Consider the following 52,195-nt stretch of genomic DNA (forward strand, 5'->3'; position numbering starts at 1 on the left):
TTGATTAATCAATGATAAATAATTTTTCTATAGATACGAAAATGGGACGCTATATTGCGTCCCATTTAACACGATTAAGTAACTGATATGTAATTAAGCTCGCTTCTTGCCTTTGCTCGCTTTGAAACCTTGATGCGGAAAAACGTTGCGAATCCGCTGTTGGATTTTTTTGGGAACGTCCTTGGAAAAGCTCAAACGCATGCCAGTTCGTTGGCTATATACCTTCATTTCACCACTAAACGGATTATGTTCACTAATATCTTGTAAGTTATGTTTGAAAGAAGGTGGTAGATGCCCTTTTACGTTACTGATATGGCCGTTATCAAACTTTACTTTTAGCACTGGTCTATCAACTGCGATCAACCAAAAGATTACGATGGCAGCAATTAAGATTACATATAACATTTGGCACTCCCTATCCTAGCTAGATAGCAATTTACTCAAATCCTCTTTGATCGAGGTAACTTTTTGACTCGCTTTTTCACTTCTCGATGCTTCAGAAAGTAGATATTCAATTGCGTCAGATAATGTACAACCGAGCTCGGTTGCTCTGCTAGAAAGCTTTTCCCAAACTCGATAATCTAAGTCAATGGACTTTTTCTTTGTATGGACTTGCTCTGCATTGAAATGACGCTTCCTTTTCGCTCGGATAGCCTGCTTGAGTTTGTTGTCCAACTCTTCTGACATGTGGTTTTCTATCCAAGCTAATACAAGCGTAGGTTCGTGTTCAAGGCGTTTTAGCTCTGCAACCGCGGCATCTGCTTCACTTGTATCAATATGTCGGGTAATCGCTTCACCATCTTTCCATTTCTTGATGAGATACTTCCATTTCCACCCACACTCTAGATTCTCAAGCTGCTGATATTTCATTTATTCCGACCCATAAACATAACCTAGTGACAGCGTAACCCAGATAATTTACTTGGGCAAATAAAACTCTTAGAAGTATCGATGTTGATCACTCATTTGTCTAAGTATTGTTCATTGAGTGTTGAATGCCGTGAGCGAACCAAATTGGTGCTAGGGTGTTATAGTCCATTTCGTTATAATGTCGGCAAGATTGAATTACGATGAATTTTAATGAACCAACTTAATTGGCAAGACGTAACACCTTCACTTGAGCAGTACGAAGCACTTTTAAAGTCTGCACCTTCGTTACCAAAGAAGTCTTTTACTGATCTTCAACCGAGGATGTCGGCAACGATATCTCGCTTTTCCAAAATGTCGGGATTGACACGCGTGCTACTCATTAACTGCGTCGATAATTCTGTCTATAGAGAGTTCATCAGTAAAGCTCTTCAGAGTCATTCTAACGCTGCGATTGTTTTGTCGGAATCACTTGATGCCAAACGTTTATTTGACCGTTACAGTGTTGATGTAAGTGGTGATATTGCCTTCCAACCTGGCTTGATTTCACAAGCTGACGACGGTTATTTGATTGTACCTGCTAATCTCATTCTGGCTAACCCGGGACTTTGGCCGAATATAAAGTCTGCAATTCAACAAAACCTTATCGAGCCACTGAACCTAAGCCCTACTCGCTTACCTACTTCAGTACCGCCATCTAAAGCTTATGATGTAAAACTGATTGTAACTGGGGAAAGAAGTCAGTTAGCAGAGCTAGAATATATCGACGAGGACTTTTGTTCAGGCTTTGCCATGTATACCGAAGTTGAAGAAGATATTCATTTGTCAGAGCAGAATTTGACAGATTACTTTGGTTTGGTGAACTGGATATGTTCTCAATATCAGCTGCCTCACTTAACGGAATGTGGCTTTAGAAGACTGTTGCTAGCTGGTATGAGATTTACTGAAGATCAACATTATTTGCCGTTAGGTGTAATGTGGCATTCTCAACTTCTAACACTTGCCAGCCAGTTCAGTGATGGCCAAACATTAGATTACGAGTCATTAGATAAAGCGATTGACGACAAGTATTATCGCGAATCCTATCTTCCTCAGCGTGCCGTGTACGATATTTTAGATGGACAAGTCATTATTGAGACAACTGGGGAACAAGTTGGTCAAATCAATGGCCTAACCGTCATCGATATGGCTGGACACCCTGTCAGCTATGGTGAGCCTGCCAGAATATCGTGTGTAATTCACTTTGGTGATGGCGATGTTTCCGATGTTGAGCGCAAAGCTGAGCTTGGAGGCAATCTACATGCGAAAGGCATGATGATTATGCAAGCTTTCTTAAGCTCTGCTCTAAAACTGGATGAACCACTGCCTTACTCTGCCTCGATTGTATTTGAACAGTCTTATAGTGAAGTTGACGGTGACAGCGCATCTCTCGCAGAACTTTGTTGCTTGGTGAGTGCGTTATCTGAATCTCCAATTAATCAACAAGTTGCGGTTACAGGAGCCGTCGATCAGTTTGGTCGAGTGCAAGCAGTCGGTGGCTTGAACGAGAAAATTGAAGGTTTTTATCAGGTTTGTAAACATCAGGGTTTTACGGGAAATCAAGGCGTTGTCATGCCGAAATCAAACCTTAAACACCTTGCATTACATAAAGATGTAATAGAAAGCATTAAAAATGGTGAGTTCCATATTTGGTCCGTCTCTACGGTAGATGAAGCTATTCCGATTGTTATGAATAAACCTTTTAGAGGCGAAGACGAGAGCATTATTGGCAAAATAGCGGAACGTATTGAAAACTTTGAAAGACATGAGCATCCAGAAGGAATTGTGCAGCGCATCAAAAACTGGTTTGTCTAGTACTGATCGGAGTTGTTTAGCGTACACGTGTTCACTAAGATGCAGCTATCAAAAATTGGAGTAATTGATAATGCAAAACAAACGTGATTCTTATAACCGTGACGATCTACTTGCTTCTAGCCAAGGGGAACTGTTTGGGCCTGGTTACCCTCAGCTTCCTGCGCCAAACATGCTAATGATGGATCGTATTACTAAAATGTCTGAGACAGAGGGCGATTTTGGTAAAGGTTTGATCTTGGCGGAATTGGATATTACTCCAGATTTGTGGTTCTTTGATTGCCACTTCCCTGGTGATCCAGTAATGCCTGGCTGCCTTGGCCTTGACGCGATGTGGCAACTTGTTGGCTTCTTCCTTGGCTGGGTTGGCGGTAAAGGTAAAGGTCGCGCTCTAGGTGTTGGTGAAGTGAAGTTTACAGGCCAAATCCTACCGACGGCGAAAAAAGTAACCTACGAAATCCATATGAAACGCGTCGTAAATCGTAAACTAGTAATGGGTTTGGCTGACGGTCGTGTATGCGTAGATGGCAAAGAAATCTACGTTGCGAAAGATTTGAAAGTTGGTTTGTTCCAAGACACTTCAAACTTCTAATCACGACTTTAATCGATTTATAAAGGCTCCTATTTAGGGGCCTTTTTGTTTGCCTAGTCTATAAATGTAGAAAAGGCTCCGTAGAGCCCTTTCGAATCCTTCTTTTTGTATGTGGAGAGTTTATTTGTAGAGACCAGATTGTCTTTCATCTCTGGCATCACGCCAACCACCTAACCAATACGACCGAGCATCAACTTGTTGATATGGGCAAGCCTCTTGAGACCTTCCATTCAACCCAGCTTTATAGCCTTGAGATTGAGCTCGTTCTAGGCGATCACGCTTTTGTCTCTTCATAGTTAATTCCTCATACAGGTCCATTTACTAACGTACAGCTGTTATTGTGAAACTTTGATGGAGTTTTTATGACTCCACTTATAAGAATCGATCAAGTTGAGTGATTTCTCAAGGCATAAAAAAAGCAGAGGCTCAAATGTGTGAGCCTCTGCTTGATTTAAAAATTACTGACGATTTTTGACTATTTTCTACGGAACCCAAACAATCCAAGCATGGTCAAAGCTAACCAACCAAGGCCTGCACCTTGACGCTCTGTTGTCGTTGAGTCAACGCTTCGAGACACAATGTCCTTCTCAGTCGCACCTGCAATAGGCACCAATTTTACAGCTACGATTTGCTCATCAGAACTACATGTCGCATTGTTTGCTGTTGTACTGTAACCGCCAGCACATTTCATCGCGGTACCAGAAATCACACCTGCATCGTTGATATCGGTTGCGTCAAGAATACGGAACTGGTTGTTTTGTTCAGAGTAGTCACCGCCATTAGTCAAACTATCTAGGAACCAAGCTTTTCCATTAAATAGTGTTGAAGCACGTTCACTAGTCTCACCACCTACACTATATGGGTAGATAAAACCGCGCTTACGACGTGGCTTACCATCGTCTTCACGCGTCGTTTCCGCATCAAGTTGTCCGACAATTTCATTGTAAGAGTTGATCCCGCCCATCTTACCGCCCGCACCGCTGAAGAAAATTCCGGTACTTGGGTAAAAAGCGTTAATAGAATCCTTACGAACATCATTTACGATAAAGAGACGATTCGGAGCAGAGCCCGTTGGCATTAAGTATCCGCCCGAACGTTTTGCTTCACCAATAGCAACAAAATTTGAGTTAACATCGGTTAATCGTGAGTTTGTATGAACCGTATCATCGCCCTCACGCTGTCTCGCTCCTACAACAACTTTGTTTTTCCAAGTTGCGTTTTCAACGCTACCTTCTGCCTCTAGGGTTCCGACAAAAACAGTAGCATTCAGATAGTTATCATCACTGTATGTGTTGTAACCCACGCCGTAAACCGTTGTTCCATCTGTGACAAGGTCACGCATGCTTCCTTGAGCCAGTCTTTCTCCGTCTTTAGATGTGCCACTTGGCCAAGCCAACTCACTGACGGTTCCACTTTGATCCCAAATAGCTGCTTTCGATGTGTGGTGAGCGCCATTGGTATTGCTTGCCGTTCGAGATACACTACCAACGGTAAAAATGCCATCGGTTTTCCAAGCGTGGCTTTGCACAACGCTTGCGTCGTTATCACCTGTAACAAAATTTGGTTCAATAGGTGCTACGACTGTATTTCTTGTTTCCAGTGTCGACTGGTTTTCACTGCTGACTTTACTTTGATTACCGACAGCTGCACCATCTTCGGTAAGCTGATTGATAACATTGTTATATTCATTTTTATAAGCAGCAGAATCGCCTTCTACAAATGCTAACGCATTAGAAGTAAAGTCTTTACTACGCTCTTTATTCCATGGGGTCCAGTTTACAGAAGCCCAAGAGTCACAAGTAGAATAGCGAAGCTGGTTATAACAGTAACGTTCAAAACCTTTGAGTTCTTGGATGTAATAAAAGCCCGCGTCCAATCCAAATGGAATTTCCTCACGATAGCTATTTCCATCCACGGCTTGTGTCGCTGAAATAGGTGTTGTGCGAGTTTCCATCGCAAGCTTAAATTGGCCTGGTGTACAGTTTGCTGCTGCATCAAAACAGCCCAAAGCGAAAGGGGAACCTGTTGAAGGATCTGTACCCGCATCACCTTGCTGAATTGCAACGCCGTAAGCCGTTTGGTAGTCACCGTTTGAACCATGATCCTGAGGTGAAACCTCAACCACTTGATACAATGCCGCCTGTGCGTTCATTGTGGTACCAACCATCATCGCAATGGCGGTCAATTTGAATTTATTACTACAATTCATTGAATTCTTAACTATCCTGTTGCATTGCTTCGAGTTCTTCCCATCTCTCGAATGCGATTTCCAACTCCTGCTCTAGTGCAGCAAGCTGTTCCAATACCGGCTGAGTTTGCTCTACAGGTTTAGCAAAGAACTCTGGATCGTTCACTTGCTCCTGAAGGCCCTCGATATCCGACTCTAATTGTTCTAGTTTAGCTGGTAGAGCTTCTAATTCTCTTTGCAGCTTATACGATAACTTCTTCGAGTTGTTCTTAGGTTGAGTTGTTTTGGGAGTTTCCTCAACCACTTTTTCTTTTTTCGCTGGCTTTTCAACCGCTTGACGAACCGCCAATACCTGCTCACGCTGCTGTCTTGCATCGTGATAACCACCAACAAACTCTTCAATCACTCCGTTTCCTTCGAAGATCCAGCTTGTGGTAACGGTATTATCAACAAACTCTCGGTCGTGGCTAACTAAAAGCAATGTGCCCTGATAGTTGGCAAGCATTTCTTCTAAAAGTTCCAACGTTTCGATATCCAAATCGTTGGTTGGTTCATCAAGAATAAGTAAGTTGTTTGGTTTCAACAAGATACGAGCTAGCAGTAATCGGTTTTTCTCACCACCAGAGAGCGCCTTAACCGGGGTTCTTGCGCGCTTAGGTGCAAATAAGAAGTCTTGAAGATAACTCAGCGCATGACGCTGACGTCCCCCAACCATTACTTCTTGTTTCCCATCCGCTAAGTTATCGATCACTGTCTTTTCTGGATCCAAAATCTCTCGGTACTGATCAAAGTACGCGACTTCTAATTTTGTTCCGCAGTGTAAACGACCAGACTGCGCTTCCAATTGCCCTAATAGCAATTTAAGTACCGTACTCTTACCGCAGCCATTTGGTCCGATAAGTGCAATACGGTCACCGCGCATAATGTTAAAGCTAAAGTTGTCGACGATTGTCTTGCCTTCGTAAGCAAAAGATATGTTTTCTGCTTCAAATACAATTTTCCCTGAACGTGAAGCATCATCGATATTAAGGTTAACTTTGCCTTGGACATCCCGGCGATCGCGACGCTCTTCACGAAGTTTCTTCAATGCGCGTACACGACCTTCATTTCGAGTTCGGCGTGCTTTAATGCCCTGCCGAATCCAAACTTCCTCTTGAGCAAGCTTTTTGTCGAATTCAGCATTCTGCATTTCTTCAACGCGGAGCATCTCTTCTTTTTCTTCTAGGTAGTTGTCGTAATCACCAGGGAAAGAAGCTAATTGCCCGCGATCTAAATCAACAATGCGTGTTGCCATTGATTTGATGAACGCACGGTCGTGAGAAATAAAGATGATCGAGCCTTTGAAGTCTTTTAAGAAGTTCTCTAACCATTCGATAGTTGTTACATCAAGATGGTTTGTTGGCTCATCAAGAAGCAATACATCAGGGTCACAAACCAGCGCGCGAGCCAAAGCAGCTTTACGCTGCCAGCCACCGGATAAATCGGTTAGTTTGGTTTCTGGGCTTAGTTTTAAAGCACCAAGTACGTTCTTGACACGGTCATCAAAACGCCAAGCATTAGAATGGTCAAGCTGCTCTTGAACCTTGGCTAAACGGTTGATGTTTTTCTCACTCGGGTCTTGAGCAACAAGATCGAGAAGATCGTGATAGATCTTCAGTTGTTCGCCGATTTCAGCCAAACCGCCAGATACGTATTCGTAAACCGTACCCTCTTGATTACGCGGTGGATCTTGTTCAAGTCGAGAAACAACGACGTCTTGAGTGATTTGAATCTTGCCGTCGTCCAACAAAATGTCGCCGGCAAGCACTTTCATTAACGTGGACTTACCTGCTCCGTTGCGACCCACTAAACAAACGCGTTCGTTTTCTTGAAGAGCGAACTCCGCTTTGTCCAGTAATGGGTGGTCACCAAATGCAAGTTGTGCGTTATGAATGGTAAGTAATGCCATTATTATCCAACCAATGTGTGAGTTGTTCTAAGTCAAACGGCCAGTTCAACTCAGAATCTTGATACTTTAATACGGGTATTGTGACGCCGTAACGAGAAAACAGTGCATCATCGAACGCAATATCAATGATATCTGTTTGCTCGGCCAAACCAATTTGGTCTACTAGAGCAAATGCCATCTCACAAAGATGGCATCCCTCCGTGCTATACAATATCAGCACGTATTAATCCTTTTGTTTATACTACGCGTGCGTTACTAGCCAACAGTTATGAATCTGTTTATTACGCGCAAAATCTAATGGTAACGTTTGAGAAGAAATATTCTGAGCCTTCAAACCAAGTTCAGCCAGCGACTCTTCATCCATCTTGAAGTGGCGCTTGTTATTCGAGAATACGATAGTGCCTTCACTTCTTAGTAAACGTTTAAGATTCTTCATCAGTTTAATGTGGTCACGTTGTACATCGAATGATGTTTCCATACGCTTAGAGTTAGAGAACGTAGGTGGATCAATAAAGATCAAGTCGTACTCACCTTTCGCGTTTTCTAGCCATTGCAAGCAGTCTGCTTGTTCATAGCGATGCTGACGTCCTACACAGCCGTTAAGCTGCATATTGTCTTTCGCCCAGTTCAAGTAGGTATTTGACATATCAATAGTCGTTGTGGAACGAGCGCCACCAACCGCTGCGTGAACCGTCGCACTCCCAGTATATGCAAACAAGTTTAAGAAATCTTTACCTTGCGCCATTTCACCTAAGCGACGACGAGTGATCTTATGATCCAAGAACAAGCCAGTGTCTAGATAGTCATGAAGGTTTACGATCAGCTTCACACCGTACTCGTTTACTTCAAGCGTCTCTGATACCTGACCTAATTTTTGGTATTGGCTGCGACCCTTCTGCTTTTCACGAACTTTAAGTACAACTTTGTTCGCCTCTACACCTGTCACCTGAATCGTTGCACGAATGATATCCGTTAGGCGACGTTTTGCTTTTTCTTCTGGAATGTTTTTTGGCGCAGCATACTCTTGAATTACGATTTGATCGCCGTATACGTCTATCGCCACATTGTATTCAGGAAGATCAGCGTCATAGATTCGGTAGCAATCAAGCTTCTCTTTACGAGCCCACTTGCCAATCTTGCCAATGTTTTTCTTTAAACGATTTGAAAAGTCTGGTGCGATTTGAACATTAGTATCAGCACCCTTCACTTCATCAGCACTGCGCTCTGCAATACTGTAGTTCTTTTGGTGACAAGGTAACGCACCATTATTCAATTTAAATTGTTTATCAGCACGCATACGAAGACAGCTCAGCAGCTCGTCTGAACTCGAGAAGATAGAGGCTTTGCATCCACCAAACTCAGATTTTAGCTGTCCACCAAATGCGGTGTAGAGCGCAATTAGCCCCGGCTCAGTTCCTAGACGTTCACCGTAAGGTGGGTTTGAAACGATAACACCGTGTTCGAATCCTGCAGGACGAGTAATGGTTGCTGCATCACCTTGTGCAAACTCAATCAATTCTTCAACGCCTGCTCTGCGCGCGTTTTCTTGAGCAACTTTTAATACTTTAGGGTCGTTATCGAAGCCAAAAAACTTAGCGTCAACTTTCTTGACACCTCGTCTAGCTTGAACATTAGCCTCTGATTTAATCTCTGCCCAAGTCTCTGGTTCAAAGTCTTCCAACACTTCGAAACCCCATTGCTTTCGCTTAACGCCAGGAGCCATGTTGGCAGCCATCATCGCAGCTTCAATAAGCAAAGTACCAGAACCGCACATTGGATCGAGTAATGGTTGATGCCCATCCCAGCCACAACGCATGATAATCGCAGAAGCAAGCGTTTCACGTAACGGGGCACGACCCGATTCTGGTCGGTAGCCACGTTGATGCAAACCACTGCCTACCATATCGATCCCAAGCAACGCTTTATCTTTATGCAAACGAACGTGGATACGAACATCTGGGCGTTCTTTACTGATGTTGGGACGCGGCAAACCTTTATTTTCAAAGCAATCTACGATGCCATCTTTGACTTTCATCGCACCGTACTGGCTATTTCTGATCTCACGGTTTGTGCCGTTAAAGTCCACAACAAAACGTTTAGAGCTATGAAATTGGTTAACCCAGTTAATAGCAGATGTAGATAAATACAAGTCCATGTCGTTGTTACACGTGAACTCAGATAAAACACGTACAAATCGAGACGCTAAACGGCTCCACAAACAACAGCGATAAACCTGTTCGTTTGTCGCTTTAAATTTTACGCCTGCCTGTACTGGTTTCGCATTTTCAATGCCTAGTTTAGTCAGTTCTTCAACAAGCAAATTTTCCATGCCATTTGAAGTTACCGCGAGATATTGATTCATAGTGTTCTTTCGCTGATAAAAAATGGCTTCAATTATACCTGACTTTACGATCAATGCCTCGTTTTTAAAGGAATTTCCCCACCTGTTAGTTCAAATCATCACCAACAAAATGATCTGAAACTTTCAACATCTTCAATTTGAGTGTTTTTATTCACGAACGAAATTTTGTTCCCTTGGAAAGAAGTGAATACTTATTTACATTGATTTTGGTATATACCAGGTAATGATTATTGATGTAAGTTACTTACATTTTTGCCTTATAGGGGAATAAATGGGGTCATTTTAAGCGCTAGGTTGCCTAGTTAAGGGAGTCATCAGATTGAAATAAGTAAAATAAAAGTGACCAGCTTCATGTTTGCATGCATAGAAAACATACAGTTTCATGGCTGATGGGGCTCTAGTATCAAAGGAAAGGACAAAAAAAATCGACCTAACGAGGTCGACTAATGCAAACAAAGGAACGAAATAAAGAAAAAATTAAACAGGTTTACCCCACCATTGCCATAGGGGTTATTGCAAAGAGGTGATTTGCACAAGCCATGCGGTCATGCATTACTTTAATCGGCTGCCCAAACTGAAGCGCCTTATTGCCATCAAGCACAAACGCTTCTTGGTTAACATAAGCACATAAGCTCGACGTCTCGCCTGGTTCTAACACGATGAACATGCCATCAGAATATTGGTTTGTCAGAAAGACCATGTCCCCTTCTTCAGGCTCGTAACCAGAGGACTGTGCGTCAAAGAACCAGCTTTTAGGCTGTACAGGTTTATGAAAGCGCTTTGCCGCAACACAATACAGTGTTAACTCAGCTTGGCGGTATTCGCTGATGTCGAGGCATCGAATACGTTCATTAAACGTTTGGAATGCACTGGCGTCATCAACGGTAAATTCATTGTTTGAGAAGGCACAGTTAACCAACAATTTTCGGGATAAATTGGTTTGGAAAATCATTTCCTCCCCCAGATCCAGCATTAAGCAAGCTTTTTGCTCGTCAAAATACCAATTCCATTTGTCGCTGGGTTTAAGCATTATTCCGTTCTCTCTTGACTAGTTAAATCAGTGGTAAAGAGGTAAGACGCTTAATTACCTACTCGTGATTTTTAAATTTTACAAACGAACGGATAAAAAAAAAGAGGAAACAAAGTCCTCTTTTTTATGTAATAGCTACTGATTTTTCAGTGGTTTTTGATGTGTATGTTAAAGATTCTTAACAATATCACGTACTAGACCTGGGCCGTGGTAAATAAAACCGGTGTAGACTTGAACAAGTTTAGCGCCTGCCATCAGCTTTTCTTTGGCTGCAACATAGGAATCAACACCACCAACACCGATAATTGGAAGTTTGTCTCCTAGCTCTTCATGAAGCTTACGTACGACTTCCGTAGAGCGTGATTGCACAGGGCGACCACTTAAACCACCTGCCTCATTGGCGTGTTTCATTCCTTCTACGATCGTGCGATCCAGAGTTGTGTTAGTCGCGATCACACCATCTATATTGTTTTTCAATAAAGAATCGCAGATTTGGCAGATTTCTTCGTCACTCAAATCAGGCGCAATTTTTAATGCTAGCGGGACGTATTTGTTGTACTTCTCTGACAGTTCTTCTTGTTTCGCTTTTAATTCAGAAAGTAGTTCATCAAGCGCTTCACCATATTGAAGTGAACGAAGACCCGGAGTGTTTGGTGATGAGATATTAACCGCAATGTAGCCTGCGTACTCATACACTTTCTCCATACAAATCAGGTAGTCCTCTGCCCCTTTCTCAATTGGTGTGTCTTTGTTTTTACCAATATTAATTCCGAGAACACAGTTGAATTTTGCTTGCTTTACATTCTCGACCAAATTATCAACGCCTAGGTTATTAAAGCCCATGCGATTGATGATACCTTCAGCTTCGACTAAGCGAAATAAGCGTGGTTTATCATTCCCTGGTTGCGGACGAGGTGTTACGGTGCCAACTTCGACAAAGCCAAAGCCCATGGCATCAAATGCTTCAATGCATTCACCGTTTTTATCTAAGCCAGCCGCAAGACCTACTGGGTTACGGAATGTTAGTCCCATACACTCAACTGGACGAGTTGGTAATTGTTGGCGGTAAAAGAGATCAAGTGGTGTGCCGTTAAAGCGTTGGAAGTTCTTGATTGCAAGATCGTGTGCCTTCTCGGCATCGAGTTGGAAAAAGCCAGTTCTGGCTAGACGGTAAAGCATTGTGCCTCCGAAAGAAAAAAGCCCCGTATAAACGGGACAATATTATTTACTGTTTTTCATCGTAATTCAATGAAAATGAATGTATTAAGTAAAAACCTATATCTTTCTAATATTTTCAAATATAAAACAAACAATTAGAGTAAGATTTCAACAATAAAATTTATAACTAACCACCCTAAAGCAATCGATTTCAGCCTATTTTAACTTCCCAACGCTGTTACGCTGTAACTCACTCGCACTATAGTAGAAACGATGAGCAACAAAAAAGCCTCGCTAAATAACGAGGCTCTTACTTACAATTTGACTAGCTCATCTACTCTTTCGACGAACAGTTGAGATTCAAGAGTACTAATTCTCGAAGTGCTACAGAAAACTTAGCAAATTCGTGGACAGAGCCAACTTTGAACTCATTCAAGATGCTTTCCCAACGGTGCAGTGATTGCTCGTTAGTTTCCATCCAATCTTCTAACGCTTTCATCACGTCTAGCTCTTCCGTTGCACAGCCGCAATTTAATACCTGAGCCGTAAGTTGACGTTGTTGCCAGTCCAGATCTTCTCGGAATGCAGCTCTTGCCAGTGCCTGCCAGTTATTATCAACTGCTTGGCTGTTAATTTGCTTCAAGAACCAGTGTAACGACAAACGGTCACCTAAGTTAAAGTAGAGCTTCGATGCTTGCTCAACCGTTTTACCTGTTTCACTCGCTACTGATGAGATATCCAGTGCAGATTGTAAGCTGGATAAACGAGCGACTTGATGTGCAAGTTTCTCTTCTACCCCTTTCTCAATCCACCCTTGAGCAAGTTCATTGTGTTCTTCTACTTCAGACTCAACCAGCATAGTGTCTAAGGTTTCAGTGATAACATTGACATCTTGCTTGTAGATAGCAATCAGCTCACCAACTGTGCATTTACCACTGCGGTTGCGAAGCAACCAACGTGCAATTCGACGTAGTGCTCGACGAACATAAAACATGATTTCGTACTGAGCTTGAGCAGTGGCGATATTATCGAGTTCACGAGTCTGCTTAAGAATTGCTTCTAGATCGAAAATTTCACGAGCCGCACTGTATGCGTTAGCAATATCGACAACACTTGCACCGGTTTCTTCTTGCAAACGAGTGACGAAGTTACAGCCCATTTCATTAACCATCTGGTTAGCCAATGCTGTAGCGATAATTTCAGCTCGCAGTGGGTGATTAACCATTTGCTCTTTATAGTTACGTCGTAACGCACTTGGGAAATATTCAACAAGCTGTTTCGCATGGAATTCATCATTCGCGATTTCATCCGTAACAAGTTGCTGTTTAAGTACCATTTTACCGTAGGCAACTAACACTGATAGCTCAGGGCGAGTCAGACCTAGTCCCTGTTTTTCACGCTCGATTAGCGTTTCATCATCAGGGATGTATTCGAGAGCACGATCCAAGTACCCTGCTTTTTCCATGGTATGGATGAATCGAATTTGTTCCTTAACAATGCCAACACCTTGCTGTTCAGTAACGGAGATCGACTCAGATTGACGGTAAGCATCATCTAAGACAATTTCACCCACTTCGTCTTCCATAGACTCTAGAATTTGGTTACGTTGCTTAACCGTAAGATCGCCATTTGAAACCAGTCCATTAAGGAAGATCTTGATGTTGACTTCATTATCCGAACAGTCAACGCCACCCACGTTATCAACGAAGTCTGTGTTCACTCGGCCGCCAGTCAGTGCGTATTCAATACGACCAAGCTGAGTCATACCCAAGTTACCGCCTTCGCCAACCACTTTTGCTCTTAAGTCACGACCGTCAATGCGTAGCATGTCGTTAGCACGGTCACCAACATCCGTATGAGTTTCTGTCGATGCTTTAACGTAAGTGCCGATACCACCATTCCAAAGCAGATCGACTTTCATTTTCAAGATCATCTTAATCAGATCATTAGGCGCTAAAGAGGCTTTCTTAGTACCTAACATTTTCTGAATTTCTGGCGTTAACTGGATCGATTTTGATCGACGAGAGAAGATACCACCACCTTGAGAGATCAAATCTTTATTGTAATCTTCCCAGCTTGATCTTGGCAGATTAAACAAGCGGTTACGCTCTTCCCAGCTGGTGGCTGAATCTGGATTTGGATCAATAAAGATGTGCATGTGGTTAAAGGCAGCTTGCAATCGAATGTGCTTCGATAACAGCATACCGTTACCGAACACGTCACCTGCCATATCACCTACACCGATTGCGGTAAAGTCAGTGGTCTGGCAGTTGATGCCCATTTCACGGAAGTGACGCTTAACAGATTCCCAACCACCTTTTGCAGTGATACCCATCGCTTTGTGGTCGTAACCATTTGAACCACCTGAAGCAAATGCGTCACCTAACCAGAAGTTGTACTCTGCAGAAACAGAGTTCGCTAGATCTGAGAATGTTGCTGTGCCTTTATCTGCAGCCACTACTAGGTATGGGTCATCTTCGTCATGGCGCACAACGTTTTGTGGTGGCACGACTTCACCTTCAATGATGTTATCTGATACATCAAGTAGCGCACGAATAAATCGTTTGTAACAACGTTGGCCTTCAGCAAAGATCTCATCACGGGTTGTGAGAGATGGCTGGCGTTTACAAACAAAGCCGCCTTTTGCACCCACAGGTACGATAACGGTGTTCTTAACCTGTTGCGCTTTCACGAGACCAAGAATCTCTGTACGGAAATCTTCTTGACGGTCTGACCAACGTAAACCACCACGAGCCACTTTTCCGCCACGAAGGTGAACACCCTCAATATCTGGTGCGTACACAAAGATCTCGAACGCGGGTACAGGCTGCGGAATCTCTGGAATATCGCTCGGTTTCATTTTCAAAGATAACCAAGGCTTAGGTTGCTTGCTTTCGTCTAATTGATAGTAGTTAGTACGAAGTGTCGCCATGATCATGTCGATGTAACGACGAATAATACGATCATCATCCAAGCTCTCTACACGATCCAACTGCTCTGTTAGCTTTTTAATCAGATCGTTTTGGCCTTTTTCACTGCCTTTGTGTTTCGGATCGAATCGCTTGGTGAACAGCTTGACTAGACCTGTTGCTAAGTCTGGATAGTGGCTTAGCGTGTCTTCGATGTATTGTTGACTGAATGGGAAACCGACTTGGCGCATGTATCGAGCATAAGCACGAAGAATGGAAATCTCACGCCCAGATAGCGACGCACCTAGTACCAATCGGTTAAAACCATCACTTTCAAGGTTGCCTGCCCAAATTGCGGCAAATGCTTGTTGGAAACGATCACGAGCCTCACGAAGATCAACCGTTTTCTCGCTCTTATGCAGCATAGAGAAATCAAGGATCCAGAATGTCTGTCCGTTGTTTTTCTCGATCTCATACGGTGATTCACCTATCACTCGTAAGCCAAGGTTTTCAAGCATTGGCATTACGTCAGAAAGGTGGATTGGCTCATCGCGATGGTATAACTTCAAGCGAACAGCTTTTGAATCCGCCCCCTCTTCTTGAGGTCGGTAGAACAACATGCCAAGTTTATTATCATCACTTAACGCTTCTAAGCGTTCAATATCTGCAACCGCAGAACCTGGCATCATGTCCTCTTTATATGAGCGAGGGAACGCACTCATGTATTCTTTTGAAAGAGGAAGGCCTTTGCTTTCACCAAAGTTAGCAATGATGGATTCTTTTAGTCTGTCATCCCAAGAGGTAGAAACTTCCATTAGGTTTTGCTCGATCTTTTTCACGTCTACGTCAATGTTGTTATTGTCTACACGAACAATGTAATGTGTTCTCGCTAGTGGGCTTTCTGAGAAGAACGTTGTAAATTCAACCTCTTGCTCGCAACCAAAGTACTGCTTAAGAATGCGTTGAGTTTGACGACGTAACTCTGTGTTGTAACGATCTTTAGTGACATAAACCATGCAGCTAAAGAAACGACCAAATGGGTCCTTACGAACAAATAAACGCAGTAGGTCACGATCTTGCATTTGTACAACACCCATACCCACCTCAAGCAGCTCTTCTTCATTTGCTTGAAGTAGTTCATCGCGTGGGTAGTTTTCTAAGATATTGTGCAATGCTTTGTATGAATACGATCCGTGACGATATCCGCTCGCTTCAAGGATACGGTCCACTTTTTCACGGATCAGAGGGATGCTTTGTACCGCTTGGTTATACACGGCAGAGGTATATAGACCAGTAAAGCGATGCTCACCTATTACTTTACCGTTTTCATCAAACTTCTTAATACCGATGTAATCAGTATAAGCTGGACGGTGAATACGAGATGCTTTGTTACCTTTTGTGATAATCAGAGCGTATGGCTTTTTCGCTTCTAACCGCGCTGAATCTGAAAGTTCAGATAGCTTGACGCTACGGACGCGCTTGTCATCAGCAAATAGACCAAGTCCTTTCTCTTTAGCAGGAACAAGCTCGGTATCACCATTGACTTCTTCTAAGTCATAATCTTTGTAACCCATAAAGGTAAAATTATGATCTTCTAGCCAACGAAGAAATGCGATCGTTTCGTCCATACGATCCGTTTGGATAGAAACACGATCTTTATTTTTCTCAAGTTCATCAGTCACAAGCTTAAGCTTATCAACCATTTGCTTCCAGTCATCAACGACTAAACGAGTGTCAGATAGAATTTTTAACAGCTCTTCTTTAAGCGCTTGCATCTCTTCTTTACTAGTAAGGCGGTCTACCTCGATATGGAACAGTGATTGAAGAACACCACCCTCACCGTTTACGTCGGTAACTTGGCCTTTTTTATCACGCTGTATCTGTGTTGGGTTGTTTAACATTAGGTGGCAAACAAGGTCCAAACGCGCTAAAGCCATTTTGACTGAGTCCACTAAGAATGGACTATCTGGAACAACAATTTCTACGATTGTGTGTGTGGATTGCCAGCCTTGACGACTTACGGTCGGGTTAAATACTCGTACCGAAATCTCTTCTGGTTTTTTTTCATTGATATGGTGCCAAAGGCTGACGACAGCACCATAAAGATCGGATTCGTTTCGCTGAATCAGGTCATCATCAGCAATGTTACTGAATAAGTGTTGAGCAAGTTTAGTTACAAGCGTTTGGTGAGAAAGCTCGAGTTTGTCTTGAATCAGTTGGTAAACTTTTTCAAGCAGAACCGGCACTACATTTTCACGCGCGGTCATATTCACACTCCACATTAGAATTGTTGTTTTGTAGGGGGACTTAGTAGCTAGGTTGTTACCTTAGAAACTAAGCATAGGTAATGCATGTGCCCATTGTAAAAGCATAATTACAAATGTTTAACAACTAATCGTGGTGGTAAGAGGTGAAATGTCCGATTCTGTGACTAAGATTCCTATTTAACTCTCTGCAAATACAATACATCACAGAGTTTCTAACTTAAGAAACTTATTATTTTGGTCAGTTGTTAGTCTAAACTGGCCTTTAATGCCTAATTGACTAAGAAATGGTCTGAATCGTGCGGCGGGTAACTGCAAACGTAAACCGTTATGTGTGACGACTTGAACAACACTTGCCGCGCCAGAATAATGGGATAAAAACGTTTGATATGAAATGTTGAGGTTGAAGTAGTAATAGTTCATGAAGTAAAAACTAAGTGACATAAACAATAAGGTGGCCTTAATGACCACCCTATTGTGTTGTTTACTATTCGTCTAGTGCTTTAGTCACTTTTTCGAATAAGTCTTTAGCAAGATTATCCATTGCTTTGAGCTTTTCAAGTTCTGCTTTGATCAAAGCTTGGCGACCTTCATCGTATTTACGGAACTTAAGCAAAGGATCAATCATTCTAGATGCGACTTGTGGGTTCGAATCATTAAGTTGGCGAAGGATTTCTCCTGCAAATTGGTAACCTGCACCAGATTTATCATGGAAACGCACAGGGTTAGCACTTAAGAATGAGCCAATCAAACTGCGCGTACGGTTCGGATTTTTCAAGCTAAATGCTTCGTGGTTCATGGTTGCTTTTACTTTTTCAAGAGCATCCTCTGCAGGATTGCTACCTTGAAGTGCAAACCACTTGTCCATAACCAAACCATCGTGCTTCCATTTATCGCTATAATCTGCCATAAGAACTTCACGACACTCAAGCTGAGCACTATTTGCAGCACTCATCGCTGCAATCGTATCTGTCATGTTATTTGCAGATGCGTATTGTGCTTTCACTAAATCATTACCTTTTTCCGTATGTGCTAGGTATTGCAGACAACGGTTACGTAATGCACGCTTGCCAATCGCAGCATGATCGATCGTGTACTCTGTTTGCTTCAGTGTATGATAAGTTGCACTTAGCTCATCTTCTAAATCTTGAGAAAGTGACACTGTAATGCTGTTTAGCACTTTGTCTACGGCATCGATGTCAATTTGCTGGTACCAGCCAGTAATCTCATTAATTGAAGGCAAAGAGAAAACTTGAGCAATGAAAGCTGGCTCAAGCGTCTCATCCAATAGCACTCCACGGAACGCATCTATCACGCCTTCAGAAAGCGACACGTCTTGTCCGGCTTGAACGTTTTTCACGTTCTGACGAATGTACTTAGCCAATAGCATTTGGCTTGCATCCCAACGAGCGAAGTCATTCGTCGCGTGCTTCATCAAGAAGACTAATTCATCATCACTGTAGTCGTATTCTAGTTTTACTGGTGCCGAGAATTCACGCAACAAAGATGGCACTGGCTGTTCTTCGACATTTTCAAATACGAACGTTTGCTTATCTTGTTTAATATCTAGCACGTTATGAACCGATTTACCGTTAATCATCAACGGGATAACTCGACCTTTCGAATCGTAAAGCTCGATATCAAACGGAATGTGCAGCGCTTGCTTCTCAGCCTGGTCTTGCGTTGGCTCCGTAAATTGCTCTACCGTTAGTGCGTAAGTTTTTGCATTGGCATTGTATTCGCTATTTACGCGCAGCGTCGGTGTACCAGACTGGCTGTACCATAGACGGAATTGTTTTAAATCGACACCGGTGGCATCTTCCATCGCAGAAACAAAGTCTTCACATGTGGCAGCAGTACCATCGTGACGTTCAAAGTAAAGTTTCATCCCTTTTTGGAAGCCCTCTTCGCCAAGGAGTGTATGGTACATGCGAATAACTTCGCTGCCCTTTTCATACACTGTTAGCGTGTAGAAGTTATTCATCTCAATTACTTTGTCAGGACGAATCGGGTGAGACATTGGGCTTGCATCTTCTGCAAACTGAGGGCCACGGATGATACGTACGTTATCGATGCGGTTATCTGCACGAGAGCCTAAGTCAGAAGAGAATTCTTGGTCACGGAATACGGTTAAGCCTTCTTTTAGACTTAGTTGGAACCAGTCACGACAAGTGACACGGTTGCCAGTCCAGTTGTGGAAGTACTCATGACCGATTACAGCTTCGATACCTAAGTAGTCACGATCCGTCGCCGTTTGGTCATTCGCCAGAACATACTTTGAGTTAAAGATGTTTAGGCCTTTGTTTTCCATTGCGCCCATATTGAAGAAATCAACGGCAACGATCATGTAAATATCCAGATCGTATTCAAGGCCAAAGCGTTCTTCATCCCACTTCATCGAGTTGATCAGCGATGTCATCGCATGGCCTGCACGATCTAAGTTACCTTTATCAACAAAGATTTCTAAATCAACACTGCGACCTGACATCGTTGTGTATTTGTCACGCAGTACGTCAAAGTCCCCTGCGACAAGAGCAAACAAGTAAGCTGGCTTTGGATGCGGGTCCTGCCATTGAACCCAATGACGACCTTTCTCTGCATCGCCTTCTGCAATTCGGTTACCATTGCTCAGCAAATATGGATAAGCGGATTTATCTGCGATCACTTTTGTCGTGTATTTTGCCAGAACATCAGGACGATCTAAGTAATAAGTAATACGACGGAAGCCCTCGGCCTCACACTGAGTACAAAATGCGCCGCCTGATTTGTACAAACCTTCGAGTGCTGTATTCGCTTCAGGATCAATTTTGGTGACGATTTCAAGTTCAAACTCGGATGGAAGATCGGTCAGTACAAGCGATGATTCTTTCACTTCGTGATGAGCCCAATCCTCACCGTTTACTTTTACAGCGCGCAGCTCAAGCCCCTCGCCATCGAGTTCTAGCGTTGTTGTATCGCCTTTTTGAGCAACCTTTGATATCGCCGTAACGATGGTGTCTTTGTCATAAAGATCAAACGTAAGATCGATATCGGTAATCGCGTGAGATGGCTCTTGATAATCTTTACGATATTTGGCCTGGGGAGCTTGGGACATGAGCATAAATCCTTGTATGTCGAACAACAAAAATACCAGACTGCATGATCAAAAATGCAGTTCTGGTATCACTATATAAGCTATTTGTAGGGGTTGTGGTATCAGAATACAAGTCTTTCCATCAAAAAACGGAGCTTTTAGTGCTCTAGCTCCGTTTTTTGATTAACATTTAAACAACATTGACAATTTACCGTATGCTCGCGTAATTTGTCGTAGCAAGATAAGCTATCAAGGCGTTACCCGATTAAGTACCGCGTACATATCGCCATTTGAATCTTCAATCGTTAATTCATTTTTGTTGAGCTTATAGGTGGTCCCGTGCTCGCCATTTTCATAGAGCAAGACTAAATATTCATCTTCTGTGTAGAAAACACCTTGCTTGATTGACTCATCCCCTTCTTCGTTGGATACCCGAAACATAAACACGAAGTCAGGTTGAAGTATCAGATCCATATGGTTGATGTTGTTTGCCACAAGGCCATCTCCAGATACATAAGAGCTAGACCATATGCCCGCTAGCGAGTTAGACAACCCTTTAGTAAAAGTCACACCATTAAGATCAAGCGTATTGTGATTATTGCGATAGGCATAAATTTGAGGCTCATCTGTGTTTAAGCCAAGAACGATGGTGTCTTCATTGGCGTTATACAATCCTTCCCAATGATCGACAGAATAATCTTTCTTTTGAATATCAATAGAAAAGCTGTAGTCGGAACCCAATGACAGTTTTATCGCACGAAAATTTTCAGCCGACTCTTCGGGGTTTGGGTTCATTAAATACCAGTCTCCGATGAGAAACGGCGTGTCAAAGTGACTTAATTCATCTTCTCTGGTGTTTTCTCCGCTAAACACACTAAAGCAGCAAAAGCTAAGTAAAATAAAGAACCATTTCATATCGGCATCCTTATCGTTTTCTTTTAGCTTAGGCAGTAGTCCTCACTTTCGCGAAATTTTAGATGTAGATCACGTAAATTATTGGGAAAAAATAAGCGAATATCTTACTTGATACTCAATACAAACAAAGATGAAAAGACATAAAAAAAGAGTGAGCCTGAAAGACTCACTCTTTTTACTTTGAATTGCCAGTTATTATGACTGATTTTTCTGCTTAAGCAGATCAACCATAATCGCGACAGACTCATCTAAATAAACATCAGGCGCTTCATAATCTTTAGGTATATCATCCAATGTTTTGAACGCTTCCTTACCTAAAGCAGCTTGACGCTCATTGATGCGTTGCAATCGAAGGGCTTCCGCTTTATCCGATTCAGCCTTACGAACTTTCTCGTTCAAAGACAACATATTATCGTCTTTTTCTTTACGATACTTCTCTATGTCTTCATTGATGAAACGGAATTCCATCTCATCAGAAATACGCTTGTTATGAAGAGCGGTGAGTTTTTCAACTAGTGCTTCGTTGCTTGGGAAGGTTTGATATTTTGCTTTATCAATCTGATCCCAAGGTAGTGCATTGTCTTCTACACTTTCACCCGTTTCAGAAGCTTCAATTGGTGTTGGGTACGAAATATCGGGTGCAACACCACGATTTTGCGTACTTCCACCGTCAATACGGTAGAACTTCTGAATCGTGTACTGAACGTAGCCTAGCTCTTTATCGAAAAGATCGTAGATATGATTCAGTGAACGATGCTGTTGAACCGTACCTTTACCGAAAGAATTTTCACCTAAAATAATTGCACGATTATAATCTTGCATTGCTGCTGCAAAAATTTCAGACGCTGAAGCACTGTAGCGGTTAATCAACACCGTCAGCGGACCATCGTAGCTCACTTTTCCGTCAGTATCGGCGTTCACCTTAATACGACCATAGCTGTCACGAACTTGAACAACAGGACCTTCTTTAATGAATAACCCTGTTAATGCTGTCGCTTCCGTTAATGCACCACCACCGTTGTTACGTAGATCAACGATTACGCCGTCAACGTTTTTGGTTTTTAACTCAGCAAGCAGTTTATCGGTATCTTTCGACAAACCGACGTAGAAACTTGGCACTTCTAAAATACCAATCTTCTTACCATCTTTTTCGATGATCTCCGACTTAACTGCGCGATCTTCTAGGCGAACTTTGTCACGAACAATTGTGACAATGTAACTCTTCGCATCGTTACCTTCTGGCAAGATCTGTAGATTAACCTTTGTGCCTTTTGGGCCTTTGATTAATTGAACTACATCATCCAGACGCCAACCGATCACGTCGACAATCTCTTCACCATCTTGTCCAACACCGATGATTCGATCCCCTTCGCCAAGCTGCTTGCTCTTCGACGCAGGGCCACCAACAACAAGTGAACGAATTACTGTGTAATCGTCAGTCATTTGCAGAACGGCACCAATACCTTCCAGAGAAAGGTTCATTTCCGATTGGAATTGCTCAGCATTACGTGGAGAAAGGTAGCTAGTATGAGGGTCGACTTGTCGGGCGAAGGCATTCATATATAACTGGAATGCATCTTCGTTATTAGTCTGTGTGATCCGCTTCATCGCGTTGTTATAACGCTTCTCTAAAACCTCTTTAATCTCTGGCCATTCTTTGCCAGTCAGTTTCAGATTTAACGCGTCATATTTCACGCGCTTACGCCATAACTCGTTGAGCTCCGCTTCGTCTTTTGGCCATGCAGCTTCAGAACGGTCTAACTCTATCTCGTCATCAGTATCAAACTTGATCTCTTCGTCGAGTAGCGTTAACGCATAAGCAAAGCGCTCGAAACGCTTTTGCATTGAGAGGTTATAAACATCAAAAGCAATTTGGTTGTTACCAGCCTTTAGCTGATCATCAAGCTCAATTGACCAGTCTTTAAAAGAGTCGATGTCCGCTTGAGTAAAAATATTTCTATTATAATCAAGCAACTCTACATAGCGTTCAAAGATCGCTTTAGAGAAATCATCATTGAGGCTGAAGTGCTTATAATGAGAGCGGGTAAATCGCGAGGTGACTCGTTTGCTAGCTGTTTCATGCTGAACTTCAGGAGAAAGAACCGGCAGGTCATCTTTATGTAGTTTGGCTTCAAGAGCCTGAGCTGATGCTGCTAGCCATAAGCTAGCAGCAATCAGGGTCACTTTTGAACGGCAATTCATGCGTAGGAGTATCTCCTTTATGCGCGCAAGTGCTCCGCTTTCACAACCATTTGTAGGCCGTTAGCAAGTTGAACACGTACATCATCCTTATTGATTTCAACAATGGTCGCTGCCATGTTTCCTTTGCCCATGTTCACGTTAACTGCGTTACCTACTGTGATTTCATCAGCATTTAGAGCGCGCGTTTCTACAGGCTTAGTTGGTTTTTGTACTTTTGGTTTATTAGTACGACGAGGCTGTTGAGGCTTTTTAGCCGCAGGTTTCGCTTTCGCCTTACCCTCGTCACGAGCTTTTTGTGCTTGTTCTTTACGACGAGCCTGAACTTTCGCCTTGCTTTCTGCAAGTGTCGCTTTCGCGTGTTCAACGTGCTCTTCTTCTAGTTCACCACAAGGGTTGCCATCTAGGTCTACACGTACTGCACCTGGTTTTACACCGTGTAGGTAACGCCATGATGAAGTGTACTGTCTTAACGCTGCACGAAGCTGTGTTTTGCTTACTTTTTCGTCTTCACTTAGACGTTCCGCAAGATCTTGAAAAATACCAATTTTCAGAGGTTTTGCTTCACCTTCTAAAGTAAAGCACTTAGGGAAACATTCAGCAATATATGCAATAACTTCTTTGCTGTTTTTTAACTTTTCAGTCATGAGGGGTCCTGATTTGAGCGGATTTCCGCGAGCATTAAGAAAAAATATTCTCGTATTATAGTGACATGCCAAGGAAAAACCACACTCGAAGGCTAATTTATGCGTCGTTCGCGTGTGAATTAAGCAGCTTTTCTACTTCAGCCATGAAATGAGTGAGACCTTCTTCGTCTGTTTCATTGAATCGACCAATACTTGGGCTGTCAATATCAAGGACACCAACCACCTTTCCATTAATAGAAAATGGAATCACAATTTCTGAATTGCTCGCTGCATCGCACGCTATATGTCCCTCAAATTCATGAACGTCGTATACTCTTTGTATGGTGTTAGTTTTTGCAGCAGTACCACAGACACCGCGCCCCATAGGAATGCGGACACAAGCTGGTTTTCCTTGGAACGGACCAAGAATGAGCTCTTCACCTTTTGCTAGGTAAAAGCCAGCCCAGTTAAGATCGTCCAATTCCATGAAAAGCAGTGAGCTCAAGTTTGCTAGGTTAGCAATAAAGTCTGGCTCAGACTCAATTAGAGCAACGGCTTGTTTGGTTAGTCTATGGTATTGTTCTATGTTCATATTAACTTCCTACTTACTATAAAAGCTTCCATTCTCACTGTATGGCGCTAAAATGCAGCCCTACTTTATAATAGGACTTATTCTCAATTACAATGCTTCTGAAAAATGACACTATTAGCCGTTCTTGGTTGATAACACAAGTAAAAAAGCACAAGTCCAAGCTGATCATAGCGAACTTGATAGCGGTGCTTGCAACCTTGATTAGTGTTCCAATCCCCCTTCTCATGCCGTTGATGGTTGATGAGGTTTTATTGGACCAACCAGCAAAAGGCTTAGCTGCTATGAATGCCATTCTCCCTGAAGCGTGGCACACTCCGACGGGTTATATATTTTTCACCCTTTTCTTGGTCGTCCTGATGCGAGCTGCAAGTCAGGGGTTAAATATCCTTCAAAGCCGACAATTTACACTTGTTTCTAAAACGATCACGTTTGAGATGCGCAGTAAAATGATCGACAAGCTTGGTCGTATCAGCATCCGCCAATACGAAACCAAAGGCAGCGGAGGCATCAACGCCCACCTTATCACTGACATTGAAACCATTGATAAATTTATTGGTTCTACGTTAGCAAAATTCGTTATCAGTTTTTTAACGGTCATTGGTACTGCCATCGTTCTGCTTTGGCTCGACTGGCGACTTGGTCTATTTATTCTGCTAGTTAACCCTATTGTCATTTACTTCTCACGTAAACTAGGAAGTATGGTTAAACATCTGAAACGGAAGGAAAATCATTCTTTTGAAATTTTCCAAAATCGTTTAGTTGAAACATTAGATGGCATTTACCAGCTGCGCGCAGCCAATAAAGAGCGAGAATTTCTCCAGCAACTCAAAGACAGTGCGAACCAAGTTCGCGTGGATGCAGACAAGTATGCGTGGCAATCAGAGGCGGCAGGTCGCGTCTCTTTCTTACTCTTCTTAATCGGTTTTGAGTTATTCAGAGCCGTCGCCATGCTGATGGTCATGTTTAGTGACCTCACTATTGGTCAAATCTTTGCTGTTTTTGGTTACCTATGGTTTATGTTGTCTCCTGTTCAAGAGCTGCTCGGCATTCAGTTTTCTTGGTACAGCGCGAAAGCTGCGTTAAAACGCATCAACGACTTACTAGTATTAGAAGAAGAACAAAGACCGGTACCTAAGGTAAATCCTTTCAAAGAAGACAGAGAAGTCGATGTTAAAGTAGAAAACGTAGACTTCTCTTATAATAATGAAAACAAAGTCCTAGATAACCTTTCTTTACATATACCGGCAGGAAAGAAAGTGGCGTTAGTTGGTGCGAGCGGAGGCGGTAAGTCGACCTTAATACAACTACTTATTGGGGTTTATCGTCAAAACTCCGGTAGCATTCGCTTTAATGATGAATTAACAGAAGATATTGGTTTTGAAGTAATTCGCGACAAAATTGCCGTGGTATTACAGCAACCTATACTATTTAACGACACCTTGAGGCATAATCTAACGCTCGGTGGGAATTTTGACGAAATGTCACTTTGGCGAGCACTTGAAGTTGCTCAGCTGCAAGATGTTATTTCTCAACTGAACCACGGTTTGGATACTCAAGTCGGCCGTAACGGCATTCGTTTGTCAGGTGGTCAACGACAACGCCTTGCCATCGCAAGAATGGTGCTGAGTAATCCTCAATTTGTTATTTTAGATGAAGCCACGTCTGCGCTTGATACCGCTACTGAAGCGGCATTGCACAAAGCATTGACTGAATTCTTACGTGGTAGAACAACATTAATCGTTGCGCACCGTCTATCAGCCGTAAAACAAGCAGATTTGATCTACGTGCTTGAAGATGGAAAAGTGACGCAAACAGGTACTCATGGTGAGTTAGTTGAGCAAGAAGGCTTATATCAAACCTTATATGGGGGCATACAGTCCCACGCTTAAATCGTTCAAGTTAGAGAGGTCGTTATGACCTCTCTGTCTAAGCACGCCATGCAGCCAAATAATGTGCGCTTGTGCCAAGGTTGCGAATTGCCTGTCGATATCGTCGACTTACCCAATGGAAAAAATGCACACTGTCCTCGTTGTGGCACACAGTTGTATCGAGGCGGTAGCCCTAGTCTCTCAGGTAATTTAGCCGTCGCGATAACCTGTATCCTGCTATTTATTCCATCACACTTTTTTAACTTTATTAGTATCCGACTCTTTGGTGTAATGATTCCGGCAACCCTACCTTCAGGGATGATCACATTGATGGAAGAAGGCTTTGTTCTTCTTTCACTGCTTATTCTATTTTGTAGCTCTCTAGCGCCGCTGACGGTTTGTGTTTCAGTGGTTACGGCACATATCTCGCTGCATCAACGGTGGTTTCGAGGGCTTCGTGTTTCACTGTGGTTAATTCAACATTTGAAACATTGGGTAATGCTGGATGTGTTCTTAGTTAGCATCGCCATTTCCTGCTTCAAACTCCAAGATTATTCCGACATTTTTGTAGGCCCAGGGCTAATTGGTCTGGTTCTTTTGCAGATATTTACCGTTTTGTTAGTTTCTCGAATCAGTGTGCGTCGTTACTGGGAAGCCTGGAAACCAGAAAGCCTTTATTCCTTTGAACACAAAGACGTGCATTGCCATGAGTGCCACCTGTCTCAACCTGAAGGTGACCATTGTCGGCGTTGTCACCACGAGTTATATCATCGCAAGCCCAACTCCATTCAGAAGACGTGGGCTTACCTCATTGCGGCAACGATAGCGATTTTCCCAGCCAACTTGATTCCTATTTCCATCTTGCTGACCAATGGCAAACGTTTGGAAGATACTATTTTCTCAGGCGTAGCTGGGTTGGTAAAAAGCGGTATGTATGGCATCGCAGTGATCATTTTTGTGGCCAGTATTGTTGTGCCAGTTGTAAAAATACTTGGCCTTGCCTACATCATGCTTTGCATTCAATTCAAACGTTCAGTGTTTAAGAGACAACGAATGATGGTTTACTTTGTTGTTAAATGGATCGGTAAATGGTCTGTGATGGACTTGTTTGTTATTTCTATCATGATGACCTTAGTCGATCGTGGTCAGATACTTGATTTCACACCAGGATATGGCGCCGTGGCCTTTGGTGTTGTCGTGGTATTGACCATGCTTGCAGCGGAAAGTATTGATCCAAGGCTAATCTGGGACCAAACAGGCCCAACACAATCAGAAAAAGAGTCAATGAATGAGTGATCAGAACAGTTCTCAAACGTCATACGTGCCAGATGTAAAGCGGAGCAAAGGCATATCTCCTCTTTGGCTTTTGCCAATTTTGACCATGGTCTTAGCTGGCTGGCTTGTGGTGAAGTCGATACACGATGCAGGACAACGGGTGCAAATCTATTTTTCTGACGCTGCTGGCTTGGTCGCCGGGCGAACCACTATCCGTTACCAAGGGCTAGAAGTCGGTATGGTGAGAGACATTAACCTCACTGAAGATCTCGGCAGTATTTATGTTGATGCCGATATCTACCCTGAAGCGGCAAAATTGCTGAACGATAAAACTCGCTTTTGGCTGGTAAAACCAACAGCAAGCCTAACGGGAGTTTCTGGGCTCGATGCGCTCGTGTCGGGTAATTACATATCGATTCAACCTGGAGATGGTCAAGAGTTTGAAACAACGTTCCATGCGTTAGACTCTGCACCAACAGATTTGCGCGTTTCACAAGGTTTGAACATTAAACTCAAAAGCCGCGATTTAGGTGGTGTGTCGATTGGATCTCAAATTGTTTATAAGAAAATTCCAATCGGTGAAGTCTACAGCTACCAGCTGGATGAAGACGCAAAATCTATAACGATTCAAGCCAACATCCAGGATCAATACCGACATATCATTAACAACCGCAGTCGGTTCTGGAACGTAAGTGGAATCGGTGCCAGCATAGGTTTTGAAGGCGTCGATGTAAGGCTAGAAAGCATGAGTGCTCTACTCGGAGGCGCGATCGCCGTCGATTCTCCGGATGACGGTGAGCCTGTAGAAGAGAATACTGAATTCCGTCTGTATAAAGATTTGAAAACTGCAGGTCGAGGTATCGCTGTTAAAATCGTCCTCCCTGATGACAGTAAAATCAGTGGCGAAGGCGCACCCATTATGTATCGCGGAATCGAGATTGGCCAAGTTACAGACTTAAACCTATCCGAAGGGCGAGAAGTGATATTAGCGTCAGCGGCAATTCAACCAGCTTTCAGTGACATGCTGACGACAGGTACCCGATTCGTCTTAGAAGAAGCAAAAGTGTCCCTCTCTGGTGTTGAAAACATTGCCAATCTCGTGAGAGGAAACTTCTTAACCATTGTGCCAGGTGCCGGTGATCGCTCTCGCCGCTTTACTGCCATTCGTAAAAACGTTTTTAACCAACAGCAAGAAAAGTCCATCGCTATTCGTTTAGTGTCTGACAACTCGTTTGGCCTAGATAGCGGTGCCAACGTGCTTTACAAAGGCATCGTTGTCGGTTCAATTATCAACGTAGGCTTAGTTGAAGAAGGTAAAAAATCGCAACATGAAGTATTTATGGATGTATTGATTGATCATGAATACAAACACCTGATCAAATCAAACAACCGTTTTTATGTAACCGGAAGTGCCTCTGCAGAATTAACGGAATCGGGCCTCAGCGTTACCGTTCCTCCGGCAAAACAGTTGTTAACTGGGTCCATTAGCTTTGTAAGCGAAGGCAAGCAAGATATTCAAAAAGAGTATCAACTATTCCAAAACGAATCATTGGCAGAACTAGCACAGTACAACCAAAGTGGCTCTAGAGCACTCACACTGTTTGCTTCTGAATTGCCGCCGATTTCCAAAGGCAGCCCTCTGCTCTATCGTAATCTTCCTGTTGGTAACGTCTCCGATTTCCAATTGGTTGATGGCGGTGTGTTAATTAAAGCAACCATCGAAAACCGCTTTGCTTACCTCGTAACACCGCAAACCGTCTTTTGGAACCGTTCAGGGATCGAGATAGATGCATCGTTAGCTGGCGTGAGTGTGAAAGCTCACCCTTTAAAATCATTAATCGAAGGTGGCATCGCTTTTGACTCTGTTCCTGGCGTTGAAAACAAAATTGGAGACAACTGGAAGTTATATACGGATCAAAAAACCGCACGCAAATTTGGACGCGTTATTGCGTTAGAAACAGACGGCTCACAAGAAATTGCCAAAGGAATGCCGATAGAGTATCAAGGCGTCAAAGTTGGTGAAGTCACACTGGTTGTACCGAATTTTCGTCGCAATATGGTTGAAATCACCGCAAGAATCCTACCTGAATACGTAGAAAACATTGCGGTTGAAGGCTCACATTTTTGGCTAACTGAGCCAGAGATTGGCTTAGGGGGCGTGAAAAACCTTGGCGCATTGGTGTCGAAATCTATCAGTGTTGAGCCAGGTAAAGGTAAAGCTAAATTTGATTTTCAGTTGGAAAACGGTTCAGAACGTGTTCAGGGCATGATGTTTACTTTACAAAGTGAACAACGAGGCTCAGTACAAGTCGGAACGCCTATTCTTTACCGCCAGATGGAAGTCGGCCAAGTAACCGACGTGAGCCTAGGAGAATTTGCCGATCGCGTCGTCACGACCATCAAGATACAGCCTGAATATGCTTACCTCGTTCGTCAAAACAGTGTGTTTTGGAATGTTTCAGGAGTAGATGTCTCCATCGGAATTACTGGTGCGAACATCAAAGCGGGCACATTTGATAGTTTAGTTCGCGGAGGAATTGCGTTTTCAACGCCAGAGCAATCGACTATTCCACCAGCGGCAAAAAGTGGGCAATCTTTCTTTTTGTATCCACAAGCTGAAGAAGGTTGGACTCAATGGCGTACTGCGATTCCTAAGCCGTAGAATAAAGCTCAATTCACATACAATTGAAGTTTGAGTACCTTAAAAGAGCAGCAATCGCTGCTCTTTTTTATTGCTCGGCCCTTGTCACTATTCGTTTCTGCTTCGCTTTCGTATATTATTTGCCACAAATTCTGCAAACGAGATCCCACATTGCATCCTAATGTTTACATCCCAGACGCGTTTCTGGAAAAAATCCAAACTATCCTTCCTGCTCACCTCAACATGGAAGACTTTATCGCATCGTGCCAAAAGCCACTGCGCAAAAGTATTCGTGTTAATACGTTGAAGATCAGTGTTGAAGCGTTTCTAGAACGTGCAGACGCAAAAGGCTGGAAGCTTTCTCCTGTGCCTTGGTGTGACACAGGGTTTTGGATTGAAGCGGACGAGTCAGTTGTACCATTAGGCAACACTGCAGAGCACATGTCAGGCTTATTCTACATTCAAGAAGCCAGTTCAATGATGCCAGTATCTGCGCTGTTTATGAATGACGAATCTTACGATGCCGTGTTAGATACAGCAGCTGCACCAGGATCAAAGACCACTCAAATCGCGGCTTTAATGAACAATGAAGGCGTTCTCGTGGCTAATGAATACGCCGCAAGTCGTGTAAAAGTGCTGCATGCCAACGTGGAACGTTGTGGTGTACGTAACGCCGCACTAAGTAACTTCGATGGGCGCGTTTTTGGCGGTTGGCTACCAGAACAATTTGATGCGGTTCTGCTCGACGCGCCCTGCTCCGGCGAAGGCACCGTTCGCAAAGACGAAGATGCAATGAAAAACTGGACGCAAGCTTCCGTGCTCGACATCGCTGACACACAGAAGGATCTTATTGAAAGCGCCTTCCATGCACTAAAGCCCGGTGGTGTGATGGTTTACTCAACGTGCACACTCAGTACCGAAGAAAACCAACAAGTTTGTCATCACTTGAAAGAAACCTTTGGTGATGCCGTTGAGTTTGAAAGCCTTGAGACCTTGTTTGAAAACGCAAATGCTGCTCTAACTGAAGAAGGTTTTTTGCATATCTTTCCACAGGTCTACGACTGCGAAGGGTTCTTTGTTGCAAGAATTCGTAAACTGGCTGCTGTTGAACCACCAAAGGTCAAAAAGCGCATGGGTAAGTTCCCGTTTACCAAAGCATCGAAAAAAGAATCGGTTGAAATTGCCCAACAGCTGCAAAGTGCGTTAGGTATTGAACTTCCGAATGACAGTTCTGTATGGCTTCGCGATAAAGATGTCTGGTTGTTCCCTAATTCTTTAGAGCCAATGATCGGCGAATTACGCTTCTCCCGTATGGGTATAAAGATCGCGGAAGCCCATAAAAATGGCTACCGTTGGCAGCATCAGGTGGCAACGGCATTAGCGACGGGCTCTGAGGCAAACGCCATCGAGCTAACCATTGAAGAAGCGCGCGAATGGTACATGGGACGTGATGTTCGCCCACAAACGATTCCTGAGGGAATGAAAACAGGTAAAGGCGAAGTACTTGTCACCTATCAAGGCGCAGTCATTGGCCTTGGAAAGTGGGTAAGCAACAGAATAAAGAATGGTCTTCCTCGCGAATTAGTACGAGATAAGAACTTATTTTAAAGAAGTAACGAATCATAAATAAATGAAAAGCCATCGTATTTGCGATGGCTTTTTAATTCGTAAGTATGAAAGCAACTGGGCTCGCTAGCGATCCGGATACGCTGTACTAAACTAGTTGTATCAAAGTAATGCTTTGATATGGCATTTCTCTCTATGTTCACCAACAAAAATTATTGTTGGACAAGTTTAGCGCAGGCTCTGCGGAGCCGTTTCCCCTAGGCCCAAAAAAAGGAAAAGTTTGGGCCGTTTTTTTGGCTGCAGATCCGCTATACGTAAGTTTGGGCTACGCCAGACGAATACCTTCTTTCTCGATAACAATTTTGCCCTGCTTGTACAATCCACCAATGGTCTTTTTGTAAGTACCTTTACTTGTACGGAAAGCATCAAAAATCGCTTCAGGAGAAGACTTATCGTTCAAAGGTAAAAAGCCGCCTTTCTTCTCTAACAGATCAAGAATCTTGCTAGAAAGATCGTCCATTTTTGCCACGCCGACTTTTTGTAGCGCGAGATCGATTTTACCATCTTCACGAACTTGCTTAATAAAGCCTTTCAGTTTCTTACCGATGTAAAGCTTACCAAACACATCCGATGGGAAAATCATGCCCCAATGCTTACCGTTAACAATCGCTTTGTAGCCAAGTTGACTGCGCTCTGCGATGATCAAATCAACTTGTTCGTTAACTTCATAATTCGCCGGAGTTTTGTCTAACCATTTGTTGAACTTAGTCGTACCAACAATGCGGCCTGACGCTTTGTCAGTATATACATAGACAAGAATAGTTTGTCCCGCAGAGAAGCGAGTGCGTTGCTCACTAAAAGGAATAAGTAAATCCTTCTCTTTGATGCCCCAATTTACAAAAGCACCTGTCGCGTTGACGCCCTCAATCTTCATTAAGCCCCATTCACCCACTTGGGCAATAGGTCTTTCAATGGTCGCAGCAAGCTGGCTTTCTGAATCGAAGTACAAAAATACGTCTACATGATCACCAATTTCAGTACCCTCTGGTACATACTTATTAGGCAGTAGAACAGAACCGTAATCATCACCATCCAGAAATACGCCAAAATCAGCCTTTTTAATGACTTCTAAGCTGTTAATTTGACCAATTTTAATCATTGATTTTGTCTCTTTTTAAATTTACGTGAAATTATACCTAAACTAACAAGAAAATCAGAGAGAAAAGCATAGTGCTCTGTTATGCTGTTGTCGTTCAGCTATATGCCCCAGTCACTCTTTTAGCACTTTTATGCTTACCTGCTCAACAGAACGCATAAGTTAAGAATGCTTTAACAAAGTCAGGAGCTTTCTTTGGTCACCGTCGATAAACAAGACTCAATAACATTAAAAATCAGTCATGCACTCGCAAAGAGCAAAAGTGTCGACCTAGATATTTACTTTTTTATACCTGGTGAGCTTGGTTTAAACGCCGATATCATCAGTGAATCCGAATTTTATTACACTTCAATCACACAGCAACGCTCTTATTACAGTACTGAAATCCTTCTACCGCTAGTACACAGTCGACTTGCCAAGCGTGGACGCCTGTCGAATCAGCAATACCGAGTAAGTTTGAGCTTGTTCGCTTACCAATACGTTATCGCGCTAGACAAAGCGGTGGCAAGTTTAAACAAGCATCAGAACAACTCCGTAACGGAAGATGAAGTTGACGAAGTTATCGAGCTCACGCTTGAGATCTTAAAGCGCTTGCGACGTTCTATTCCTTATGAAGAGAACTTAAAACGGTACTACGTTAACATCGATAACTATCTGTCTTGGTATACCGAGCAAAAGTTTTTATCTCTAGTGGCTCATCTCCCACGTGAAGGCGATTATGGCACGATTAAGAAACGCTTGATCACGCTCTGTGAAAAAGAGCAAGCCCATCGAAAACTCAACAAGTACAACTCTCCAAGAGTCGTTGAAGACGTTACTCGTCTATCTAACAAAATGCGCTTGCTAAGACGCTTGATTGAACACCCTATCGTGCTTCGTGAAGAAACCATATCAATGGGTAACAACATCAAGCGTGCTATCAAAGGTATTGCTACTGGCTTGGTGATGGTTGTCGTGACCTCAACCGTGATTCTCGCTCGCGATTACCTTGGGGAAATTTCCGCGTCCTTTATTATCGCGATGTCATTTATTTATGCTCTGCGAGAAATCTTTAAAGATGATTTGCGCGATGCGATGTGGCGATGGATCCGTAAAGGCAAGCCAAAGTGGCGTAAGAAGTATGTTGATCCAACAACGAAAAAAGTGGTCGGCAGAAAATTAGAGTGGCTCGATTATCGTACGTTAAGTAGCTTGCCAGATAAGATTCAAAGAATACGTAAGAAGCGCGTCGTACAGCGCGAAGAACAGATACTTCATTATCACGAGAAAACCGAAATGGCGACCTCTCTATTCTTGAGTGGTTATGAGCAAACAAGAGAAACACTGAACATCAGTTTGCGCCCTATCATCCGCTTGATGGATAAAAGCTCAAACCGAGTTTACCGTTTAAATGAAGGGCAAGTGACCAAAGAGTCAGTAGAGAAACGTCATTTGCTCAATGTGATTGTCAAAGAGGACAACCACACCGATGAGCCTGTTTATTACCGTTGGAAAGTGGTCTTAAACCGCTCCAAAATCGTCTCGATTGAGCAGATTGAACTCAATTAAAGCGATATTTTTTAAAAACAGCAAACCACTAAGCAGCCTCTTTTCTTTGTTGGGCTGCTTTTTTTATCGAAAGAGTCAATGAGAATTCTGCCATAGGTTCGTCACCATGTAAGCTAGGACACAACGCGACGATTTTTACATCGCGATTCACTCGTTCACCCGTTGCCAACGTATGATCGAGCATCTCATCAATGACATGACCATCGTTACAAACAAAGTGCACATCGGCTTCCGGGCGCTTTAAAAACTCGGCTTTCACCCCTTTAAATGCCAGCGAGATCGCTTCTCCCTTTTCTTGCGCTTTACTCATAGCAAGAAAACCACCAGCAACATCAGCGCCAACGGCTAAAGCGCCGAAATACATGCTATTCAGGTGGTTCTTCGTCCTTCTGCGCAATGGGATACGAACCTCAACATGCTTGCTATCTATCGCAATGATTTTAGGGTGGCAAAGCCAAATCAGCGGCACTTTTGAAAAGCCAAACAGATTTAGATACAAATTCGCACGACGTAGAGCTGATAACATTTTGGTCTCCTTACCAATCTAGTCAGACCAGTTAATCAACGAAAGAAATAGATGTCAAAGAAATGTTAACAAAAGCTCGATCTCACGAGTTATTCAACCTTCAGGAAGTGACGGCGTCACCCGTAAGGTATGAAGTTTATCGCAGTTACTTAGATTACCTTACAGCGAGATAGAGAAAATGGTTATAAATTCAAATGTATATATATATTGATTTAATGATCAAGTTTTGTCATTTATACATAAGTCATTTAAATGAATACCTACACCTTTGTATACAATTCGGTATTTCCTGGCGAAGATTCCCGTGAAACGGTTTATTCCTGCCTGTAATTCCGTTATCTTTACCCCTTCGCAATAGAGAATAAAGCTATAACATGCCTATAAAAACAGATGAATTGAGAACCCAACCTTTGGGTCCAATGCCTACCCCAGCAGAGCTAGGTAGTGTACATCCTATTACGGATGACGTTGCAGACCGTATCGCTCAATCTCGTCGTCAGATTGAAAACATTTTATCGGGTGAAGACAATCGCCTTCTTGCGATTGTAGGTCCGTGTTCTGTTCACGACACTGAAGCTGCCATTGATTACGCCACTCGTCTGAGTGAAATCCAAGACAAGTACAAAGACGAGCTATTTATCGTGATGCGTACTTACTTTGAAAAGCCTCGTACAGTAGTTGGTTGGAAAGGTTTGATTACGGACCCTAACCTAGATGGTTCTTACGCACTTGAAGCTGGTCTTCATAAAGCTCGTAAACTACTACTGGATATCAACAAGCTTGGTCTTGCGACTGCTACTGAGTTTCTTGATATGATCACTGGTCAATACATCGCGGATTTGATCACTTGGGGCGCGATTGGTGCTCGCACAACGGAATCACAAATTCACCGTGAAATGGCGTCGGCACTATCTTGCCCAGTTGGTTTCAAAAATGGCACAAATGGCAACGTAAAAATTGCAATTGATGCAATTCGCGCATCGAAAGCATCGCATTACTTCTACTCGCCAGATAAGAACGGTCGAATGACGGTTTACCGCACAAGTGGCAACCCTTACGGTCATATTATTCTGCGCGGTGGAGAAAAAGGCCCTAACTTTGATGAAGCATCAGTCAAACAAGCATGTGATGCTTTAGCTGAGTTTGGATTGCCACAACGTTTGGTTGTGGATTTCAGCCATGCAAACTGTCAGAAGCAACACAGAAAACAAATCGACGTAGCTCAAGACATTTGTAACCAAATTAAGTCAGGCAGCACTCGTATTGCGGGTATCATGGCCGAAAGCTTTATTCTTGAAGGCAATCAGCCAATGACTGACATCAATAACCTAACGTATGGTCAGTCTATTACAGATCCGTGCCTAGGTTGGGAAGACACTGCTACAATGCTAGATATGCTGGCAAGCGCTGTTAAGTCCCGAAAGTCCCTATAACAAAATAATCAAGGAATCTTCATGCCATCGTTTGATATTGTTTCTGAAATCGATACGGTTGAACTACGTAACGCCGTTGATAATGCTAACCGTGAATTGTCTACTCGTTTCGATTTCCGCAACGTAAATGCGAGCTTTGAGCTAGTAGAAGAAAACGTAAAAATGTCTGCGGAAGGTGACTTCCAACTTAAGCAAATGCGCGACATTTTACGCGGCCACTTAGCGAAGCGTAACATTGACGCGAACGCAATGGATGCACAAGACCCAGACGTTACTGGTAAAAACTGGCACCAAACTCTGCTTTTCCGCCAAGGTATTGATACTCCAACGGCGAAAAAAGTAGTGAAACTTATCAAAGACGCAAAGTTAAAAGTACAAGCCTCTATTCAAGGCGACAAAGTACGTGTTACTGGTAAGAAACGCGACGACCTGCAAGCGACAATGGCAGCGATTCGTGAAGCAGAGATGGGTATCCCATTCCAGTTTAACAACTTTCGTGATTAATCAATCTGAGAAGTAAATAAAAACGCCAGCGGATTATGCGCTGGCGTTTTTTATTGGCTTTTGTGTAACGAACTACGTATCCATTTTTAGCATTTGGCATTGCTAGATAACTAAGTCCTGCCCTTGCAGCAATAAGAACTCGCTCGTCCCTTTAGGGATAAACACGCAAACTCGAAGCTTTTCAGATTTAGCCTTGGTCAACATATCAGAGAGTTCAGCTGCGCTCGAGAAAGCTTCTCGCTCTGCATCTCTTCGTATTAGCTCTAACACGTTCGCTTCGCATCGAGTTGAGTAAAGTGCTAGCTCGGCTTGTTGCATGTAGCGCACGGCCTTAATTGGCAACATCTCAACGTCTTTCCCTACCTGTATCCAAGTACAACTTCCCTTTTCATCCAAAGGTGTTGTAATGGTCGCTTGGTAAATCGTTTCTAACTCTCTATTATCTCGCGCGTTTTCAACCTCAGGATTCGAGAAGAATTGCTCCCAAAACTTACGACGTAAATCGACGCTAGGTAGTGCTTCTTTAATCGAATTACGCTTTGAGTTAGCAAAGTCCGCCATCAACCCCATGTTTTGTGGCAGTATCGATTCAAGCTTTTCACGGATGTTTCGAATTAAAACTGGTGAGGCGCCGCCACTAGAAATAGCAATTTGTATGCGGCCACGATTGATCATAGAGGGCGTAATGAAGTCACAATAAGGCTTATCATCCACAACGTTCACTAGGATGCCTAATTCTTTCGCATCTTTATACACTTGGTGATTTAGCTCAGGATTATCTGTCGTGGCCCACACTTGAACAAAGCTTTTAGTGACAATGTCACTTGAATAGAAACGTTGCACCCAGCGCACTTGATGCTCTGCAGCAAGCTTAGACAGAAAATCGACCAACGTTGGAGAAACGATAGTGACATCCGCCCCTGCTTTTAGCAAAGCTTCCACCTTTCTGCTTGCCACTTCACCGCCGCCCACGACAAGAACGGGTTTATTGATTAAATCTAAGAACAGAGGAAAATATCGCATTTCAATCCATGATTACTCTAATTAGCTTTTGCAGACCATGCTACCAAAAATGGGGCAAGCTCATCACCCTGTTTCGGTATCACAAATAATTTTTGTTCGAATTTTTACTGAACTTCACCAAGCTCAGCTAATGACAGTTTTAATAACAACTTTTTATTCTCTTGTATTGTTCACTCTTCTATTGATTGTTCTGATGCACCAAATTGTCCATGAATTGCACTATTTACAAACAATTAACATTTCGTCATTCTAAATCTCAAGGCACTTTGTAAGTTCTCTCAAAACTTCATTTAAATTATATATTTGAGAATTAACAGATCCTTTCCTACGCTTATAACTGGTTGATCTATCGGATGCCGTTTCTTCGAAAATCAATCACGTAGGACGATAACTCTAACGAATTGGACACGTTATTTCAGGTCACTCCTGATTAAACATGGATCATACAGGAAGGATACAAATGGCAAATAAACTCACAGTTCTTGCTTCCGTCGTAGCGGCTTCTACTGCGATGATGGCAACATCAGCTCAAGCAGCAGACACTACTCTGGACAAAGTCACAAAACAAGGCTTTCTTACTTGTGGCGTAAGTACCGGTCTACCTGGTTTCTCTAACCCTAACTCAAAAGGCGAATGGGAAGGTATCGACGTAGAATATTGCCAAGCACTGGCTGCAGCCGTTCTTGGGGATAAAACGAAAGTTAAATATGTACCCCTAACCGCAAAAGAACGTTTCACTGCGCTTCAATCTGGTGAGATTGATGTGCTTTCCCGTAACACGACCTGGACTCTCCACCGTGACACTGCACTGGGCCTAAACTTCGTAGGTGTGAACTACTACGACGGTCAAGGCTTTATGGTGAAGAAGGAACTTGGTATATCAAGTGCTAAAGAGCTTGATGGTGCGTCGGTATGTGTTCAATCAGGTACAACAACCGAGCTAAACCTTGCAGATTATTTCCGCAACCAAGGCATGGCGTACAAACCAGTGGTATTCGACACAGCGGCGCAAACTTCGAAAGGTTTTGATGCGGGACGCTGTGACGTATTAACAACTGACCAATCTGGCCTTTATGCACTACGTTTGAATTTGAAAGATCCGTCCTCTGCGGCCGTTCTTCCAGAAATCATCTCTAAAGAGCCACTAGGTCCAGTCGTTCGTCAAGGCGATGATCAATGGTTTAACATCGCTAAGTGGACATTGTCTGCGATGATTAACGCTGAAGAATACGGTATTAGTTCGAAGAATGCGGATGAAATGCTGAAGTCAACAGATCCAAACATCAAGCGTATCCTCGGTGTTGATGGCCCTAAAGGCAAAGGGTTGGGTATCCGCGACGATTGGGGCTACCAGGTTATCAAACAAGTTGGTAACTATGGTGAAAGCTTCGAACGTACAGTCGGTACTGGTTCGCCGTTAGAAATCTCTCGTGGCGTTAATGCGCTATGGAATGCAGGCGGCTTTATGTACGCGCCACCAATCCGATAGAAAGAGTTAATCAGGGCGGTTCATGCCGCCCTTTTTCTTGATTATATCTCACTGTATGAGTAAGGATCGCTCATTGGATGGCGAAAAGCGCTCGCTTTGTGGAACGGCTTTAAAGGTTCGTAAGCCGCTAGACATGAGAGCGTTATTCTTTAGCCAGCAAGGACGAAACTTCGTTATACAGGCCGATATCTATAACTAAGGTTTGAGGTTATCGCTGTATGAAACCGACACAAGATGCATCGCCAAGTACGATGTCCAAACCAAGCGGAAGCAAGAGCCTGATTTATAATCCTGCCTTTCGTTCTGCTATTTTCCAGATCATTGCCATTGCTGCACTGGTATTTTTCTTTTACACGATTGTAAACAACGCTCTCAATAACTTAGATGCTCGTGGTATTGCAACGGGCTTCGGTTTTCTGAATCAAGAAGCCGGGTTTGGTATTGGGTTAACATTAATTGAATACGATGAAACGTACTCTTACGGTAGAACATTTATCATCGGCCTTCTTAATACGGCGTTAGTCTCTGTATTAGGTATTATTCTGGCTACTGTGATTGGCTTTACCATGGGGGTTGCCCGCCTTTCTTCTAACTGGTTAGTTAGTCGTTTAGCGGCAGTTTATATCGAAACTTTCCGAAATATCCCCCTTCTTCTGCAAATATTCTTCTGGTATTTCGCTGTTCTTCAAGCATTACCCTCACCACGCCAAAGCTTAAGTCTTGGTGAAGCTATTTTCCTGAACGTTCGTGGCTTATATTTCCCTGCACCGACTATGGAACCTGGCAGTAGCTACGTTATTGCCGCGTTAATCTTCGGGGTAATCGCAAGCTTATTAATTAATGTATGGGCGAATAATAAGCAACGTCTCACTGGGCAACAAACCCCAATGGGAAGAATAGTTTTGGGTTTAGTTGTTGGCCTTCCATTGGTTGTGTACTTCCTTGCTGGTATGCCAATTTCACTGAATTATCCTGAACTAAAAGGGTTTAACTTCCGAGGTGGTATTAGCATTATTCCTGAATTGGCTGCGCTACTTTTGGCATTGAGTGTTTATACAGCTTCTTTCATTGCTGAGATTGTGCGCTCTGGTATTAATGCGGTTAGCCATGGTCAAACCGAAGCAGCGATGTCGCTAGGCTTACCACGCTCGAAAACTTTAAAGCTTGTTGTCATTCCGCAAGCGTTACGAATTATTATTCCACCTTTAACCAGTCAATATCTCAACCTCACCAAAAACTCATCGTTAGCGATGGCGATTGGTTACCCAGATCTTGTCTCTGTCTTTGCTGGTACTACCCTGAACCAAACGGGGCAAGCGATTGAGATCATTGCGATGACGATGGGCGTGTACTTAACCTTAAGTTTGATTACGTCTGCATTAATGAACTTGTATAACCGTAAAGTCGCACTGGTGGAGAGATAATATGAGTACTCATCAATTTCAACCGGATCTCCCACCACCAGCCAATACCGTCGGCTTTATTGGTTGGATGCGGAAAAACCTATTTAATGGACCTGTCAATTCCATTGTTACCGTAATTCTTGCTTATCTTGTCTTTAGTGCAATTTGGCATATCGTTGATTGGGCGTTTATCAACGCGGACTGGATTGGTTCGACGCGTGACGACTGCAGCCGAGAAGGTGCTTGCTGGGTATTTATCAGCGTGCGCTGGGAGCAGTTCATGTACGGTTTCTATCCTGAGTCTGAACTGTGGCGCCCTCGCCTTTTCTACATCACATTGGCTATATTTACTGTGTTGCTAGCGTATGAAAAGACACCGAAACGGATTTGGATTTGGCTTTTCTTCGTAAACATCTACCCATTCATTATCGCTGGGCTGTTATATGGTGGGATATTTGGGCTAGAAGTGGTCGATACACACAAATGGGGCGGATTGCTCGTTACGCTCATCATTGCGCTAGTGGGTATTGTAGTTTCATTACCTATTGGTGTGGTACTCGCGCTCGGTAGACGTTCAGAGATGCCAATCATTCGCAGTATTTGTACCGTCTATATTGAAGTTTGGCGTGGTGTGCCACTGATTACCGTTCTGTTCATGGCTTCCGTTATGCTGCCTTTGTTTATGTCCGAAGGGTCCGAGACAGACAAACTTATTCGCGCTCTTATTGGTGTGGTGATGTTTGCCTCGGCTTACATGGCCGAAGTAGTACGGGGGGGCTTACAAGCGATTCCAAAAGGCCAATATGAGGCTGCCGACGCACTTGGGTTAAGTTATTGGAAAAAAACAGGGCTTATTATCTTGCCGCAAGCGCTGAAGATTACGATCCCTTCTATCGTGAACACGTTTATCGGATTGTTTAAAGACACCAGTTTGGTTCTTATCATTGGTATGTTTGACGTACTAGGTATAGGACAAGCAGCAAACACCGACCCTGACTGGCTAGGCTTTGCTACTGAAAGTTATGTATTTGTCGCGTTAGTGTTTTGGGTATTTTGTTTTGGCATGTCGCGTTATTCGATATGGCTTGAAAACAAACTTCATACCGGTCACAAACGATAACTCATCAAGCTCAAGGACGTATTATGACGCAACAACAAGACTATATGATCCAATTGAAGGACATGAATAAATGGTATGGTGAGTTTCACGTACTAAAGAATATTAACCTCGATGTTAAGCGCGGAGAAAAGATCGTAATCTGTGGCCCATCAGGGTCAGGAAAATCAACGATGATTCGCTGTATTAACCGCCTCGAAGAGCACCAAGCTGGTAGCATCTATGTTTCCGGTACGGAGTTAACTGAAGATTTAAAAAATATTGAAGCTGTACGCCGTGAAGTGGGCATGTGCTTTCAGCACTTTAACCTCTTCCCTCATCTAACCGTGCTAGAGAACTGCACGCTTGCGCCTATTTGGGTGAAGAAGATGCCAAAAGACGAGGCAGAAGCGGTCGCGATGAAATATCTGGAACGCGTTAAAATTCCGGACCAAGCAGAGAAATATCCTGGCCAGTTGTCTGGTGGTCAGCAACAACGCGTGGCGATTGCCCGTTCATTGTGTATGAACCCTAAAGTTATGCTTTTTGATGAACCAACATCAGCGCTTGATCCGGAGATGGTTCGCGAAGTGTTGGATGTAATGGTCGAGCTCGCCGAGGAAGGCATGACCATGCTCTGTGTGACACATGAAATGGGGTTTGCGAAAGAGGTTGCCGATCGTGTGATATTTATGGACGCAGGAGAGATCATCGAAGAGAACAACCCCGTTGATTTCTTTGAAAACCCTCAATCAGATCGAACTCAAAATTTCCTAGCGCAAATCTTACATCACTAAGATCTTTTACAACTGGCATAATAAAAGCACTGATTTCAATGAAGTCAGTGCTTTTTGTTACTAAATTCAAAATTCTGTGTGACAATTGCTATGACTTTGCTCTTCAGTAATATTGTGTTACAAGTTGTCAAATACATAACATCTTATTTCTATTATTATTTTATCTAAGTTACGCATGGTTAGGGCTTGATTTTTTGAACTTTCAATCCCATAAATGTACTTAAAAGAAAGTCTCTTATCGAGGAAGATTATGAACAGTCCAATGTTTACCCGCACTTCAACACAAGAAAGTGCTCTACAAACAAACAAAGTATTGCGTAATACTTACGCACTACTTTCAATGACGCTTTTATGGTCGGCAGTCGTTGCTGGCGTAGCAATGGCATTTAACCTGCCACATCCAGGAATCATCCTAATGTTGGTTGGTTTCTACGGCCTGTTATTCTTAACAGAGAAAAACCGTAACAACAGCCTTGGCCTTGTGTTTACGTTCTTATTCACTGGTTTCTTAGGCTACACGATTGGTCCAATCTTAAACATGTACATCGGTGCTGGGATGGGCGATATCGTATTGACCGCTCTAGGTGGTACGGCGCTATCTTTCATGGCGGCATCAGCTTATGCACTAACAACAAAACGTGACCTATCTATGATGGGCGGCTTGATGTTATCGCTGTTTGTTGTGCTTGTTGTGGGTATGATTGCAAGCTTCTTTATTCAATCAACCATTTTACATTTGGCGTTGAGCAGCTTGTTTATCATTTTCTCTACGATGGCGATCCTGATGACAACACAAAGCATTATTCGTGGCGGTGAAACAAACTACATCTCTGCGACAGTAACTTTGTATGTATCAATCTACAACATCTTCATCAGCCTACTAAGCATTCTAGGTATTATGAACGACGATTAATCGTTCAACACAAGATGAATTTAAAAAGCCCGAAGGTATTTTCCTTCGGGCTTTTTCTTTGTCAGTGATTAAGTACATTACGCCTGTTCGGCTGCTAACTCGATAACTTCATCAGCCTCAGGGTTTTCTCTAAAACGTCTCACTTTAATCGTATCTTCACCCAACATGATTTGCTTGGCGATTCGATGCATACCATCAAAAACACGGTAATCATTGGTTAAAATTACGGGATACGACAAATCGGCATTGTTGATGCGTTGGCAATGCTTCGCGATCTCACGACAGGTTGGCTGTGGTCCATCATCACTAAACCAGGTCACTTCATTAGGGCCTTTGATATCATCAATAGCAATTTCTTCTACAGGTAGGGATTCTGCGAGCTTCCAAATACGCTCAATAGACCAAATGGATTTTACGTTGTCATTTATTTCAATGTAACGTTGTTTCGACATGACTAACTCCTTGTCATCGTTATTGTTTACAACCTGAATGCAGGTTGCTTATCAACCAAGAGAATATCGGTCTATAAGAGCAAACACAACGTCGTAAGCTATTCATTCACAGATAAAATTCCATATTCAGACAAGTAGCCAAGAAAAAAACAAAACAAAAATGAATAAGCCTGGATATCCATGCAATTTTATTGGTACTCACCCCGAAAAATTTCTAACAAACTGAATAATTTCCTATATATTTGAATAAAAGAGCATTTGTATCAAAGCACCTGGCTCAGTCAAAAAGCACTCACCATTTTGTACGCTTTTGCTTCGCTCGGCACTACTTCGAGATTCTTTTGTTGAGAACATCCTCACCTGTCGCTAATCTATAAACATCCATGTTCACTTAACGGATAAAACGTTATGTTCGTTTACAACGGCAAAGAAATTGAAACTGATGCTCAAGGCTACTTACTGGATCATACTCAATGGGAAGAAGGTATGATTGAGCTTTTAGCAAAAGAAGAAGACATCGAGCTTACGGATGCTCATTTGGAAGTTGTGCACTTTGTGCGAGATTTTTATGAAGAGTTTAATACTTCCCCTGCTGTGCGTATGCTTGTCAAAGCAATGGAAAAAGCGCACGGCCCAGAAAAAGGTAACAGTAAGTATCTATTCAAGCTGTTTAAAAAGGGGCCAGCCAAACAAGCGACTAAATTAGCCGGCCTACCAAAGCCAGCTAAATGCTTGTAGAATTTACAAAATCTTAAAACCGCGCAACGGCTTATATGACGCAGACTCCTGTATCACACTCTCTACTGTTGCCGTTCGCGGGCCTTCTTTCAACCACTCGGAAAACGCAGCTATTTGTGCATCTGTTCCACACGCCATAACTTCAACATCACCATCGTTTAGGTTCTTCGCGTAACCCGTCAAACCCAGTTTCAATCCTTGATGGGAAGTATGGTAACGAAAGCCGACGCCTTGAACGTGACCTTTTACTATAAATCTCTCACACTTTACGTTCATCTTTGTACCGCTTCTTTTTACTGAGTGATATATTCTTTTCGTCTATTCACCCCACTAAGGATAGTGGGTTTTTGCACGGTTATTATAATTATGAAAGAAATTCCATTCCGCTGGATTGATAAGTATCTCATTCACTTAAAGATTCAAGAAAAGTTCTATTTGCTCTTCGTTCTCCCTCTTCTTGCTTTAGTCATTCTCACTCTCGTCCTTAATAGCGCGGCTAATACGTTGATCTCAAGTATGTACCAAGAAGAGCTCATGCTTATGAAAGGTCTGATAGAGGCAGGCAACCTTTCTCAATCTCAAGTAACAAGCCTCATAGCTGGTTCAGAAACCGTTTCTATTGGCTCAGGGCCGCAATCCGTGTCAGTTTTAAATGGTGCGTACAGCTTGGTTGCAAACCATGAACTTTCTTTATGGTCTGCCCTATCAACGACTCAAGTGAGCATCATCTGTGTGAGCTTGTTTATTCTCGCGCTTGGCGTTTACTACATCATGACGTTTATCGGCGGCGCAATGTTCACGATGAATAAAGCATTAAACACCCTAGCGGATGGTGACCTAACCGCGAGAATGAACTTCTTCCCAGTTCGCGACGAGTTTAGTGAAATTGCTATTACGATAGACAAAGTTGCAGAACGAGAGCAACAAATGGTGCTGTCGATTCAAGAGTCTGTGGCGTTAATGCAACAAATTAGCTCAGACCTGAATCAATCAATTCATCACAGTTCAGATATTTCTGCGACGCAACAAGAGCACCTCAACTCTCTTGCGAGTGCAACGGAACAGATGGCATCAACGATTCGAGAAGTCGCGACATTAGCTCACGATTCAAGCGCGCAAACCGATGATGCGCGCAGCGTGGCTCAGTCTGGACAAGTAAAAGTAGAGAATACGCTTCACTCGATTTCGAACCTCTCTAATGAGATTCAATCTGCGTCTCAAGCAGTAGCGGAGTTAGATGCCAATGCCGCACAAATTGATGAAGTCGTGACAACCATTAATGGGATTTCCGAGCAAACTAACCTACTTGCATTGAACGCAGCCATTGAAGCAGCACGTGCTGGTGAGCAAGGTCGTGGATTTGCGGTCGTTGCGGATGAGGTTCGCGCTCTTGCGGGACGCACTCAGCAAGCGACGGTTGAAATCCAAACGATGATCGAATCATTACAGCGTAACAGTCAATCACTTACTAAACTGATGGAAGTGACTGTCAACAATGCAAATGAGGGACAAAACCTCATGACGGAAGTGAATCACGAAATCGGCTCTTTGGCAGATAAAAATCAAACTATCTCCGACAGTAGCATTCAAATTGCAACAGCGGCTGAAGAACAAGGTGTAGTCGCGGACAATATCGCCTCAAGCGTTGAAGAGATTCGAGTTCAAGCAGATAACGTGTGCAATATGATCAGCACGACTTCACAAAACGTGGATCAACTGCGTAAGCAAAGCGATACCATGGAGTCGCTCCTTACTGGACTTAAAGCGTAGCAACGTAATCTGTTACGACCAGTTCAAATAAAAGGGTTACTTTAGTGACCCTTTTTTGTATTTAAAAGCCACTACAATGTACTGGATTGCCGAGGGATATTGCTTTTACCATTCACATCCCGGACAATACGCCCCTTTTAAAATTCAACAAGAGCTAATGAAATGACAGCTGCTATCTATTTGGTAAAAGGTCGTGAGAAATCGGTCAAGCGCAAGCACCCTTGGATCTTCTCTCGAGGCATCAACAAAGTTGAGGGCGAACCCGCTCTTGGCGAAACGGTTGATGTATTCACTCACGACGGTAAATGGCTAGCTAAAGCGGCATATTCGCCAGCTTCACAAATTCGTGCTCGTATTTGGAGTTTTGATAAAGAAGAAATCGACACCGCATTTTTCGTAAAACGATTAAAAGACGCACAACTTCTTCGTGAAGACATTATCAAACGTGATGGGCTTACGGGTTACCGCCTTATCGCGGCAGAGTCTGATGGTATGCCAGGCGTTACGATTGACCGTTACCAAAACTTCTTTGTGTGTCAACTTCTCAGTGCTGGCGCAGAACACAATAAACAGGCCATTGTTGATGCTCTAGTTGAGTGCTTCCCTGATTGTAATGTGTACGAGCGTTCTGACGTCGCGGTACGTAAGAAAGAGGGTTTGAAAGAAACCACGGGCGTCTTGCACGGCGAAGAGCCACCTAAATCGGTCGTCATCGAAGAAAATGGCGTAAAGATTAGTGTAGATATCGTTGGCGGTCATAAAACAGGTTTCTACCTAGATCAACGTGATAGTCGCCAGCAAGCGATGAAATATGTGAAAGGCAAGGAAGTTCTTAACTGCTTCTCTTACACAGGTGGCTTCGGACTTTACGCTCTGAAAGGTGATGCAAAGCGTGTGATAAATGCTGACGTATCACAACCTGCTCTAGACACTGCGAAGTTCAACGCAGAACTGAATGAATTTGATATCTCGAAGAAGCGCGCCGTGTTCCTAAACGCAGACGTGTTTAAACTGCTTCGTGAGTATCGTGACCAAGGAACTCAGTTCGATGTGGTTATCATGGATCCACCTAAGTTTGCAGACAGTAAAGCCCAACTAAACGGCGCATGTCGTGGTTACAAAGACATCAACATGCTAGCAATGCAAATCCTAAAACCGGGCGGTACGCTACTGACCTATTCGTGCTCTGGCTTAATGGATCAAGTTTTGTTCCAGAAAATCATTGCTGACGCAGCCTTAGATGCTAACCGCCAAGTAAAGTTTGTGGAGCGCTTTGAACAAGCCGCTGACCACCCAACCGATACAGCATATCCAGAAGGTTTCTACTTAAAAGGTTTTGCATGTAAAGTGCTTTAGGCTACGAATAAGTAAGACAAAGCAGAAGAAAAGGGCCTACTGGCCCTTTTTCATTATGGCTCTAAGTTAACCTTAGTTAGTGCGGATAACACATCTCTCTCAAAGTCCGCATTTCCCACGATTAAATCACTAAACTCTGTCGCCCCGTTTTCTATTACGATAGTTTGAATTGAGTTTCCATCGTTATGGGTTATTTCTAGAGATAAGTCATCGCCATCAATGTTCAAGTCAATACTATTAAGAAGTTCTTCTATCGTATTGTGCCCTGCATCTTCAACGACTTCACTCAGATCTAAGGTGTCCAAATCTCTCTCAAAACCTCTAATTAGATCTGTTCCTGCATCCAAGGAGTCGTTGACCCATTTAAAGACATCTGCCTCGTTATCATTACCGATCAAGATGTCATGACTTACGTCTACTTCAGCTTCAATAATATTTGCAGAGCCATTACTTGAAGCATTTACTCCTCCGTTTTCATCAATAACGAATTGCAGGGTATTCTCACTTTGATCGCCATCGTTATCCGTCAATACATAATCGAAGTCTAACGTTTCAACTGTATCACCCACCGCACCATAAAATGCATACGCACCATCGTTTAGGTCGATTTCCAGAGTATGTTTGCTGTCGATATAGATAGTAAGCTGCATCGTTGTGTCGTCAAATGCATGCGAAATACCATCGTTATTGTCAGTTACTATTAGGTCTGTACCATCAAACGAATAAGTGACACCGTCATGTTCTATTTCGCTAATATAACCACCATCTGCACCAATACCTGTATCTGGAGAAGTGGTATACATCAAGTTCCCCCCAACAGGTTGAATCACTGACTGCAACATAACCGGAGGTAATTGAGTTACGTCAGGAACCACAACACCATCAAGGTCTTGATTCAAAAAGCCATCATATGCTACGCGATCTAATTGCTCCGGCATAAGATTAACGCCCATACCATACGCTAGGGCTGTTATCTGATTATCAGGATCGGTTAGGTGATCAATCCAACTCTGCTCGCGAGCGTCGTTTATAAATGATGAGGCAGGGTTTGGCTGACCATCTGACAAGAAGTAACTAACATTCGACGCACTGGTTAACTTACCTACATCATCCCATGACTGTTTTGCTTCATTTAGCGCGTTGTTATAGTTAGTCGCGCCACCCGCAGTTAGCGTCTCAATATACGCTTTGGCCTCCTCGACCGTCAGCCACGTCGCAGCACCTATAGCGTAAGTGGATGCTGTACTGCTATAAGTAATAATTTGAACTCGCGTTTGACCGATAGACTCATATTGATTCAATAACTGAGTTGCCGAATCTTTCATTATCTGCAAGCGATTATCCGTTCGCATAGAACCCGAGACATCCATTATGAGCTGAACGTTGGCACTTTCTTTAGTTTCTGCAACTACATCGTGAATAATAGATGCAGAATCTGGTGAGTCATCTTCCACAATAACGTTGACCGTTGTGGAGTTAGTAAGACCACGAGCATTCGAAACAAGCACAGGCACCTCAATATTTAAGGTGTCTTCTCCAGATGGGTTGGAGTGATCAATCGGACCAAGAAGCTCCGTAGATACCACTCCAGTATCATTGACTGATATTTTGATAACCTCTTCACCGTTCGCTGAACCGATAAGCATTTGGTCGTTATTTGATAACGTCCACGTTACAGAGATACCGTTACTAGTAAGAGCTGTAGATGGTTCACTGAGCGTAACAGAATCAACGGTTTGACCCAGCGTCAATTGTTCTACATCAGTACTCGAGTCAGTTGTGTCATCAAAGCCGTTTAGAGCAGAGTCATCAGCAATGGCGTTGCTTAAGCCTTCCTCAGAAACGTTTAGTGTTACACCTTCTACAATTGGTGGGGCGTAAGGGTTGACAGAAAAGTACCCCGTTTTACTGTCACCATCATTATCAGTAATCGTGTAGTTAAAATCGATATCCCCATCGCCATAAGGTGAGGTCAAAGGCAAGTATTGGAAGAACTCCCACTTTCCAGTGCTAGGTGTAAGTTGAACTTCGAATGCAAGCTCTCCATCAGCCTCTGCAATCAGTCTATTAGAGTTTTGTGGATCGACGTATATCAACACGTCTTTACCATCTAGAGTCTCTAAACCAACCTCACCTCCATTTAAGACTATAGAACCAGGGCCATCAGCTCCATATACAGCACCGAGGTTCCCATCCGCACTAGCAATTGGCACGCCAGAGTACGCACCTGTAAAGGTTATTGATTTAACGGTAAAGTCACTGTTGTCTTCAGTATCCGGGCCATTGCCATTACTGGTCGCCTCGAGGATGATTTTATCAAAGCCTCCCTGTTGAACATTGAAATTTGCCGCGTAATCACCACTGCTTGCGTCAGAGCTGAACGATTGCTGAGCAATTAATACACCATCTCTATAAAAAGATGCGATTCCTTTCTCAAGTTCACCACCAAACATTTTCTCAAATTCTATTTCTGCTCCGTAAGCAACTTTATTGCCTAAGTCTATGATTAACTGCTCTGATACACCCTCATTACCCGCGAATCGATAATCGACTTCGTTTTCTAATTGGAAGCCGTTGTTACCAGAACTTTTAACGCCAATCCCTTCTGATGATTGATTGATTTCAGCTGTTCCCAGCATCACAGATTCGTCAGATACAAAACCGTTTGCAGTCACAACAACGTCCCCAAATGTTCGACTGGTTGCATCTGCCTCACTTCCTGCAAAATCTATGCGCCCTGTCAGAACGTTAGGTGCACCAGTAAGCGACACATCGACGGGTTGAACAACCACAGGCACGTATGGGCAATCATCTTCAACGGCCACATTTAAGCTTTGAGATGTTGTTGTTTGTCCATCACTTACAGAAATCTGTAAATCAAAGTTGATGATGTCTTCCACATCATTAACAGGATGATCAAGTGGCTCAAACAGAGTAATAGTATAGTCCCAAGAGCCTTGACCTGAAGCTGAAGGCTCGCTCAGCACAACAGTAGCAACAACGCTCAGGTGAACAGTTTTCGCAGTCAGCGTTTGAGTACTGTTGTCCCACGTCCACGATATAGGCTCCCCTCCTGATGTTAGGTTGTTAGGGCCTGCCAATACCACTGAAACATTCGCCGTGTCTGGATCGGCAACTGTGAATGTTCCTGAGAAACTTGCGGAGTTAGTGGTGTCTGAAGGTGATCCTGTATTATCAGGGATACCATTAGCTAAACCTTCTTCCGAAACAACTGCATTCACAACACTTGAAATAGAAGGAGGAGCATCATTATCAATAATCGTCGCCGTACCCGTATCACTGCCTTGTACCGCACCAATGCCAGTCACCGTCACACTGAAATCTTCAGGGCCTTCATAAACAGCGTCATCAATAGAAGCAATACGCACATCAAACTCAGTTTGCCCTGCTGGCACGGTCACCACACCATCGTTTGGCACTGTCACCCAACCACTTCCCGTGTTGTATTCCAAGGTACCTAAGTCACCGGCTTCGGTATCGCCGAGATTAAGACCCAACTCTACTTGCGTTTCCGCTTCAGACGCGTTCGATAGCGTCACTTTGAAGTTCGCTGTGTCACCCTCATTGATGGTGCCAGCGTCTGAAATTGTCACGCTTGGACGGTCATCATCCGGATCAGAGCCTGGACCCGTGCCGTCGTCCACTATCGTTGCCGTACCCGTATCGCTACCTTGCACCGCCCCAATGCCAGTCACTGTCACACTAAAATCTTCTGGGCCTTCATAAACGGCGTCATCAATGGAAGCAATGCGCACATCAAATTCGGTTTGCCCAGCTGGCACCGTTACCACGCCATCATTTGGCACTGCAACCCAACCACTTCCCGTGTTGTATTCTAGGGTGCCCAAATCTCCAACTTCGGTATCACCAAGATTAAGACCCAGTTCCACCTGCGTTTCCGCTTCAGACGCGTTCGATAGCGTCACTTTGAAGTTCGCTGTGTCACCCTCATTGATGGTGCCAGCATCGGTAATAGTCACGCTTGGACGGTCATCATCCGGATCGGGACCCGGACCCGTACCATCATCCACTATCGTTGCCGTACC

The 52,195-nt window shown here is 43.3% G+C and carries 39 protein-coding genes; 17 read left to right on the plus strand and 22 right to left on the minus strand.

Translation table 11 applies throughout. The annotated features are described in order from the left end of the window. Window positions 1-93: 93 nt before the first annotated feature. Window positions 94-405 carry a DUF3634 family protein gene (locus tag NB463_RS22725; RefSeq protein ID WP_005396496.1) on the minus strand — a complete coding sequence of 104 codons (312 nt, stop codon included), beginning with the start codon at window positions 403-405 and terminating at the stop codon, window positions 94-96. Between the two features lie 15 nt (window positions 406-420). Continuing rightward, window positions 421-870: a macrodomain Ter protein MatP gene (matP, locus tag NB463_RS22730; RefSeq protein ID WP_053807434.1), complete on the minus strand. Its 450-nt coding sequence runs from the start codon at window positions 868-870 to the stop codon at window positions 421-423. 210 nt (window positions 871-1,080) lie between these two features. Here matP and NB463_RS22735 point away from each other — a divergent pair, with 210 nt between their 5' ends. Both NB463_RS22735 and fabA read left to right on the plus strand, forming a co-directional pair. Then, window positions 1,081-2,721: a S16 family serine protease gene (locus NB463_RS22735; protein ID WP_053807435.1), complete on the plus strand. Its 1,641-nt coding sequence runs from the start codon at window positions 1,081-1,083 to the stop codon at window positions 2,719-2,721. A gap of 70 nt (window positions 2,722-2,791) precedes the next feature. Further along, window positions 2,792-3,310: a bifunctional 3-hydroxydecanoyl-ACP dehydratase/trans-2-decenoyl-ACP isomerase gene (gene fabA / locus NB463_RS22740; protein WP_005396499.1), complete on the plus strand. Its 519-nt coding sequence runs from the start codon at window positions 2,792-2,794 to the stop codon at window positions 3,308-3,310. Between the two features lie 120 nt (window positions 3,311-3,430). Here the strand turns inward: fabA and rmf are convergent, their stop codons facing one another. The 14 genes from rmf to NB463_RS22810 form a co-directional block, all read right to left on the minus strand. Beyond that, window positions 3,431-3,604, minus strand: coding sequence for a ribosome modulation factor (gene rmf / locus NB463_RS22745; protein ID WP_005377453.1), 174 nt, complete (start codon window positions 3,602-3,604; stop codon window positions 3,431-3,433). Window positions 3,605-3,785: 181 nt separating this feature from the next. Next, entirely contained in the window at window positions 3,786-5,519 is a 1,734-nt protein-coding gene (locus NB463_RS22750; protein ID WP_258431557.1) for a DUF3466 family protein, read from the minus strand. A gap of 7 nt (window positions 5,520-5,526) precedes the next feature. Then, a complete protein-coding gene (locus tag NB463_RS22755) occupies window positions 5,527-7,446 on the minus strand; it encodes an ABC transporter ATP-binding protein (protein ID WP_006743219.1) in 1,920 nt (639 codons plus the stop codon). Further along, window positions 7,424-7,666 (minus strand): glutaredoxin family protein, encoded by a 243-nt coding sequence (locus NB463_RS22760; protein WP_074190119.1) that lies wholly within the window; start codon window positions 7,664-7,666, stop codon window positions 7,424-7,426. The genes NB463_RS22755 and NB463_RS22760 overlap by 23 nt, the downstream gene beginning before the upstream one ends. Window positions 7,667-7,687: 21 nt before the next feature. Next, a complete protein-coding gene (gene rlmKL / locus NB463_RS22765; protein WP_005396504.1) occupies window positions 7,688-9,808 on the minus strand; it encodes a bifunctional 23S rRNA (guanine(2069)-N(7))-methyltransferase RlmK/23S rRNA (guanine(2445)-N(2))-methyltransferase RlmL in 2,121 nt (706 codons plus the stop codon). Between the two features lie 487 nt (window positions 9,809-10,295). Continuing rightward, on the minus strand, window positions 10,296-10,838 hold the full coding sequence (locus NB463_RS22770) for a cell division protein ZapC (RefSeq protein ID WP_005396505.1): 543 nt from the start codon (window positions 10,836-10,838) through the stop codon (window positions 10,296-10,298). A gap of 168 nt (window positions 10,839-11,006) precedes the next feature. Beyond that, a complete protein-coding gene (gene pyrD, locus NB463_RS22775; protein ID WP_047010356.1) occupies window positions 11,007-12,017 on the minus strand; it encodes a quinone-dependent dihydroorotate dehydrogenase in 1,011 nt (336 codons plus the stop codon). Window positions 12,018-12,330: 313 nt separating this feature from the next. Beyond that, window positions 12,331-17,172 (minus strand): NAD-glutamate dehydrogenase, encoded by a 4,842-nt coding sequence (locus NB463_RS22780; RefSeq protein WP_047010357.1) that lies wholly within the window; start codon window positions 17,170-17,172, stop codon window positions 12,331-12,333. 201 nt (window positions 17,173-17,373) lie between these two features. Continuing rightward, window positions 17,374-17,592 (minus strand): DUF2835 domain-containing protein, encoded by a 219-nt coding sequence (locus NB463_RS22785; protein ID WP_046876238.1) that lies wholly within the window; start codon window positions 17,590-17,592, stop codon window positions 17,374-17,376. A 64-nt stretch (window positions 17,593-17,656) separates the two neighbouring features. Continuing rightward, window positions 17,657-20,263 (minus strand): aminopeptidase N, encoded by a 2,607-nt coding sequence (gene pepN / locus NB463_RS22790; protein WP_258431558.1) that lies wholly within the window; start codon window positions 20,261-20,263, stop codon window positions 17,657-17,659. A 228-nt stretch (window positions 20,264-20,491) separates the two neighbouring features. Continuing rightward, a complete protein-coding gene (locus NB463_RS22795; protein WP_005396553.1) occupies window positions 20,492-21,157 on the minus strand; it encodes a hypothetical protein in 666 nt (221 codons plus the stop codon). A gap of 195 nt (window positions 21,158-21,352) precedes the next feature. Next, a complete protein-coding gene (gene prc, locus NB463_RS22800; RefSeq protein WP_047010359.1) occupies window positions 21,353-23,359 on the minus strand; it encodes a carboxy terminal-processing peptidase in 2,007 nt (668 codons plus the stop codon). 17 nt (window positions 23,360-23,376) lie between these two features. Next, window positions 23,377-24,003, minus strand: a complete 627-nt coding sequence (gene proQ / locus NB463_RS22805; protein WP_047010360.1) for an RNA chaperone ProQ — start codon at window positions 24,001-24,003, stop codon at window positions 23,377-23,379. 97 nt (window positions 24,004-24,100) lie between these two features. After that, window positions 24,101-24,574 (minus strand): GAF domain-containing protein, encoded by a 474-nt coding sequence (locus NB463_RS22810; RefSeq protein ID WP_012841805.1) that lies wholly within the window; start codon window positions 24,572-24,574, stop codon window positions 24,101-24,103. A 92-nt stretch (window positions 24,575-24,666) separates the two neighbouring features. On the opposite strand from NB463_RS22810, the gene NB463_RS22815 reads away from it, so the two are divergent. The 4 genes from NB463_RS22815 (at window position 24,667) to rsmF (ending at window position 31,966) form a co-directional block, all read left to right on the plus strand. Further along, window positions 24,667-26,463 (plus strand): ABC transporter ATP-binding protein, encoded by a 1,797-nt coding sequence (locus NB463_RS22815; protein ID WP_006743267.1) that lies wholly within the window; start codon window positions 24,667-24,669, stop codon window positions 26,461-26,463. Between the two features lie 24 nt (window positions 26,464-26,487). Next, on the plus strand, window positions 26,488-27,738 hold the full coding sequence (locus tag NB463_RS22820) for a paraquat-inducible protein A (RefSeq protein WP_109168316.1): 1,251 nt from the start codon (window positions 26,488-26,490) through the stop codon (window positions 27,736-27,738). After that, entirely contained in the window at window positions 27,731-30,379 is a 2,649-nt protein-coding gene (locus NB463_RS22825; RefSeq protein ID WP_104971741.1) for a PqiB family protein, read from the plus strand. The genes NB463_RS22820 and NB463_RS22825 overlap by 8 nt, the downstream gene beginning before the upstream one ends. Before the next feature lie 150 nt (window positions 30,380-30,529). Beyond that, window positions 30,530-31,966 (plus strand): 16S rRNA (cytosine(1407)-C(5))-methyltransferase RsmF, encoded by a 1,437-nt coding sequence (rsmF, locus tag NB463_RS22830; protein WP_258431559.1) that lies wholly within the window; start codon window positions 30,530-30,532, stop codon window positions 31,964-31,966. A gap of 283 nt (window positions 31,967-32,249) precedes the next feature. Here rsmF and NB463_RS22835 read toward each other — a convergent pair whose 3' ends face one another. Then, the gene (locus NB463_RS22835; RefSeq protein WP_258431560.1) at window positions 32,250-33,083 is read right to left on the minus strand and encodes a CvfB family protein; all 834 of its coding nucleotides are present in this window, start codon (window positions 33,081-33,083) and stop codon (window positions 32,250-32,252) included. A gap of 192 nt (window positions 33,084-33,275) precedes the next feature. On the opposite strand from NB463_RS22835, the gene NB463_RS22840 reads away from it, so the two are divergent. Then, complete coding sequence (locus NB463_RS22840; RefSeq protein ID WP_006743263.1) at window positions 33,276-34,628, plus strand: hypothetical protein; 1,353 nt, start codon at window positions 33,276-33,278, stop codon at window positions 34,626-34,628. 28 nt (window positions 34,629-34,656) lie between these two features. Here NB463_RS22840 and NB463_RS22845 read toward each other — a convergent pair whose 3' ends face one another. After that, entirely contained in the window at window positions 34,657-35,154 is a 498-nt protein-coding gene (locus NB463_RS22845) for a DUF4442 domain-containing protein (RefSeq protein WP_139060470.1), read from the minus strand. Between the two features lie 374 nt (window positions 35,155-35,528). Here NB463_RS22845 and NB463_RS22850 point away from each other — a divergent pair, with 374 nt between their 5' ends. Both NB463_RS22850 and NB463_RS22855 read left to right on the plus strand, forming a co-directional pair. Beyond that, the gene (locus tag NB463_RS22850; RefSeq protein ID WP_005377417.1) at window positions 35,529-36,587 is read left to right on the plus strand and encodes a 3-deoxy-7-phosphoheptulonate synthase; all 1,059 of its coding nucleotides are present in this window, start codon (window positions 35,529-35,531) and stop codon (window positions 36,585-36,587) included. 21 nt (window positions 36,588-36,608) lie between these two features. Then, a complete protein-coding gene (locus tag NB463_RS22855) occupies window positions 36,609-37,091 on the plus strand; it encodes a YajQ family cyclic di-GMP-binding protein (RefSeq protein WP_005377415.1) in 483 nt (160 codons plus the stop codon). Window positions 37,092-37,193: 102 nt separating this feature from the next. Here NB463_RS22855 and NB463_RS22860 read toward each other — a convergent pair whose 3' ends face one another. Beyond that, on the minus strand, window positions 37,194-38,114 hold the full coding sequence (locus tag NB463_RS22860; RefSeq protein WP_258431561.1) for a precorrin-2 dehydrogenase/sirohydrochlorin ferrochelatase family protein: 921 nt from the start codon (window positions 38,112-38,114) through the stop codon (window positions 37,194-37,196). Between the two features lie 460 nt (window positions 38,115-38,574). Here NB463_RS22860 and NB463_RS22865 point away from each other — a divergent pair, with 460 nt between their 5' ends. The 5 genes from NB463_RS22865 (at window position 38,575) to NB463_RS22885 (ending at window position 43,812) form a co-directional block, all read left to right on the plus strand. After that, window positions 38,575-39,603, plus strand: coding sequence for an amino acid ABC transporter substrate-binding protein (locus NB463_RS22865; protein WP_005377403.1), 1,029 nt, complete (start codon window positions 38,575-38,577; stop codon window positions 39,601-39,603). A 218-nt stretch (window positions 39,604-39,821) separates the two neighbouring features. Continuing rightward, window positions 39,822-41,027, plus strand: a complete 1,206-nt coding sequence (locus tag NB463_RS22870) for an amino acid ABC transporter permease (protein WP_005377402.1) — start codon at window positions 39,822-39,824, stop codon at window positions 41,025-41,027. Window position 41,028: 1 nt separating this feature from the next. Next, window positions 41,029-42,126: an amino acid ABC transporter permease gene (locus tag NB463_RS22875; protein WP_065646461.1), complete on the plus strand. Its 1,098-nt coding sequence runs from the start codon at window positions 41,029-41,031 to the stop codon at window positions 42,124-42,126. Window positions 42,127-42,149: 23 nt separating this feature from the next. Further along, complete coding sequence (locus NB463_RS22880) at window positions 42,150-42,899, plus strand: amino acid ABC transporter ATP-binding protein (RefSeq protein ID WP_005377400.1); 750 nt, start codon at window positions 42,150-42,152, stop codon at window positions 42,897-42,899. Between the two features lie 250 nt (window positions 42,900-43,149). After that, entirely contained in the window at window positions 43,150-43,812 is a 663-nt protein-coding gene (locus tag NB463_RS22885; protein ID WP_005396571.1) for a Bax inhibitor-1/YccA family protein, read from the plus strand. A 77-nt stretch (window positions 43,813-43,889) separates the two neighbouring features. On the opposite strand, the gene NB463_RS22890 is transcribed toward NB463_RS22885, so the two are convergent. Continuing rightward, the gene (locus NB463_RS22890) at window positions 43,890-44,264 is read right to left on the minus strand and encodes a chromosome partitioning protein ParB (protein ID WP_047010368.1); all 375 of its coding nucleotides are present in this window, start codon (window positions 44,262-44,264) and stop codon (window positions 43,890-43,892) included. 408 nt (window positions 44,265-44,672) lie between these two features. Between NB463_RS22890 and NB463_RS22895 the strand changes: the two genes are divergently transcribed. After that, a complete protein-coding gene (locus NB463_RS22895) occupies window positions 44,673-45,002 on the plus strand; it encodes a TusE/DsrC/DsvC family sulfur relay protein (RefSeq protein WP_005377396.1) in 330 nt (109 codons plus the stop codon). Window positions 45,003-45,005: 3 nt separating this feature from the next. On the opposite strand, the gene yccX is transcribed toward NB463_RS22895, so the two are convergent. Further along, window positions 45,006-45,278 (minus strand): acylphosphatase, encoded by a 273-nt coding sequence (yccX, locus tag NB463_RS22900; RefSeq protein WP_005396574.1) that lies wholly within the window; start codon window positions 45,276-45,278, stop codon window positions 45,006-45,008. A gap of 90 nt (window positions 45,279-45,368) precedes the next feature. Here yccX and NB463_RS22905 point away from each other — a divergent pair, with 90 nt between their 5' ends. Together NB463_RS22905 and NB463_RS22910 are read left to right on the plus strand one after the other, a co-directional pair. Next, complete coding sequence (locus tag NB463_RS22905; protein WP_258431565.1) at window positions 45,369-46,772, plus strand: methyl-accepting chemotaxis protein; 1,404 nt, start codon at window positions 45,369-45,371, stop codon at window positions 46,770-46,772. Between the two features lie 162 nt (window positions 46,773-46,934). Then, on the plus strand, window positions 46,935-48,128 hold the full coding sequence (locus NB463_RS22910) for a class I SAM-dependent methyltransferase (RefSeq protein WP_170891450.1): 1,194 nt from the start codon (window positions 46,935-46,937) through the stop codon (window positions 48,126-48,128). Window positions 48,129-48,181: 53 nt separating this feature from the next. Here the strand turns inward: NB463_RS22910 and NB463_RS22915 are convergent. After that, on the minus strand, window positions 48,182-52,195 hold a 4,014-nt coding region (locus tag NB463_RS22915; protein WP_258516036.1), incomplete at its 5' end, for a VWA domain-containing protein.

Source organism: Vibrio sp. RM-41-2B, assembly GCF_024744415.1.
In the GTDB taxonomy this organism is placed as follows: domain Bacteria; phylum Pseudomonadota; class Gammaproteobacteria; order Enterobacterales; family Vibrionaceae; genus Vibrio; species Vibrio diabolicus.

Excerpts from the sequence above, each read along its gene's own strand:
- NB463_RS22895 (WP_005377396.1), top strand. The coding sequence starts at position 44,673 with ATGTTCGTTTACAACGGCAAAGAAATTGAAACTGATGCTCAAGGCTAC.
- NB463_RS22855 (WP_005377415.1), top strand. The coding sequence starts at position 36,609 with ATGCCATCGTTTGATATTGTTTCTGAAATCGATACGGTTGAACTACGT.
- prc (WP_047010359.1), bottom strand. The coding sequence starts at position 23,359 with ATGAATTGCCGTTCAAAAGTGACCCTGATTGCTGCTAGCTTATGGCTA.
- NB463_RS22780 (WP_047010357.1), bottom strand. The coding sequence starts at position 17,172 with ATGACCGCGCGTGAAAATGTAGTGCCGGTTCTGCTTGAAAAAGTTTAC.
- NB463_RS22890 (WP_047010368.1), bottom strand. The coding sequence starts at position 44,264 with ATGTCGAAACAACGTTACATTGAAATAAATGACAACGTAAAATCCATT.
- NB463_RS22865 (WP_005377403.1), top strand. The coding sequence starts at position 38,575 with ATGGCAAATAAACTCACAGTTCTTGCTTCCGTCGTAGCGGCTTCTACT.
- NB463_RS22750 (WP_258431557.1), bottom strand. The coding sequence starts at position 5,519 with ATGAATTGTAGTAATAAATTCAAATTGACCGCCATTGCGATGATGGTT.
- NB463_RS22910 (WP_170891450.1), top strand. The coding sequence starts at position 46,935 with ATGACAGCTGCTATCTATTTGGTAAAAGGTCGTGAGAAATCGGTCAAG.
- NB463_RS22825 (WP_104971741.1), top strand. The coding sequence starts at position 27,731 with ATGAGTGATCAGAACAGTTCTCAAACGTCATACGTGCCAGATGTAAAG.
- proQ (WP_047010360.1), bottom strand. The coding sequence starts at position 24,003 with ATGACTGAAAAGTTAAAAAACAGCAAAGAAGTTATTGCATATATTGCT.
- NB463_RS22905 (WP_258431565.1), top strand. The coding sequence starts at position 45,369 with ATGAAAGAAATTCCATTCCGCTGGATTGATAAGTATCTCATTCACTTA.
- NB463_RS22860 (WP_258431561.1), bottom strand. The coding sequence starts at position 38,114 with ATGCGATATTTTCCTCTGTTCTTAGATTTAATCAATAAACCCGTTCTT.
- NB463_RS22845 (WP_139060470.1), bottom strand. The coding sequence starts at position 35,154 with ATGTTATCAGCTCTACGTCGTGCGAATTTGTATCTAAATCTGTTTGGC.
- NB463_RS22755 (WP_006743219.1), bottom strand. The coding sequence starts at position 7,446 with ATGGCATTACTTACCATTCATAACGCACAACTTGCATTTGGTGACCAC.
- NB463_RS22785 (WP_046876238.1), bottom strand. The coding sequence starts at position 17,592 with ATGAACTATTACTACTTCAACCTCAACATTTCATATCAAACGTTTTTA.
- NB463_RS22815 (WP_006743267.1), top strand. The coding sequence starts at position 24,667 with ATGCTTCTGAAAAATGACACTATTAGCCGTTCTTGGTTGATAACACAA.
- rmf (WP_005377453.1), bottom strand. The coding sequence starts at position 3,604 with ATGAAGAGACAAAAGCGTGATCGCCTAGAACGAGCTCAATCTCAAGGC.
- rlmKL (WP_005396504.1), bottom strand. The coding sequence starts at position 9,808 with ATGAATCAATATCTCGCGGTAACTTCAAATGGCATGGAAAATTTGCTT.
- NB463_RS22850 (WP_005377417.1), top strand. The coding sequence starts at position 35,529 with ATGCCTATAAAAACAGATGAATTGAGAACCCAACCTTTGGGTCCAATG.
- NB463_RS22810 (WP_012841805.1), bottom strand. The coding sequence starts at position 24,574 with ATGAACATAGAACAATACCATAGACTAACCAAACAAGCCGTTGCTCTA.
- fabA (WP_005396499.1), top strand. The coding sequence starts at position 2,792 with ATGCAAAACAAACGTGATTCTTATAACCGTGACGATCTACTTGCTTCT.
- pyrD (WP_047010356.1), bottom strand. The coding sequence starts at position 12,017 with ATGCTTTACCGTCTAGCCAGAACTGGCTTTTTCCAACTCGATGCCGAG.
- NB463_RS22835 (WP_258431560.1), bottom strand. The coding sequence starts at position 33,083 with ATGATTAAAATTGGTCAAATTAACAGCTTAGAAGTCATTAAAAAGGCT.
- yccX (WP_005396574.1), bottom strand. The coding sequence starts at position 45,278 with ATGAACGTAAAGTGTGAGAGATTTATAGTAAAAGGTCACGTTCAAGGC.
- NB463_RS22725 (WP_005396496.1), bottom strand. The coding sequence starts at position 405 with ATGTTATATGTAATCTTAATTGCTGCCATCGTAATCTTTTGGTTGATC.
- matP (WP_053807434.1), bottom strand. The coding sequence starts at position 870 with ATGAAATATCAGCAGCTTGAGAATCTAGAGTGTGGGTGGAAATGGAAG.
- NB463_RS22875 (WP_065646461.1), top strand. The coding sequence starts at position 41,029 with ATGAGTACTCATCAATTTCAACCGGATCTCCCACCACCAGCCAATACC.
- NB463_RS22735 (WP_053807435.1), top strand. The coding sequence starts at position 1,081 with ATGAACCAACTTAATTGGCAAGACGTAACACCTTCACTTGAGCAGTAC.
- NB463_RS22870 (WP_005377402.1), top strand. The coding sequence starts at position 39,822 with ATGAAACCGACACAAGATGCATCGCCAAGTACGATGTCCAAACCAAGC.
- NB463_RS22770 (WP_005396505.1), bottom strand. The coding sequence starts at position 10,838 with ATGCTTAAACCCAGCGACAAATGGAATTGGTATTTTGACGAGCAAAAA.
- NB463_RS22795 (WP_005396553.1), bottom strand. The coding sequence starts at position 21,157 with ATGAAATGGTTCTTTATTTTACTTAGCTTTTGCTGCTTTAGTGTGTTT.
- NB463_RS22885 (WP_005396571.1), top strand. The coding sequence starts at position 43,150 with ATGAACAGTCCAATGTTTACCCGCACTTCAACACAAGAAAGTGCTCTA.
- NB463_RS22820 (WP_109168316.1), top strand. The coding sequence starts at position 26,488 with ATGACCTCTCTGTCTAAGCACGCCATGCAGCCAAATAATGTGCGCTTG.
- NB463_RS22880 (WP_005377400.1), top strand. The coding sequence starts at position 42,150 with ATGACGCAACAACAAGACTATATGATCCAATTGAAGGACATGAATAAA.
- pepN (WP_258431558.1), bottom strand. The coding sequence starts at position 20,263 with ATGTCCCAAGCTCCCCAGGCCAAATATCGTAAAGATTATCAAGAGCCA.